Genomic DNA, 57,671 nt, shown 5'->3' with positions numbered 1-57,671 from the left:
GATTCGATATCAATGGTGATGTGGCAGATGACGTACTCGCCAAACTCAAATCGAGCGTCTCCAATCACCCCAAGATCCGCGTCTTAACCGATGCGGTTTGTAATGCGTGGTTCACCGATAATTACCTGCCCGTGCTCACCGCCAATCGCATGTATAAGGTCAGGGCTAAACAGTGCATTGTCGCGTCAGGCGAATTCGAACAGCACGTCGTATTTAGAAACAATGACATTCCCGGCATCGTTTTATGCAGCGCCGCAATGCGACTAATGAAACACTACGCCATCAAACCGGGCAAAAAATCGGTGGTACTAACGGGCAATGACGATGGCTATTTAGCCGCCATCGAGCTTGCTAAACAGGGCGTAGACGTTGTTTCCGTCGTCGACATGCGTAAAAGCCAGAGACGCGCTGATCTGGTCGATGCGGTTCAAACTCTGGGTATCCCCGTCATATTGGGGGCGACGGTTTATGAAGCGCAAGCACGCAACAACCACCTTTCATCGGTCGAGATCTATTCTATCGACGACCAATACAAGGTCACACAAAAAGTATCAACAATACCCTGCGATCTGCTTTGTGTGTCAGCCGGTTACATGCCGACTTACCAGTTGTTATGTCAAGCAGGCGCACAACTCAGCTATGACGACAGCAACGCACGTTTTACGCTTAAAAACCTACCCGACAATCTGCACATTGCGGGCTCTGTTAATGGCATTCATGACCTTGATAAAGTGCTGGCAGATGGACAAAACGCGGCGCAAACCTGTTTAACTAAACTCGGGCTGTCTGATGTTGTCAGTGACAGGGTTGAGTGCGATCTTTCAACCAATTTCCCTTGGCCTATATTTCCTCATCCTAAAGGGAAAGACTTTGTCGATTTTGATGAAGATCTTCAATCAAAAGATATCGTGAATGCCACGCGTTTAGGTTATCGAGACATTCAACTGGTTAAACGTTTTTCGACTGTTGGCATGGGCCCCTCTCAGGGACGCCATTCCGCCTTGGCCAGCGCGAGATTGGTTGCCGAGGCCACAGGCAGAACGGTCAGTGAAACGGGCGTAACCACTGCGCGTCCGCCATTTATCCCCGAAAAGCTCGCCTATTTAGCGGGTCGAATTTTTAACCCTGTTCGCCTCACGCCCATGCATTCAAGGCATGAAGATCTGGGCGCACAGTTCATGCCTGCGGGCGCATGGCGTCGTCCTGCTTATTATGGCGACCCTGAACATCGACATGAACGCATTCAGCAAGAAGCGTTAGCTGTGCGACAAAATGTCGGCATCGTTGATGTCAGCACATTGGGTGGTATCGAAGTTTATGGGCCAGATGCGCCAGAGTTTTTGAATCGAATGTATACCTTTGCGTTTGTTAAGCCGCCCGTTGGTAAAACGCGTTATGCCGTGTTGACCAATGAGCAAGGCGTGGTGGTGGATGACGGCGTCGCGTGTCGTATTGCAGACGACCATTATTACGTGACTGCGACAACGAGCGGCGTTGATGCGGTTTATCGTGAAATGAAAAAGTGGAATGCCCAGTGGCGATTAGATGTCGATATTGCCAATGTGACCTCCGCATTTTCAGCGGTGAATGTCGCCGGGCCAAACGCGAGGAAAGTCCTCGAGAAAGTGTGTGAAGACGTCGATTTCACCCCGGAGGCGTTCCCCTATTTGGCCTACCGAGAGGGACATATTAGCGGCATGCCAGTTCGATTGATGCGCGTCGGTTTTGTTGGGGAACTCGGGTATGAGATCCACATGCCCACACTGTTCGCGCTCAAGGTTTGGGATTTACTGATATCCGCCGGAGAAGAATTTGAGATGCGTCCCTTTGGCGTAGAAGCACAGCGGCTTCTTCGTCTGGAAAAAGGCCACATTATCGTTGGGCAAGACACCGATGGTATGTCACACCCCGGTGAATTGTCCTTGGGATGGGCCATCGCGAAAGCCAAGCCTTTCTATGTGGGTTCACGCTCAGTTGAGATAGTGATGCGCCGCGAGCAAACCCGAAAACTGGTTGGTTTTACACTCGATAAATCGTCTGCGAAGCCAGAAGAAGGCCACCTTGTGTTGGATAAAGCGGGTCAGGATTCAAGCATCACGGGAAATGTGACGTCGTGTGATTTTTCGGCAACGTTAGATGCCTATATTGGTCTGGCGTTTGTCGGCATTGATCAACAAGAACCCGGTACGTTGTTCCCTATCAGGGTCGACGGCAAAGAAGTATGGCCGGAAGTGGTCAAGTTACCTTTTTATGATCCGGAAGGTGCGCGACAGGAGGTCATTTAGCATGTTTTCATTTTTAGTCAGCACACAGCCAGCATTGAGACACAGCGATATTGTGCAAACATATTGTCTGTCTTCAATTTCGTTTTTTGATGCAACCACCTCAAACCGTGTTGGATTCAGAGGTCAACACGCTGCTTCTTTTTTAGAGCAGCAGGGGCTTGAAATACCTCCTCAACCTAATAACGCCGTCGAAATGCGCAACGGTTTATGGGTGCTAAGGCTTAGCCTCACGGAGTTTTGGGTTCTTGATGTGGAACATCAACACACTGAAGCCATTCTGGAACTGGAAAAAGCCGCGCTTAACGCCAGCCAAGTGACTCGATTATATTGCCAACACAGTTCGGCGATGTTTGTTCTCACGGGCGATGCTTGCCCGCAGATGTTTGCGAAAGTGTGTGCGGTTGATTTTCAACCCGATGTATTTACGCCCGGTCATATCGCCCAAACATCCGTGGCGCGTGTTTCTTCTGTCGTCGTCAACACATCACAGTCCGCTTTTAAACAAACGCGTTTCTTCATTTTGAGTGATATTTCAAGTGCGGGCTATTTATGGCATGCGCTTGAAGATGCCGCTTTGGAGTTTCAACAGACAACCGACAAAGAGAGATTCTCAGACAATTAATAACACCTGATTTTAGTGACAAATTCTAAAGGAGTATGTATGCCAGTTATTGCCATTTCCGAGATTCATGAGGTGTGTAAAACAGCGTTAGAAAAACATGGCGCTTTACCGTGGATCGCAGAATCTGTCGCGCTTGCTGTCGCAAAAAACGAGTCCAGACAAAACCGAATCTGCGGCTTGTACTATTTACAAAGTTATTGCGAGCAACTTGTGTCAGGGCGTGTATCAAAAGACGCCGAACCGTTAATCACGACACCCAAGCCTGGTGTTGTTCAAGTCGATGCCAAATTCGGGTTTGCACAAGCGGCTTTTGTTCGCGCTTTTCCATCCGCGTTAACTGCCGCCTCTGAGAATGGCCTCGCTGCATTAGCGATTGGTCATAGTCATACGTGTACGTCATTAGGGTATTTCACCGAACAGTTTGCCCGTCGTGGCTTTATCGCTCTCGGTTTTACGAACTCTTCTCCTATTGTCGCGCCGCCCGGCGGGAAAATCCGCACCATTGGCACTAACCCAGTGGCCTTTTCTGTCCCAGATGGTGAAGGCGGCATAGCCATGCAGTTTGATCAATCCACCACGGTTGTCGCCCTTGGCAAAATCACGATGGCGAAAGAAGCAGGTGAAAGCATTCCTGAAGGCTGGGCGCTTGATGAACTTGGCAATCCAACCACTGACCCACACAAAGCACTAGCCGGTTCATTGGTCTCTGCTGGTGGGTACAAAGGCTGGGGGTTTGGCTTAATGGCGGAGTTGTTGACGGCAGGGTTAACAGGGGGAATTGCATCGCAGTTCGTCAAACCCCTAAAAGCGGCACAGGGCGACCCTCATGATTTGGGCCAATATTTCTTGGTGATTGACCCTGCCAATTCCGAATCATTTTATGAACGTTGTAAACAAGTTGGCGATCTGGTTTCTCAAGACGAGGGAACGCGTTTACCGGGCCAGTTTATCAACGAGCTGACGGAGGTCGATGTTCCTGAATCCTTGTGGGATTTGGCATTAACATTATCCCATGGCCCTCATTAGTATTTCGATAGACCCTCTCGCTTGTTAGCGGCCAGATAAAGACCTCTCGATGGATAATTCGTGGATGTTAGGGTCTGAAAAAATATCCCCAAACAAACTGAATTTTCGGTGTGTTTGGGGATAAAACCGCCTCTCGGAATTTCCACAAAAAAACCTCCCGAAGGAGGTTGAGAAAAATATCCAAGGGAGGATAAAGGAGAAATTGTGTGGCGATTAACGCAGCAGTGACATCGCCATGCCAGGCAGCTGGTTAGTCTGAGACAGAACGGTGGTGCCTGCTTGCATCAGCATTTGGTTTTTAGTCATGTTTGATGATTCAACGGCAAAGTCTGCATCCGTGATACGGCCTTTCGCTGCAGCAGTGTTTTCTGACATGTTGCCCAAGTTAACAACGGTGTGGTCTAGACGGTTAATTGTCGCACCCAAACCGGCACGCGCGGCACCCACTTCATCCAGCGCCGTCGCCAGAGCGTCCATCGCAGCACCTGAATCACCCGCAGAACCAATATCTAGCGCTGGGACAGTGGCTGAAAGCGCAGTGTGTGCGGCGATAACATCCGTATCAACCGTTGTTGCTAGGTCAAGCGTTTCAGCAGAAGAAGCGCCGATTTGCAGCGTTAGACCGCCTGTTTTAATACCAGCGGCGGTGATAAGTGCATCACCCGCGTACTTGGTATTGGTCATGATGTTGGTAAGCTCTGCACCTAACTCACTGAATTCTTTTTGCAGTGCGTCTTTGTCTGCATCGGTGTTGGTGCCGTTCGATGCTTGTGTCGCTAGGTCGTTCATGCGGTAAAGAATGTTGGTCGACTCGTCAAACGCACCTTCAGCCGTTTGCAGCATTGACATACCATCTTGTGCGTTACGCATTGCTACTGACATGCCGCGTGTTTGTGCTTCCAGACGGTTAGAAATTTGTAGGCCAGCTGCATCGTCCGCCGCAGAGTTAATGCGGTAACCGGTGCTCAAGCGCTCCATTGCAGTGTTCAAAAGGTTGCTGGTGCCATTCAGTGTATTCTGAGTAACAAGCGACGCGTAGTTAGTGTGCATTGATAAAGCCATCTTAAACTCCTTGGTTCACAGTCATTGGTTGCGAGGGATGATCCCTGCTCACTAACTAGAGGCGGACGCTTGTTGCACAGAATTAATCTCAGAATGAAAAAAATCCGCGAAATCGCGGATTTATAAGCATTTTGGTGATCTCTATTCCACGTTTTGGCTGGTGTCAGGGTTGTCGAAGCCCTTAAAGGATAAAGACGTTGGAATGTCGCTGACATAGCCAAAGTAGTGTGATGCGCCCAGTAGGCGAAACTGATTCAGCTCACTTTGGCTGGAAATACGTCCTGCCACCCAAGGCAATCGATGAGATCGAAAAAAGCGAATCAAGGGCAATAAGCCGCTACGATCCTGTTTACTGGCTAAAGTAATGGCCAATTTCACCCTGTCTGGACGGTGACGTTTCATTAATTCAATGTGGTGACAGGGAATGGATATATCAAACCAAAGTGCAGCTGATCGCACGCGTAATGTCGCCAGCAAGCTAACAAGACGAGGCTGTGCCTCGTCACTGACATTGATCTGCAACGAAGGAATAAGAAACGAAAAGGCCGCTTTGTCCAGTTGCAGCATCTGGGTGAGAGCATGCTGCCCCGTTGACCAGATCAGCGCATTGGCATCAACGGGTACCACGACATCGCTGACCAAATCAGGGTGAAAGGTATCAATTTGAAAGCGGCTTTGGCGTAGCGCCAAATACAAGCTGTAAAGGTCAAGACTAAAACGCATACCGTCAGACAAATCAAAGCTGTAAACGCTTTGCTCTCCACGACTGCCAAAGCGCAGTGTCACATGTTGATAAACCACCACACCAGAACGTACATCACGAATGGCCTGACACACATGGCGAATATCGTTTTGTAAAAAAGCGGCGAGGATCAGCGCATCGTCATCCGTAACGACATGCTGCTCGATAAGGTGACGTAAAGTTTGATGCATCACCTGGTGAAGCGTGAAATTAGCCAAGGTTTCCTACCACGTTAATTTGCTTATTCTCGGGCACTTCGTTGTATGACAACACCGCCAATCCTTGGGTAAAGGTGCGTGCATAACGTGCAAGTAACGGCCGTAACTGTGGCATCACTAGCAGGATGGGTACCATGCCTTGTTGCTTAAGCTGTTGTCGAATTAATGGCAGGTTCTGTTGGAACTGCCCCAAAATATTCGGCTCAATGGGGAAGCTATCAAGCATCACTGGGCCACTGGCTTGTGCTTGCTGTAACGACGTTAGCAACATCTTTTCCAATTCGTCGGAAAGGGCGTACACATTCAACTCGTTCTTTTGTCCGGCGATGAGGTTAAACAGCGTGCGTCGCAAGGTACAGCGAACATCGGCGGCCAGCAATATCGGGTCTTTGCTGTTTTCGGATGAATCCAACATGGTGTTGGCAATGGTGCGAATGTCTTTTAGTGGCACTTGATCAAGCAGCAATTGACGGTAAACCTTCAGCTGTTGTGCAGGTGTCAGGGCTGCGCCCAATGCTTGCGCGAGCTTTGGTGCTTGCTGTGTCAAACGTTGGTTCATGGCTTCTACGTCGTCGTGGGTAAACAACTCCGCCAGATTCGATTTAATGATTTTGCTGATGTGGGTCGCGATCACGGTACTGTCATCCACCACCTGATAGCCCATGTTGAGTGCTTTGGCTTTGTCCGTGTGTTCAATCCATACCGCAGGCAATTGGTAGGCAGGGTCGCTTCCCAAAATACCGTCGATTTCGCCGTAGGTTTCACCCACCGCAATAGCCATCAAGCGATCCGGTTCGATAAAGCCTTGCTCAATCACTTCGCCATTTAGCGACAAGGTGTACTGGTTAGGTTTCAGGCTTAAGTTGTCGCGAATACGCACTTCAGGGAGCAAAAAACCGATCTGCTCAGACAGGTTGCGGCGAACGCCACGAATACGTTGTGTGAGTGGTGCGCCTTGCTCTTTGTTGACCAAATGCACGAGACGATAGCCCAGCGCGAGTGACAGCGTGTGAACGTGGGGAATATCATCCCAAGACAACGGCGATTCCTCATGCTGCATCACATGAGAAATAGCCTCAACGTCGTCCAATTGCGAATCATTGTCTGGCGCTTTGCTCTGTCGCCAGCCCGCAAAAGCCAAGGCGCCCGCAAAGCTGAAAAAAGCCAGATGCGGCATGCCGGGAACAATACCAATCACCACCATGATGCCCGCAACGGTATAGAGCGTTGCTGGGGTGGCGAGCATTTGCTTGCGCATGGTTTCCGCCATGCCGCTGTCGGAATCATTAATACGGGTAACAATGATAGCGGCTGCGGTTGCCAGCAATAGCGACGGAATTTGCGCCACCAAACCATCACCAATGGTCAGTAGGGCATAGGTTTTTAGTGCTTCTGAGCCGGTTAGGCCATGGTCAAACACACCAATGCTGATACCACCAATTAAGTTGATAAACAGGATTAGCATGCTTGCGATGGCATCGCCGCGTACAAACTTAGACGCACCGTCCATTGAACCGTGGAAATCCGCTTCATTGGCGACTTCTTTACGGCGTAATCGAGCTGTTTCTTGGTCGATTAATCCCGCGTTGAGATCCGCATCAATCGCCATCTGTTTGCCCGGCAGGGCATCCAAGGTAAAGCGGGCGGAGACTTCGGATATCCGCTCGCCACCTTTGGTGATGACCACAAAGTTAATGATCATCAAGATGACGAACACCACCATACCAATCAGGTAGTTACCACCAATTACCACCTCACCAAAGGCTTGAATGACCTTACCGGCGGCATCGCCTCCGTTGTGACCTTCAAGCAATACAATACGGGTGGAGGCCACGTTTAGCGCAAGGCGAAGAAGGGTGGCGATCAGCAATATCGTTGGGAAAATGGAGAAATCGAGCGGTCGTTTCGCACTAGTGCTGACCAGCAACACCAAAATTGCCAACACGATATTGAAAGTAAACAGAGCATCGAGCAGTAGCGGTGGCAAGGGCAAAATCACCATTGCGAGCAGCATCAGCAACACGACAGGAATACCAATTCGCCCCTTCGCTGATTGTTGAAAATCTCTTAACCGATTAAGCATAGTGTCTGTTCCTTGGTGTGACGGCGGTGAGTGCAAGCTTGTACGAATGCGTGAAATAAGTTTGATGACAGAGATCTTGATGACACCGAGCTGAATGCCATAGTGTTAATGCTGCAAATGATTCGGGATCGAAAAATGAGGCAACGACATAGGCTTGTCGCCACGTCCTTCGCGAAAGGCTTTCACCTGTAACACGTACGTCAGAATATGCGCCACCGCGATATAAAGCTGACTGGGTACAGCCTGTTCAATCGCCGTGGTGTGATAAATCGATCGGGTCAGTGGCGCGGAATGGATAATTTCGACATTGTTTTCTCGCGCAATACGCTGAATGTGCATGGCGGTTTCATCCACGCCTTTTGCGACGACAAACGGTGCATCAGACAGCGAGGTATCGTATTTTAGCGCCACGGCATAGTGGGTTGGATTCACGATGACCACATCGGCACTGGGCACGGTTTTGTCGATACGCCGACGCGAAAATTGCTGTTGAATTTGACGAATACGCTGCTTCACTTCGGGACGGCCTTCGTTGTTCTTGTACTCTTCTTTTTGCTCCTGTTTAGTCATGCGAAGCTCTTTCATGTGCTCCCAGCGCTGATAAGGGATATCAATGACCCCGAACAGCAGCAGCGCAAAACCCATAAGCAACATGCCTTCAAACAAGATGTTCATGATCATCACCACACCCTGGTTCAACGGCAGGTTTTGCATACCCAGCAAAGGTTGAAGTTTGTTATCCAAAAAGCCGTAAAGTACGCTGGCAATCACCGCCACTTTCAAGGTGGATTTGATCAGCTCGACAAGCGAGCGGGTTGAGAACATGCGCCCAATCCCTTTGATCGGGTCGAGCTTACTGAGCTTGGGCAAGACATTGGCAGGTCGAAACATCCAGCCACCTAAGATCAGCGAACTTAAAACGGTGGTGACAATGATCAACAGGAACATGGGCAGTAGCAGTTCAATCAAAATACCAAGGCTGTGACCGACGTGTTCAATCGCTTGTAAGGGGTTTTCAAGATCGGCTTTGGTCAGCGACATATTGAAGCGAAACACACCCGAAATGGCTTCCCAAATTGCGGGTAATTGGCTGTAGAAATACGCTGAAACCGCAAGAAAGATAACCGCCGTGGTGAATTCTTTGGCGCGGGGGATTTGGCCTTCGCCCCTTGCCTTTTTGATCTTCTGGTCGGAAGCCTGTTCGGATTTGTCTTGTGACGATTGTTCGCTCATGCGCCCCCCACCATAAAGGTATTCAGATGGTGAAGGGTGTCATGCACGAGTTCAGTGTATTTATCGGGCACCCCGGAAATAGACAGTAAAACACTGAATAGGCCAAGTAACATGGTCATGGGAAAACCAAGGGCGTACACATTCAATGATGGCGCGGCGCGGTTCATCACACCAAAACTGATGTTTGCCAGCAACATAGAAACAATGGCAGGCAAGGCCAATGCGAGACCAGATGCAAACATCCAACCGAAGATATTGACCACGCCTTGCAGTGACATCCCGGTTAGACCAGAGCCTACAGGCCAAATGACAAAGCTTTGGATCAGAATATCGATGATCAACAAATGTCCTTCGAGGGATAAAAATAGCAAGGTGCAGAACAGCAGAAAAATTCTCGCCAATACCGCCACAGATTGACCGTTAACAGGGTCATTCATCACGGCCATACCAAGTCCCATCTGCAAAGAGACGATTTGGCCTAACATGGTAAAAATGCCAAAGAACATGTGCAGGATTAAGCCAAAGAACAACCCCCACATGGCTTGCTCAAAAGCCAGAAACAAAGAGGTCATGGAAAACAGCTCAACAGCGGGCATAGCGGGCATTAAAGGCGCGGTGATCACAACAATTGAGAGCGCTAACAGGCTACGCACCCAAACGGGAATTAATGCATCACCGAAAAACGGCATGGATATAAATACGGCGCCAACACGGAAAAACGGCCACCAAAGTTGACCGAGCATGACGGAGAGTTCCGCGAAGGTGATCGCCATTAGCCGATCATGCCGGGAATGTTGTGGAACAGATAATCGAACAGATCCATGATCTTTCGCAGCATCCAGTGTCCAGCGAAAATCACCATCAACAGGGTGGTCATTAAGCGGGGCAGGAAACTCAGTGTCTGTTCATTGATTTGTGTGGCGGCTTGAAAAATCGCAATACCAAGGCCAACAATCAGCCCGGGCACGACAAGCACTGCGACCATTAAGATGATCAGCCAGACCGCGTTGGAAAAGAGGGTAACAACAAGTTCAGGTGTCATGCTGGGCTACCCAAAACTGGCGGATAAGGTGCCAACGGTCATGGCCCAACCGTCGACCAATACGAACACCACGAGCTTGAATGGCAATGAGATGATGAGGGGGGAAAGCATCATCATTCCCATTGCCATCAAGACACTGGCGACCACCAAATCGATGACCAAAAAAGGGATAAACAACATAAATCCGATCTGAAATGCCGTTTTCAGTTCGCTGATCACAAAGGCAGGTAGCACCACGGCAAATGAAATGTCGTCCACGTTTTGGTTCAGTGGTTCATTGGCAATGCGTAGCATTTGCTCCAAGGCGCTTTGATGCGTTTGCGCCAACATAAAGTTTCGAACTGGTGTTTCTGCCACCGTGAACGCTTGCATCAGGGTGATGTCACCTGCGTCATAAGGCTTGAAAGCATTCTCGTAAACATCTGTCCAAACGGGGCGCATGATCAAAATGGTCAGTGACAACGCAATCCCGACGAGCACGCGGTTTGGCGGGCTTTGTTGAAGACCAAGTGCCTGACGCAAAATCGCCAACACCACGATAATGCGAGTGAAGCTCGTTCCCATCAAAATGAAGGCAGGCAGAAAACCTAGCGCTGTCATCAACAGCAGGATTTGCAGTTTTACGCTGTATTCCTGCTGGGTATCGCCATCGGTGACAGAGAGGAAAGTCAGCCCGTTGTCGGCAGCCAATACGGGCATTGCAAACAGAGCAATGGCGGCAATCAGTGCAGGCAAACAGGATTTGAGAGAACGAAACATCAACATTGAGGATATTGCCTTTTGCTCTTGTAATCAGTCACAGAGTCAGCGACTTATTGGGTAACGCCTGCCAGTGCAGAGTCCAGCACATCAATCAGGCGCAGGCCATATTTGTCGTTGACAACAACCACTTCGGCATGGCCCATCAAGGAACCGTTTACTTTTACATCTAAAGGTTCGCCATTGAGCTTATCTAACTCGATCACACTGCCTTCGCCGGCTTTCATCAGGTCGCCTAGCGCGATTTCTTTGCTGGCGACTTCCAAAGTGACCGTCACAGGGATTTTTTTGAAAAAGCTCAGATCACGCTCAGGCATGACTAAAGGCTCAGCGATGGTTGGGGTATCGAAATCTTCCAGTTGAAAGTCGTCGAAATTCAAGTCTTCACCATTGAAGGTGGCGGTATCAGGGGATGCACTCACGTTGGAATTCCTTATTCGTGGTTCAAAATCAGTACGAGTTGTCCGTCTTGCTCGGCGACACGGCCAGTAAAGAGCTGTTGATTGCCAATGCTGACAGGCACGGTCGCAAGCAATTCAATCGGCAGAATGTCGTTTGGGGCAAGGCTAAGCACATCGCTTAATGGGAGGGTTTTCTTACTCAGAAGCACGTTTAACCGAACAGGCGTTGCAGTCAATGACTGCGCAAACGAAGCTGACAGATCTTGGGTACGGTGCAGCCCCAATTGTTCGATCAGCGTTTGGATAAGGTTGCCTTCAATATCAAGGCTCAGCGTGCCAACCGTGTCGCCGAAATGGATTTCAAACACGGAACGAAGCCCCATGCCTTGACCTAGCTCGACCTCGCACGGCGACCACATGTCGTCGGGCGCAATCCAAGCCGCGACCAATTTTGCGATACGCTCTTGTAAGCGCACATCGCTGCTGGTTAGCGTCGGTGTTTTGCGTTCAATGGCCGCGCCGTAGAAACGGTCGGCCAACTTCACCAGCATCGGTGCATCAATCGTCATGTATGCCAACCCGCCATCTTGATGACGGAGGGTGGTGGTCGCGTTTTTATCGATGTCACTTAAACGTAGGGTGTGAAGGTCGATACACTCCAATTTGACATCGATCTGATTGGTTTTGAGCCAGCTTTGCAGTGCGTTGCTTAAGGTGTGGCAGGACGCTTGAAGGATGTGTTGCAAATTATCACGTACCGCGTGGATGGGCTTTCCCAGCAATTCGACACTGACAGCCGGCAATTCTGAATTCGGCTTAGGCGCTGTCGTTTTCATTTATTTTTACCGCATATAAATACATCGGAGCGTGTCGCTCATCATTCCCGCTAGTCTACACAGACTTTTTTATTACGCTTTAGTTTGATTTTTAAACTATGTGACTTTCGTTCACATGTTGGATTTTAATTTATATGTCTTATTTAAAAGAATAGAGAATAAAGGTAGTTTGCATTTCTAATAAAAGTGAGTGGTTAAAAATTAATCTAATAAAAATATTAATATAGATTTGTATGTTTTTTAACTTGCTCGATTAAATATTGTCCACTGACATGCAGTGCGACACTTTCCCAAGATTATGTCTTTGAATTTACGCTTGCTTCTGTCACTTACTGTTCGGTTCTTGAACTGGGATTTTTAACGATAAGTCCTTTTTAAATGGGATTATTTCTTAGAGTGTCTAGTGGTAAAAGTGGTCATCGTTCCATGATTTTGGAAGCTTTAGTTGGCTAATAGGTTATCTATGTTGAAGGGAATTCACGATTATATTTACCGTTGTAAGGTGAATGTAAATACATCCTATTTATTAATTTTTACATTGCTTATTTCAGGTTCTGCATTCGCAAAGAATGAGATTGTGGTTCCTATGGATTTATCATCTTGGAAATATCAAGGTGGTAAGTTTGAGTGCCAATTAATTCATGCGGAAGTGCCGCAGGGGAAGTTTTACTTCCGTGCACTGCCGGGTGAGAAATTAAGTTTTGAATCAGAATGGAATGGAAATAATACGGGACTCAATGTGGCGACGTTATATCAGGTCGCGCCGCCATGGTTACCTGATGCCCGTGAACGCAAACTGGCAGACGTCAACATTACGGCAAACAGCATCGTACGTTTCCAACACCAGATCCCTGAACTGCTCAAAGCGATGGCTGCCAGCCAGTGGGTCAATGTGGCTTACAGCGGAAGCGCACCTTCCGTCACGAAAAGCATCACGCTTCCCACGATCCGAATTCAACAAAGTCTGACCGCATTTAATCGTTGTCGCGCCAATCTACCAGGCATGAGCGTTGAAGAAGCGCGAACATTGGAGCTTCCCTTCGCGTTTGGGCAACGGTCACTGACTTTCGCACAACAGAACAAGCTAAAAGCGCTATCGAGTTATCTTGCGGTTGACGCGTCTATTTCCCGAATTTTGATTGACGGCCACACTGACAATATCGGTTCATCGGTGGTTAATCTCAACACATCGCGCCAACGCGCAGAGAACGTCGCGAGTGCGCTGCAAACGCTTGGCGTGGCCGACACACGTATTGATATTCGCGCCCACGGCGAACGTTACCCGATTGCCGACAACGTCACGCAAAAAGGGCAGGCGAAAAATCGCCGTGTCACGGTGAGATTGGTTCGAGACAGTGAACGCGTTGTGCCCGTACTCTTGCCTGCACAACAGATAGAAGAGAAACAAGCACCAAGTAGTAATAACCAAAACACCACCCCAAACACCACCCAAAGCGGCACGAAAACTGCCCCGAAAGTATTCAGCGAAGCCAGCCCTGAAACAACCAAGGTTCAATCATGAAGAATATGGAAATTTTGTTGGTCGAGCCAAATGAAACGGTTGCGCTCCCCGTCATCGATGTGTTGAAAGACGCTGGTTACAAGGTCAGACACGCAAGAACAGGGCGCAGTGCGTTACTCAATGAGCCTGCCGCGGTCACCTTGGTCAGCTCGAGTCTGTCTGATATGGGCATTCGCGAATGGGTCGCCTGTCATCAAAAACAACGTCATGGTGGCGTGGCGATTGCCATTGTTGAGCAAGATGAAGGTATTCTGGCCGCCGAAACCATGAAAGCGGGTGCCACGGATTACCTGCTTCGTCCTTTTGAATCAAAGCAATTGGTCAACCTGCTGCGCCGTGTTGAAGCGCTGGGCAAACCCATGGCGAATATCGTCGCAGAGTCTTGGCGTAGCAAACAGGTGCTGCAACTGGCGCATCGCGCAGCCTGCACCAGTGCCAGTGTGTTAATTACGGGGGAATCTGGCACAGGTAAAGAAGTGCTGGCGCGTTATGTTCACGAACATTCTTCTCGTACCGACGAAGCGTTTGTGGCGGTTAACTGCGCAGCGATTCCCGAATCTATGCTCGAAGCGGTGTTATTTGGTCATGTGAAAGGGGCATTTACTGGCGCGCTGCAATCGCAAAGCGGCAAGTTTGAAGAAGCGAACGGCGGCACGATTTTGTTGGATGAAATCGGTGAAATGTCCCCTGCGGTGCAAGCCAAATTACTGCGTGTGCTACAAGAGCGTGAAGTCGAACGAGTGGGCAGCCACAAGACGATCAAGCTTGATATCCGCGTGATAGCAGCCACTAACAAAGATTTACGTGAAGAAGTGCAAAAGGGCAATTTTCGCGAAGATTTGTACTACCGCCTCGACGTATTACCCCTTCACTGGCCACCATTACGTGAGCGCAGTGAAGACATTCTACCTATCAGTCATTTCTTTATCGGGAAGTATCAAGACAGCAGTCAATGCCGCCTGTCCGCCGATGCCATTTCCGCTCTTAGCCAATACCAATGGCCGGGCAATATTCGAGAGCTTGAGAACGTGATTCAACGTGCGCTGGTAATGCGCCACGGTGATTACATTACCGCGCAAGATCTGATGCTGCCTGTTGCGCTAAATAGCGTGAATATTCCCATGATGCAAACAGAGCGTTTCGGCCATGTGGAAGCGAAAAAGCACGCAGAATTTCAGTTCATTCTCGACAAATTACGACAGTTTGGTGGCAACCGAACGAAAACAGCAGATGCCCTTGGCGTCTCAACCCGCGCGTTGCGTTACAAGTTGGCTGCAATGCGTGAACAAGGCATTGATTTACAGTCGTTACTTGGCTCGGCTGCTTAATCTCAATCTGCTTAACCCTATTAAAGGTGAAACATGGCTAATCACTCAATCAACCCATCGATGAACAGCGCAATGAGCGCCGAACAGCTCATGCTGACCAAAATGGATGCCATGCGTGTACAGGCGCAGCCGGATTTTATTGTTAGCGCTAACCCCTTGGATGTGAACGCGGTTAACGCCACCACCAATCAGCCGATGTCTTTTTCACAAGCCATCACCAACGTCCTCGATACGGTGAACCAGCATCAATCGACAGCGAGTCAGAAAATTACGGCTGTTGAGCTTGGGAAAAGTGATGATTTAGTGGGAGCAATGGTCGCAAGCCAAAAAGCGAGCTTATCGTTTAATGCCTTGATGCAAGTGCGCAATAAGGTCGTCAGTTCGTTTGATGACATCATGAAGATGCCGGTGTAACCATGTCTGATATATCTACTCAATTGGCCGGCGGGACAACAGTAAATGCGGGTCGCACGGCTTCGTCTAATGGCATTGCTTCTTCTGGTGGCATGGATGAATTAGGCCACAAAGTGAAACAACTGTGGTCGAGCAGCCAGCGCAATCTGGTGTTATCTGCCGTGATGGCTGCCATCGTCGCCGCCATTATTGTGGTCGCGCTGTGGAGTTCTTCTCAAACATTTCGTCCGCTTTACAGCCAGCAAGAACGTTTTGATATTGGCGAGATTGTGTCTGTGCTTGAAACCGAAGGCATTGCCTATCGTCTGCAAGAACAAAACGGCCAAGTGCTCGTGCCCGAAGGTGAAGTGGCCAAAATCCGTATGTTGCTTGCGGCAAAAGGCGTAAAAGCGCAGCTACCTACCGGATTAGACTCACTGAAAAACGATAGCTCACTCGGCACAAGCCAGTTTATGGAAACGGCCCGTTATCGTCATGGTTTAGAAGGGGAGTTAGTCCGCACTATCATTTCTCTTAACGCCGTGTCTAACGCGCGCGTTCACTTAGCCATTCCGCGCCAAACCTTGTTTGTTCGTCAGAACGCAGAAAATCCGTCGGCGTCTGTGATGCTTGAACTCAAAGCAGGCGAAGATCTGAAACCGGAGCAAGTAGAAGCGATCATTAACCTGATCGTGGGCAGTGTGACAGGCATGAAGTCTGAACAAGTGTCAGTGATTGACCAATATGGTCGCCTGTTGAGTGCCGATGTTGCTTCGACCGAATCGGGTAAGGTGAATGCCAAATACCTCGACTATCAAAAAAACGTCGAGAAGCAGATTATTCAGCGCGCGTCCGACATGCTGACACCGATTGTGGGGCCAAGTAACTTCCGCGTTCAAGTCGCCGCCAACATGAACTTTAGCCAAGTGGAAGAAACGCAGGAAATTCTTGATGCAAATCCTGTCGTGCGCAACGAACACACCATTCAAAACAACTCCATCGATCAAATCGCGTTGGGCATGCCGGGCGCGCTGAGTCATCAACCGCCTGTGACTGGTGAAGTCCCAACCGAAGACAGCACCAACGCCAATGCGCGCTCTGAAATTAACCGCCAGTACGCAGTGGGCAGCAGTGTGCGTCGCACCCAATACCAGCAAGGTCAGATCCAAAATTTAAGCGTATCCGTGTTGCTCAACACAGGCGCAGCGCCAAACGGCACCGCGTGGACAGACGCTGAGAAAACGCAGATCTCCACCATGGTGATGGATGCTGTTGGCATTTCAGAAGCCCGTGGCGACAGCTTGAGTTTGATGAGCTTTAACTTCACGCCGATTGAAATCAGCGCACCGCCAGCTTTGCCATGGTGGCAAGATTCGGCAGTGCAGCAACCGCTTCGTTACGTGATTGGCGGCATGTTGGGCATGGCGATGATCTTCTTTGTGCTACGACCTCTGATCATGCACCTGACAGGCGCAGATCGCCGTGCACAAGAACTGGAATTTGCGGATCCGCAAGAAGAGATGACCTACGACAACCTGCAAACGCGAGAAGAGCGCGAGCGCGAAGAAGTGCTCAACCGTCGTCTGTCCGAAAAAGGTATTGCAGTGAGTTCAGGGCTGGATGTTGGCAATGAAATGCTACCCCCACCGGGATCGCCGCTAGAAATTCAATTGAAGCACTTGCAGCTGATTGCTAACGAAGAACCAGCACGCGTGGCAGAAATTTTGAAACAATGGATAAACGTGAATGAACACAGCACAGTCAAAGCAGAAACAACCGCTTAATCATGTCGAGCAGACCGCATTGGTACTGCTTGGTATGGGTGAAGATGCCGCGGCAAAAGTGCTGCAACACTTCAGCCGCGAAGAAACCCAACGCGTGACTCGCGCCATGGCGCATCTTAGCGGCATTCAAAGCGACAGCGCTAAAAGCGTGATTCAACATTTCTTTGAAGATTTTCGTCTGCACAGTGGTATTCGCGGAGCATCGAAAGAGTACTTATCGAATACCTTGCGCAAAGCACTGGGTAACGATTTAGCCAAAGGTTTGTTGAATAACCTTTACGGCGATGAAATTCGCAACAACATGCAGCGTTTGCAATGGGTAGAAGCCGAAGTGCTGGCGCGATTCATCACGAGCGAACACCCACAGATGCAGGCGATTTTCTTGGCTTACTTGCCAGCAGATAGTTCCTCGCTGGTGCTGAAACACTTGCCGGCGGATTACCACGACGAACTGCTTTATCGCATTGCTCGGTTACAGGATATTGACCATCAAGTGGTGCACGATCTCAACGATCTGATTGAACGCTGTATCGCGCAAGTGTCTGTTAACCAATCCGCGCCGCTGTCTGGTGTGAAGCAAGTGGCCGACATCATTAACCGCTTTGAAGGTGATCGCGCCACCTTGATGGAAATGCTCAAACTGCATGACGAGGATATTGCCAATGAGATTGAACAGAACATGTTCGACTTCATGGTACTGAGCCGTCAGCGCGAGGACACATTGGACAAACTGGTGCAGCAAATCCCAGCCGAACTATGGTCTGTGGCATTGAAAGGTGCAGAAATCACCTTGCAGCAAACCATCAAGCGTTCCATGCCACAGCGTATGGCGAAAGCATTGGAAGATGACATGCAGCTGCGCGGTGCGGTGCCTTTGAGCCGCGTAGAAAGTGCGCGTGCTGAAATCATGCAGATTGTTCGTGCCCTGAGTGATTCGGGCGAGATAGAACTGGTGCTGTACGAAGAAGCCACGGTGGAGTAAACCATGACAGGAAAATTCATGAAAATCCCGCCATCTGGCTACCGTGTTCACCGTTTTCCTCCGCTGGCAAAGCCAGTGGTTATGGTGGAAGACGAATTCGGTGCAGAGCAGAACTGGAATGATGTTCAGGCAGACTTGCAGCAAAAACTCGAAGCGGGTTTTCAGCAAGGATTAGAGCAAGGCCATCAAGAAGGTTTCCGTCAGGGTACAGAGCAGGGCATACAGCAAGGCTTGCTAGACGGTCAAAAAGAGGGCTTTCAGAAAGGCTTTGTGTCTGGCGAACAAGCAGGGCGACAAGCATTTCTTGATGCGGCTAAACCCGTTAACGAGCTGTTCCATACCTTGTCGCATTGGCAAAAAGAGCGCGAGCAACAGCAGCGCCATATGATTTGTGAACTGGTTCAGAAAGTCGCGCAGCAAGTTATCCGCGCAGAGCTTACTCTGATGCCGCAGCAAATCCTGACGCTGGTGGATGAAACCATCGACGCGTTACCGGGCAAATCAGAAAAAGTCACGGTGCATTTGAACCCTCAAGATCTGGAGCGGATCAGAAACATCAATGCCGATCTTCCTGCAACATGGAAGTTGGTGGCGAACAATGAACTGCCTGTGGGCGGCTGTCATCTGGTGACAGAAGATGCAGAAGCCGACGCCAGCTGCGATTCGCGCCTGCAAACCTGCATGGATAACGTTAAGCAGCACTTGCTTGATGAGGTGACAGTGTCACAACCCATTAACAAGGAATCAAGCAGTACCACAGACTCACAACAGCTTGAGGCTGTGAATGACTGACGTCGTGATGAATAGCACCTCTGCGCACGTTTTACTGTCAGAGCGTTTGAGCGATGCAATCGCGTCGCTCGATTCGGTACCGATTGCCCGAGTGACGGGTCGCTTAGTCAAAGTGAACGGGTTGATGCTGCAAGCCGTTGGTTGCCGTTTCAAACTCGAACAGCGTTGCTTGGTCGAAACGGCTGAAGGCGACATGATTGAAGCGCAAGTCGTGGGCTTTGACCACAACGTGGCGTACCTGATGCCCATCCGTCGCCTTGGCGGGTTGTTCGCCGGCGCGAAAGTGATACCGCTGGAAGGCGACAGCACCGTGCAACTTGGCGCGAACTGGCTAGGACGCGTAGTGAACGGGCAGGGCGAAGCCATTGATGATGGCCCAGAGCTGAAAGGCGGCGAGCGTGTTTCCCTCGAACCTAAACCGATCAACCCACTAAAACGCCGCCCGGTAGATACCCCACTCAACATGGGTGTGCGCGCGATTAACGGCTTGTTGACTGTTGGTAAAGGCCAGCGCATTGGCCTTATGGCAGGCAGCGGCGTGGGTAAAAGTGTCTTGATGGGCATGATTTCCCAAAACACCGAAGCTGACGTGATTGTGGTCGGATTGATTGGCGAACGCGGACGTGAAGTCCGTGAGTTCATTGAACGTAACCTAACGCCAGAAGCCCGTAAACGCGCCATTGTGGTAGCCGCACCCGCGGATGAATCGCCGCTGATGCGCCTTCGCGCTACCTTGCTTTGTCACCGTGTTGCAGAGTATTTCCGCGACCAAGGCAAAGATGTCTTGCTGCTGATGGATTCACTCACGCGTTATGCCATGGCGCAGCGTGAAATTGCCCTTTCCCTCGGCGAGCCGCCCGCCTCGCGTGGTTATCCGCCATCTGTCTTTAGCTTGTTGCCGCAGTTGCTTGAACGTGCAGGTAACAGTGAAAACCAACACGGCAGCTTAACGGCCATTTATACCGTGTTGGCAGAAGGAGACGATCAACAAGATCCTGTGGTGGATTCCGCCCGCGCGATTTTGGATGGTCACGTCGTATTGTCGCGCCAATTGGCCGAACAGGGGCATTACCCTGCGATTGATATCAATGCGTCGATTAGCCGTTGCATGTCGGGTTGCACGCAGCCAGCACACACCACCATCGCCAATCAGTTTCGCACCTTGTATTCCAACTACCTGCAAGTAAAAGAACTGTTGCCTTTGGGGGGCTATCAACCGGGGCAAGACCCAGAGCTTGATCGTGCTGTTGCCATGTATCCGCAGCTCAAAGGCTATCTGTTGCAAGGCGCGGACGAATCCGCCGATTACTCAAGCAGCCTGACTGACCTCGCGCAGATGTTTCAGCAGCAGTAGGCGTAGTACTCATCGTGTTAAGTTTCGTTGTTTAAGCATCGCAGTTTAAGCTTCGCAAGCGCGATCAAGGAGACAGCGTATGGACGCAAAAATCAAAGCGTGCGGCAAACTGCAACAAGTAGAAGAAAAGCGCCGCGACCGTGTCGGCCAACAGCTTGAATCCATGCGCCAGCGTCACGCTCACCTTGAAGGTAAACTCGGGCAATTGTCTGACCTTAAAACCCACGCCAATCAATCTGCCACTCTACAAACCGCCACTCAGCAAGCAACCTTCAACAGCGCCGCGCTGATGAACCTCTCCCGCGTCGATCAAATGCTACAAAAGCTATTGGTTCACTGCGAACACGAACAAGCGGTATTGCAGGCGCAATGTTCTTCTGTACAAAAGGAGCTGGAACAACGCCACGCCCGCGTTCAGGGACTAGAAAAAGCCTTAGATCGCTGGAAAGCCAAGCAGCGCTATGAGAAAGCGAGAAAAGAGCAGAGGTTGCTGGAGGAGATGATCAACGCCCGTCTAAAGAGACGGGCGGTTTAGATATGTGACGCGATGAACGCACCTCTTTCTTTTGAGGGATAAGGCCACGCGCACCCTAGACAAAACAACGCCTATCCTGCACAGTCATGACCATACCAATAACCAGAAAGGAAGAGAGATGTTTAGTCATGTAATGATTGGTTCCAATGACATGGAAAAATCAAAAGCTTTCTATGATGCAACGCTGGCAGTGTTGGGTTACTCAGAAGGGATGATTGATGAAAAAGGTCGCTGTTTCTATCTAACCCAAGATGGGGTGCTTGGGATTACTAAACCGATCAATGGCGAGTCAGCGTCACACGGTAACGGTATGACCATTGGTTTTAAGGCGAGTAGCCCTGAGCAGGCGAAGGCATGGCATGAAGCGGGTATCGCGAATGGTGGCACTCCATGTGAAGAACCGCCGGGTGTTCGCGCAAATAGCAGAATGAGCCTGTATTTGGCTTACTTACTTGATCCATCGGGCAATAAAATATGCGCAATGTACGTGATGCCAGCTGAAAGTTAATTGTCAGTGTCTCATTCACCCTGTGACTGAGTGACTCAAAGAGGGCTAGCATGCGAACATGCTGGCCCTTTTTTCATTTCATGTTCTAAATTTTCAGCCACATTGCTTGTCGTTCAGGTTGTGCTTGCTCGGACGGGGCAGATGGCGGTGGAGACTAAGGTGCTTCGCTAGATTTAAACGTCTCAAAGGTTTGGATTGAATTTAGTGGCGAGAACGGTTGTTGGATATCGCTATTGAACGGTAATGTCCCCTGGCTTTCTTGAAGAATCGCTTTAATTATGTCGTCGTTGAGCTGAGATTCAATCGTCGATTTTTTGATTATCCAGTGGTCATTTTTTTTGGTTGATATCGGCTCGCTAATCTTGAGGCTACTCAAGGCGGAAGTGAGTTCATCATCGCTAATGATCACGTCCTTAAAGTTAGAACTCAGTAAGGTGTTAAATTCAGGGTGACTTGTCATATGAATAAAATCACTGCTGGTTTTTTTCATTAGAAGTAAGTTGTTTATTTCTCTGTGCGTGGAGTTGGAACTTGTTGTTGTCACGTAAACCTTGGGTGAGTGCGATAAAATCCCAGCAAAGCCATTGAGTGCGTAGCACTGTAAAGGGAAGTGACTGTTACTTGTTTTAACCGCTTTTATGTAATCCGAGTCAGAACACAGCCTGTCATGGGTTTTAATGATGGCAGAGAGATCTTCTTGGTTTTTACTTTGGAGGATGTTCTTAACTTCTGAAATTAAAAAAGAGCATGCAGTATTTTTGTTATCTTCTTGTTGGCGCTGCACACTTTCTCCCTTCGATGCGAAGGTTGTAAACAACGCGGCGCTGATAATTATCGTTGATATCCATGCTTTATATGCGTGATTTTTCATCATTATTCGCCCGATTAGCAACCATTGGGAGGAGGTGTTGAAAGGCAAGGGTCGATGGCTAAGGTTGAAGCCTTAGCAGTGGGTACGGCTTCTGTATTCTGACTGGCTATTTGTTCCGTATTGAAACTAAAGCTGTCTTTGCTGTGTACCGAGAAAGCAATGAGCATGGCACCAACAAACATGGCAAAAATACCCGGAGAGGCTGTGGCTAGCTGAAAGGCCCATCCTGACCCTTCAATACTGGCTGAGGTGCTTTTCTCGATAGTGAAAAAACACACGGCCAATCCGATAAGCAAAGTACCTACTCCTGCAAACATCGCCACAGAACGCTTCAACATGCTGATGTACAAATTAAACATGCTGAAGTAGTAGTGGGTGTTGTCCTTTAATTCACTTGCGCTATGAGAAGCAAATGCGGTTTCTTTAAACCAGTTTAAGTTGGTGACCAGAAAGTAGCCTAACCCTGCTAATACCAGTGTTGAGGTGATGGTTAAATACCAAGGTGAAAAACGAAACCATGAACCTTGCACTATTTTTCCTAATGGGATGATGTTTGGTAATGGAGAGTATAGACAGTGGTGATACTTCGGAGTGTATTGCTCTCAAGATGCGATATAGATCAGGTAAGTAAGGCTGTATAACGATTGTTCTGACCGTGATTTAATACCGGTTGAGACAAACGGCATGTTTAGCCTGTTTGTCTCTGTGATATTCAACAAAATTCCCGCCACGCTCGAGTCGCCGACACACTGGAGTGCACACATCAAAGAAGCCCAGTTGGCAGAGTCGCTATCATGTCGCCTGAATTGAGCAACAAATACAGATAAAGAGTGATGAGGTGAAAGCGCGATTAGGTGGGTATAATGCCCACGCCTTTCTCATTCCCTTTTTTGTTGGTGTTTAATGTTGGTCGAAAGACGTGCTTCTTTGATTTTACTTGTTGCTACTGTGTTGGCTGCCTGGGGATGGATTTTCTCGAAAGAGGCGATTCAGGGTATGCCGCCGTTTGGGTTTATCGGCCTGCGCTTCATTTTGGCATCCTTGTGTATCCTGCCGTTTTGCTTTGGCAAACTGAAAGTCGTTGATAGGGGCGATTTGACGCGAGCGGCAGGAGTGGGCTGCGTGCTGGCATGTGCGATTTTGTTCTGGATTTTCGCCATGTCTGTCAGCACCTCGCTGGGGGAAGGGGCGTTTATCATGAGCCTTTCCATGCTGATTGTGCCGCCCGTCGCGTGGTTGCTGTATAAGCAAGCACCCCCGAGGATATTCTGGTTTTCGATGCCGATTGCCGTGGTGGGTTTGGCGTTGCTATCACTAGGTGGTGTGGGCTGGCAGCTCTCGCCAAGTCAGATTTGGTTCTTGCTGGCGGCGTTGTTTCTCGCTGTTCACTTTAATTTGAACAACCGCTATGCACAGCGTATTCCGACCTTGGTGCTGACTTGTGTGCAACTGTTCTCTACGGGTGTGGTTGCGACCATCGCTTCGTTGCTGACCGAAACATGGCCCGACACCATACCTCCGACAGTGTGGGGCTGGTTTACGCTGAGTGTGCTGGTGGCAACAAGTTTGCGTTACTTAATGCAGACGCTTGGCCAGAAGGGAGCAAGCGCTGCAAATGCGGCCATTATTATGATCCTTGAACCTGTTTGGACGGTGATCCTGAGCGTGGTGTGGTATCACGAATCAATGCCTGCGCATAAAATTGCAGGCTGTGCGTTGATTTTATTGTCGCTGTTGGTTTATCGCGGAACCCAACCGCTGCGTGATTTTATGCGGAAAAAATCACGGTAGTGTGCGAATCAATCACGAAGCAGGCGAGACATGAGTCTCGCCTTCTTTTTGCCTAGCAGTTTGTCTAAGTTGTATAAGGATTACTCTACGCGAGACCGTGTACATAAGATGCTCGCTATTGCGATTTCTCACTGAGTCTACGACCTAATCCAACAGCATAAGACGAGCTTCGCGTTTGCAGTAGGGGATCATTAGACGGCTCGATACCGTCGCTGAGCATGGTCGGGTCAAAGGTGATATCTTCGCATTTCCCTTCGGGGGTAATAGATTCAATGACCAAACGTGCCGCGTTGAACGTAACATGCTCACCTTCCCAGCGCTTTGCCGCGTCGTCGACCATGTCTTGTGGGTTGGCAATCGTGACGACCATGTTCCAACTCACTTCTCCGCTTTCTAGGCTTTTTTGCAGATTCTCAAAGTAGAAATCGCTTCCTGTTTCTACCGATATGTCGTGTTTGCTGGTCGGCACAAAGGCAAACCTGAACGCGACTTTTTCTCCTTGCTCATTCACCAAGTAGAAGCTGTTCACACTGTTGTAGCTCATGTCTTCATAAGGCTTTAGTGTGTTGTCTCTTTTTGCCATGTGCGCCTTGAACGCTTTTATTTCTGGGTACTTCTCTTTGACGGCGGCGAGTGCTTCTTTGCCTTTGAGCGTTGCTTGATTGAGTTCCAGAAAGGCTTCAGGTGTTGAAACAGGGAAGAAATCTAGCGTGTTTACCGCCATTCGAGTGATCCCACCGTTTACGTCTTGCATAGACAGTCCGAGACCATAATCGCTAGGTACATCGTCAGGCGCATCGATATTGCCGCCTTTGTGCGAAAGTCGACCTATCACTTTCGTTGATGCTTGGAACAATGGGCTGTTGGTGTAACGGGTGATGTTTGTGGCGATAGGTTCAAATCGCCCTTCAAAACAAAAACCTTTGGTATGGTTTCTGCGTTTTCCTTCGGTAATACCAAATATTGATTCAAACACATCCACGCTATCGACGGCGAGGTTTGGGTTGGTTGAGGCAATAATGGGTGACGCGACGAGTCCAAGCGCTGCGGCGCATAGAATAGACTTATTCATTGATCTCTCCTTGCTGAATAACCATACAAATTATTTTCAATAAACAGTTCGTCAGTTAATAGTTTGTGTGCGAACAATCGAGTTAATATGTTGGTCTGACTTGTGGAAAAAATCAACGATTGGCAGTCTCTATCCTGAGAGTTTTAACAATGTCATGGAAGAGTTTTTCTATATCAGATAGATATGGCTAAGGCATATTGCTTGATTCATAAAATGAAGGTGGCCAAACTGTTAGTGCACAAATTGTTTGGGTTGATGATAGTGGCCGGTTTTGCCATAGTGACGAAATAATAAAGACAAAAAGGACAAGGATTAGCCCATGGGACCCAAGCATATCGATCAAATTTGCTTCAACTTATATTCGACGTCCAGCATGATCACTCAGGCTTACAAGCCATTGCTTGAACCCTTTAAACTCACTTATCCGCAGTTCGTTGTGATGATGTCATTGTGGCAAGAACAGGATGTATCGGTGACCGAACTTGCACAATCTGTTGGTTTATCCAAGGCGACCGTCACACCTATTATTAAACGCTTACAGAGCGTTGGTTATGTCACGAAGACGCTTGTTGAGGGCAATGAAAGGCAAAAATCGGTCGCGTTAACCGACGAAGGCAAGAAACTCGCTAGGGCGGGAAAGAAGGTGGCGAAACAGGCACTTTGTGCAACGGGGCTGACAGAAAGTGAAGCCGACACCATGATTTCTTTAAGTCAAAAAATCCGTCAGAATTTGGCTTCATAGCTCATAGCTCATAGCTCATAGCTTCTTTGCCAACGTGCCTTGCTAGGTGCTAGGTGCTAGGAGCTAGGAGCTCGAAAAGGTTTACAGCCCTAGTCGGTTACTTGGACTCTGTGCGTCGAGCCTTTTTCACTGGCCTGTATCACAAGGCATACCATGATTAGCCCCATGCCAACCCAACCTTGCATAGGGATGATTTCGCCAACAATCCAAACCGCAAAACAGGCCGCGACCACAGGTTCAAACAGAGTGAGTAGTGTCGCTTTGCTGGCGTTCACATGTCTAAGCCCAAAACCAAAAATCAAGTAACCCAAAAACATCGGGATCAATGCCATATAGGTAACAACGAGAGTGTTACTGAGGCTTGAAAATAGATGTTCGCCGGTGAACATCAGGGTAGGGAGTAGCAGCATGGCACCCAAGCCGAAAATGCCCCCCATCGCCGATTCAGACTGCACGCCGTTTTCAATTAAACGTTTTGCAACCCATGCATAAATGGCGTAAGTCAGCGCGGCAAGTAGCCCAAGCATGACGCCAAAAAGCTTGTCAGATTGTTGCGTTGCGGTTTGCGCATGTGATGACTCTGCAAAGGTAAGCATGACAATTCCAATTGTCCCCAGAACAACACTGAGTAACCAACGCGGCGTAATCGCACTAGCTTTGCCAAAAAGACGCTCAATGATAACGGTCATGAAAGGGGCGCAGGCAATAGAAACCACCGTGCCGACGGCGACGCCCGCCAAACGCATTGAGGAGTAAAACGCCAACGGATATACCGCAAGTGCAATGGCTCCAATGAGCAATGTCGTGCGGTGTTGCAGCAGCAACTGCCCATCTTGTTGTAGTGATTTACGTGCAGTGATGGCCAGTAATAATCCACCTATACCTGCTGAAAAAGCGCCAATCGCCAGTGAACTAATTTGTGGGGCGAAGTTCGCTACCGTACCCGTTGTTCCCCAAAGCACGGAGGACAACAGGATGGCCAAGCTGCCTTGCAATGCGGAGTCCATGTTCAAGAAGGTGCGTTTCATCGTGCTGCGTGTCCTGTCTGATCCTTTAGGCTGACAATAATCCTAACGGAAATAGCTGACGAAGACTTTGCAGAAAGGACGCATTACTACGCCGAGAGGGCGCTTTTCTATTCATCCAGTATGTCGATGATAAATTGTGTGTGGTGATGTATTAGCGAGAAAAGTCTCTTGGAGAGAGGCCAAAACTGGCGGAAAAGCGACGGCTAAACGCAGAGACATCAGTGTAGCCAACGCGTTCAGCGACTAATTGAACAGGCAAGTCGGTGTGTATGAGCAAAGCCTTGGCTTTTTCCATTCTCTGCTCGGTAATGTATTGATAGGTACTGACGCCCAAGGCTTCTTTGAATCGCTTCTTAAATTGGGTTGGGCTGAGGCAGGCGACTTTCGCTAGGCCTTCAATGGTCAGGTTAGTTTCTAGATGTTCAATAATGCATGTTTGCGCCGCGCGAATACGCGGGTCGACAAGTGGGTTGCCGCTTTGCTGTTGCAGTAACAACATAAAGACATCGACTAGCGATTTTTCAAGCTTATCATCCAGCTGAAACTCTAATTGTTTTTCGACAAAGTAGAGAAAACTAAGGAGCGGTGGCGTGATGGAAAATACCGCGAGGTTAGATGTATGAAGATTGTCTGGTAGCGATGAAAGATCAGCAATGATAAAACGCGCTGCTTCGTCAGCTGTAAAGTGATGTTGCACGCCAGATTCGATCACCACGCATTCGCCCACCCCGACGCCACCGTTGTAATCGGTCAGTTCGATATGAATCGTGCCTTGTATTGGCAATACCAACTGGTGATAGTCATGCGCGTGACTTTGTCGTTGGCGGGTGTACGAACGAATGCTTAGGCTGTTTTCCATGTTCAGCGTGAATTCCTTTTACCCATAAAACGCAGATATTTATACCCAAACAAATTCTCGCTGAACAAGCACCTTGAGGTTGCTTAGGTATACAAACAGTAGAGCAGATTTCGTCAAGTTTTGTATATCCCACTTTAAGGAAGTGAGAGATGTGATAAATCGCCGTGGCTATTTTGAATACGGTTTAACTGGCTTGAACTTGAACTTGAACTTGAATATTGGACAATAGTGCCCGCTCGTTAAGAAGCGTGCGGGCACGTTGGTTTGTGTTATGCGATGATTTCGCAGCCTGTGACGAAATCAATGTAGTCACTCTTGAACTGACCACAGAAGTTTTGTAGCTGAATTTCCGTGCCATCCGCAAAATCCAGTGTCACCGTGTGCGACGTTTGCGTGATGTTGATTTGGCTTAGTGACGCCGCCAATGACGTGTCGATTTGGAGAGTGTCATGCCAGCCATTGAAGTCGGTGATAATGTCTTTGCCATCGCCTTGGCAGAAGTAGAAAACATCGTCGCCCCAGTTGCCTTTAAGAATGTCATCACCTGCGCCACCAACGATATAATCGTTACCCCAGCCGCCATCGATGTTGTCATTGCCACACCCGCCATCGAGAGCGTCCTCACCACACCCGCCATCCAACTTATCGTCACCGCAATTGCCAAACAGTGCGTCGTTTTCACCGTGGCCCCAAAGTTCATCGTTGCCTGCGCCACCGACAAGTTTATCGTCGCCCGCTTCACCAAGCAGCTTGTCATTACCATCACCGCCTAAAAGCAAGTCTTGACCCCAACCGCCCCACAGTGAATCGCTGTGATTGCCGCCGCTTAGCAGGTCGTTGTCACTACCGCCGAACAACTCATCGCAACCGTCGCCGCCGTAAAGCTCGTCAGCACCGTAATACCCCACCAGTTTATCGTCACCAGCGTTACCTTCTAATACATCGTTGCCACAGCCTCCATCGACGTAATCATCGCCTTCGCCGCCAGACATTTTGTCGTAACCATCTCCGCCCCACATTTTGTCATTTCCGTCACCGCCGAGCATGGTGTCATTGCCCCAATGTCCATCCATGTGGTCGCTGCCTTCACCACCATTGATAATGTCGTCACCGTGCCAGCCGATCATTCGGTCATCGCCGCAACCTCCAAACAGTGCATCGTCACCGTCGCCACCGTCGACATAATCGTTACCGTCGCCACCTTCAAGTTGATCATGACCTTGGCCACCCCAAAGATGATCGTTTCCAGAGCCACCTGAAAGATAGTCGTTTCCTTGTTCGCCTTTTAGGGTGTCGTTACCATTCCCGCCGTAAAGTTGGTCGTTATCGTGTCCACCGTAAAGGACGTCGCAACCCCAGCCTCCATATATCGTGTCGTCACCAAAACCGCCGTAAACTTTGTCGTTGCCGTACCCACCATCAACCCAATCTTCGCCGTAACCCCCTTTGATATAGTCATGGTCGTAACTGCCGATGATTTTGTCATCACCATTTCCGCCATCAATTAGGCACTCGTTCCCATATGCTTCGATATAGTCGTTGCCGTCTTTTCCGTATATCCAACCAACGTGATGGCTGCTTATGATGGTGTCGCCCAATGACGTTCCTGTAATTGTTGTCATTATTTTTTCCTCATAAAGGGTGTCTTGATGTTGTAGTGATGCTCAATGAGCCATCAGAACTATGGCAGCGTAAGTCATTGATCCCTTGTTTCGGATTCAAGAATGATCTAATTGAAACTCATCGGGTTTTTAAATTCTCAGCAATAAAATAGCAGGTGTTATGGATAGGCTTTGTTATCTAAAGAGTCAGTCAAAACTTGCCAATGTAAGCCGTATGTTTAACGATAGGAAAAGACAAGCGGTTGGCATATTTAGAGTGCCTAATAACATTGACATAGCTAAGAGAGGTTATGGTCACCTGCGAGAAGGTGACCATGAATAAAACAAAAGGAACTGTTTGTTTGGGAAGGAGATGGCGACTAATCGGTATTAGAACTTACCGCCATTAGTCCATTCATGTTTTGGCGGTACGATTTCTTCATTGATCCACAGCTCGACAATTTTTCCGCTTTCCAATCGGAAGATGTCGAAACGCGCGGTTTCGATACCGCCTTTCATGACTCGGCTGTAGGTCACCACAACGTTGCCTTGCCCGATCAGTTTAAAGACTTGATCGTAACTGCCAATGCACTGTTCAAGTGATGCAACATCTGAGCCCTGGTGAGTCACTAAAGAAGCGGTGTCGACGAAGGCGTCCAGCTTGTCAGCTTGTCCCAACACCATTACGTCGCACATGAATTCGCGAACACGCGCTTTGTTGGCTTCTGTGGCGTGTTCATCTTCAATACCAAGGTGACCATTGAGCTGATTAACATCGTCGGATTCTTTGCCTTCATAGGCGGAGATAACATCCCAATGCTCGATGATTTTGTCGTTATTGTCCGTGTCGAACAGGTCCGTGGTCACCCACTTTGCTTCACCGTTATTGATGTCTTGGAAGACTTGCACAAAGACATATTGCCCATCAACCACAGAGCGGATAACACGAATGTCTCTGACAGGGCAACGTAGAAGGAAGGGCTCAAAAAATTCAACAAAACCTTCAATGCCATTTTTGACACCTGTGCTGTGCTGAATGTATCGGTCGCCGGTGTATTGAGTGACGGCTTGACGAGCATTACCATCACGAATGCCTTCCATGTACAAATTCGTCGCGTTTTGTAGTTTTGGGTTCATGTTGTGTTCCTTCTTTGGATCTACGCACAAGCAAAGGCGAAGCGCCGAGGGCATGGAGGAGAGCGAGAACAGTCAAATAGAGAGATTTGACTCTATCATTTGTGGCAACGCATTCGTTCTCAAATGATAGACGAGACATGAAGAAAATCGGTGGGGGTAGGAGGCGACCGGACCTATGAGTCACCGCGCTCCCTTATGAATGGTGGTCAGCTCCAGCGGTCTTGGCGTTTAACTTCATCGCTGAAGTTCGAGGAGAAGGCTTTCATTTTTCCTTTGAGTAGCCTTTTTCTGCCATCCGGTGTGCGGGTATATATCAGTTCTGACAGGCTGACGTTCTTGCACCAAGATTTGTAGAAAATCATCGCGGTGTCTTTCTTGGCACCAAACCTAAGCGGAACCGCATGATAATCATCTCGCGTCATTCCGAGGAATTTCCCTACTCGAATCACCAAATATCTTGGGTTATCAATCGGTGCGAAAATTTCGTGTAGGCAGTTTGCAAACAGGGAAGATTCATAGAAGGTGCAACCTGACAGCGACAAGAAGAAAGCGCCTTCATGGGTTTTTATGACGTTGACTTTCATTTGCCGAATCGATGTTTCGACAAAGCCAGCCTGACAAAGTGCTTCGGCCAACGCAACGCCAATTTGTTTCAACGCACCGTCAACAGGCAGGTAACGGAGGACGACTTTAAGCGTGAAAATTGTTTTCGGCAGCTTATAAATCAAAGTACCAGCGATAACCAAGGCCAAAACCGGCAGTATGGTTGAGGGGGAATGTTTCAAGGTGCTCATCGCAGCCAGTACGCCGCTAGTGATTGCGCCAGCGAGTTGAATCGCCAAATAGCCGAAAGAGCGCTTGAGTAGATAGCCACGAATGGCAGGCAGCTTGTTGGTTTTGACTGATGGAACCACTCGGGCGGTTTCTTCCAAAGAAAGCGCCTGATGCCAGCGCGTCGCAACAATCCCTATTTTGTTAAAACGACGCGTCATTTGGCGGTTATTGGCGGTAATCGGCGAAGCCATTTCGACATTCATAGGCGAATCAATGGCTGTTGCTTTCATGCGGTCAAAACCGCTTTCAATGGTCAGCGTTTTTTCGGAGAGTCCGACAAAGGTTTCAAAGCGTTGTTTGAGGCTGTAAAAATCGGACCAGCCAGCAAAAGATTTGGCATTGATGGCAGCCAAATGCCATATAGCGCTAATTTTGTCTTTGTTGGCGGGGTCAATGCGAATGGCGCGTCCACGCATTTGGTTGGTGAGCATGAATGAGCCCACTGAGCTTGCGAGGATCAGTGAATTTATGGCGGGGGCATCCCAGCCTTCACCAAGCAGTGATCGCGTGCCAATCAGCACTTTGATGTCACCGTTCATCAACAAGGCAGTAAAAGCCCCCGTTAATTGATTGAGTGGCGCAGAGACTTTTTGGTATTGCTGTTGGCTTCCCATTGGTTCAGTTTTGACGTTTTTGCTACTGATATGGGTGAGCAAAGCGGGTAGCAAGGCCGTTGGAACAATACTTAAACGGCCTGTTAATAATGCAATTTGACCAGATACGGAAGATGACGTGGTGATGGCTTTGAATATTGGCCATGCCCCGAGGTTGACTTCGCCGGTGTCCATTCCTGATGCAAGGGCTTCGTCTCGGATGTAATCCGTTAAAATCACTTGGCGAAGGTCATTGCCGCGTTGTTTGAGCTCGAGCTGGTGGATCTCGCAGCAACCTTCAATTTTTGAGGCGCTTAATGACAGAGATCGTTCAATTCTTCTTGAACGCTCTAACGAAAGTTCGCGTTTGTTGAGCAACTCAGAGGTATTCAGTTGTTTCTTTAATTGCTCAACAAACAGCAGGTGTTCGTTTTCGTGCGGGTAGGTTTTTGAAAACAGCAGCGCCGCAATCAACACTTGCCAACGATGCCTCCCTAGCTCGGGAATGTCGTCATGCCTGAGGTCGAGCAACTGCATGAGTTTTTGATTATCAGGACGTTGTTTTGCTTTCATAAAGCTGAGGATCGCAATGGCGATCTCGGGCTCTTTGATCAACGCTTGTTCAATGTCGTCTTGGTGTAACCAAGGGTGAGATAAAACCGCGCTTTCAAAAGCCTCACTCGCCATCAATGTATGGCATAGTGTGGATACGCGCTGGTCATATTCCTCAACTTGTTGCTGTTCTGATGACGTGGCGTTACATGCCCACAGGTAATCTTGATGCGCGCATAACGTGCCCGCTTTGACGAGTTCGGGGACGGAAATTTCTTCATCAATTGGGCCGCAAAGCTTCTCATATCTCGCCCACTCATGGCCTTGCGAATCGTAAGGCGGGGTGGCGGTGAGTGACACCAATGTGATGTTGGGGAAATGCTCGCAGACTTTTTCTAATGCTCGCCACCATTCGTTTCTTAAGTGGTGGGCTTCATCAAGGATAAGCACTTCAATGTTGTGCTGCTCAAGCAGTTGAATGAAGCTGTTTAGCTCATCGTCTTTCAATCCGTTGTCATTGTCTAGTCGCTCGGCTTCGTCGTTCTCTTCGCCAGTTAACGCATCCGCTCCCAGCGCGTCAGCAACTTTGGCGTGTAGCGCTTGATAGGTGATGGATGTAAGGGTTTTGGGATGGTGAATCGAACGACTCACCCAATCGAGGGACTGCGCATCATCAGTGGCGCAAAAATCTTTCAGCCTGTCTATCCACTGATCGCGAATGATGCGTGTTGGTGAAAGCACCAATGTCGGTTTTCTGAGGATGCGAAAGACTTCGAGACCGAGCGTCGTTTTTCCTGCACCGGGAGCGGCGACGATATGCAGACGTTTGTCACTGAGGTGTTCATGCACCGCGTTGAGTACGCGGTGTTGATAGGGACGCCACGGATAGCAAAACGTCATGGTATCAAATGGCATGTATCATCCTTTTTATCTGCATCCTGTCCTTCGCAAAGCGATGCTTTAACAAAAGCCTCGTTTTCGTGAGTACCACGTTTGATCTGTCGCATTCAGCCGAATGAGCTCAAAGCAGTGCGTGAAATGTTACCTGAATGCCGTTGATTTCTCAGCTCTCATCCTCTCAAAAGCAGCGTTCACGCTCTGGTAACTTGTACCGCCGCACAGTTAAGATCTGCCAGACAAAGAAAAAGCGACCGTGATATCGGCCGCCTTTGTGTGTTGGTCAAACATAAACCGTTGCGTTATCGCGCCGGTATTACATCTCCAGCTTGATATTTCTCACTCGGTAAATAACCCCCGCTTGGGAAGCATCCCATTCCGCGAGTGTGGCGAAGGGTTTGTTTACTTTGGTGATGTCTAACGCGCCCGTATTGAGTTCCGACACTGGCACAGAGACTTGATGCCATTGGCCTGTTGCTAGGTTGCCAATGGGGTAATCGTTACCCGAACCCGTAGGGGATTCCATCTTCACGACCACGTTTTCACTTTGCGTTTCACCGGGACTCGCAGGTGAACCATAGCTTTCGATATAGATATCGAAGGTCAGGTTGCCAGACGTGAAGTTAATCAAGTTCTGCGTTTTCCCCTGCACTAAGGCGACGCCTTTGAAAAACTCTGGGCTGGCAGCGTCATAAGTCACAGTGAATTCATGGGTGTCATCAGACGGGTCATTCCCCGTGAGAACAAGGTGATCTTCAATGTTTGCCCATGTATCTGTTCTGGCTTGCCATGTGACAAGGTTTGGCTCCCAGATCTCCCACACATCGACGGTGTCACCTAACAATGGCGGCAGTGTCGGCGCTTTAAGCGCATCGCAACTGATGGCATCGTCGGCAGGGTCCACACTGTGCGGCACATAGCGGATCTCACCGAGGTTAAATTCCACGGCTTCATCGGCGTAGATCAGGAATGACGTATTCAGAATAGAGAATGCCATGCCTTCGTCGGCGAAACACTGAAGCGGAATTTTGATTGTGGTCCACTGGGTTTCATCTTGCGCTGTTGGCGCAGGAAGCACTTTGTTGATTGCCACTTGTCCTAAACATGGCCATTCACAATGCGTCGCGAGCACCATGCTTTGTGGCGCTTGTGATTTCATGTCGATATCAAACTGCAAGGTCGCATCAGCGTTGAGGTAGCCTTGCTTATCGACAACCTGTTGCTGCGGTGTTTGCATATACACCTGTGCAGGTGCTTCGCCGGTGAATTTCACATTGATCGCATCTTGTTGATGCAGGTGATCAATCGGTGTTGTGGTGATCGAACCAATGCTGGTGGGTGTGCCGTTGGAGATAGTGACACCGACCCAACCGTTAGATGAACCGGCAATGCGCGGGACAAATTCATCGGACGCGGAACGACCGTAAATTTCGAGGTTAGTGGTTGCCATACCGTCGTCTGGTGCATCAAGGCCGCAGCCATATTCACGCGGGTCGAGCGGCAAGTTGTCGAGATCAGTCTTGAGCTTGCTGCTCTTTTTCTTGTTGTAGGACAGGCCATAACCGTAAGCAAACAAGGGCGCATGTTCGCCTTCAATGTCTTGCTCCATGTCTGGTGTTTCATAGTCCATCAGGTTAGGGGCTTTACGGTTGATTGTGGTGGCGCACTTTGTGCCCGGCCAAGAAAACGAGAGACGACCGCGGAAATCCGACTTTCCTTCGCCAAACAACACATCTGTGATGCCGCCAGCTTCCGTACCCGGTAGCCATGCCGCGATGAAGGCATCAGAATGATTGATCTCTTCGTTCACATACAATGGACGACCAGAATAGAACACAGAAACCACGTTGAAGCCTTTTTCTTTTAACGATTTGATCAAACGAAGATCAGCGCCATAAGACGATTTCAAGGTGGCGTATTCGAGTGTTTTGGTGGGGTTGATGTCACCAAACATTTCGGCATACGGGTCTTCACCCATGACAACCACGGCAATCGCGTGTTCAGGCGCGGCATTGGCGTCGGTATACACGTTTTCCTCACCGACGTGTTGTTGCATCGCCATTAGCATGGTCGTTGCACCGGGGAAGTCATCTTCAAGGGTGTTTTCTGTGCCTTGCCACGTGAGTGACCAGCCACCTGTTTGTTTCTGAATATTGTGTGCGGCGCTACCCACCACGAGATAAGGTTGGTCGCTAGACAGAGGAAGTACCTTGTCGTTGTTTTTCAGCAGTACCAAGGATTGGCTAACGGCATCTCGTGCTAATTCGCGATGAGCATCAGAGCCAAGAACGTCTTGTTTGCCCGCAAGGCGTCGCAGCGATGGCTGAGGTTTATCCCATAAGTTCGCACGCATTTTGACGCGAAGAATACGGGTGACCGCATCGTCGATACGAGACATAGGGATGGTGCCATCGTTAACTTGTGCAATGACATTGTTGTAGAATGCTTGCCAGTCTTTGCGCGCGGTGACCATAAAGATGTCATTGCCTGCCAACACGGCTTGTGGGCAGTTCCCAGCAGTACAGCCATTGATCTCGCTGTGACCGTTCCAATCTGTGACCACTAAGCCATCAAAGCCCATTTTGTCTTTCAGTACGTCATTAACAATGTACTTACTGCCATGAAGCTTTTTGTTGTAGTTATCTGTGCCCATCACGTCGTAGTTGGCATCATCGTTCCACGAGTTGAATGAGGTCATGACGACTTGTGCGCCCGCATCGAGGCCAGAAAAGTAACCCGTTGCGTGAATATTTCGCAGGTATTCTTCGGTGTACTGATTCTTTCCGCGGTCAACGCCCAGGCTGGTGCCACCATCGCCAAGCCAGTGCTTCACGTTAGAAATGACATGGCTTTCGCTTTTCAGGCCACTTGCACCACCTTGTAAGCCTTCCACCATTTTTCCAGCGTACTGATAGATGATTTCTGGATCTTCAGAGTAGCCTTCATACACACGTCCCCATCGGTAGTCGCGGGGTGCGGCAACGGTCGGGGCGAATGTCCAATCAAGGCCAGTGGCGGCAACTTCAAGGGCAGTCGCACTGCCAATCTGTTTGATCAGTTTCGGGTTGTTTGCCGCACCGAGGCCGATGTTATGCGGAAAGACTGTTGCACGGAACACATTGTTGTGACCATGAACAGCATCGGTCGCCCACATAAATGGAATGCGAAAACCGCGATCGGCATAGGCATCTTCGAGAGCGAGATAGTATTTGTCGGCCTCGTCTACCCAATCTTGTGCACTGGCGTATTTGTTGCCATTAGGCCATGCGCCGCCACCATTGAGAATCGAACCGATCTTATAATCTGCGGCTTCTTGCGGTGTCACGCTGCGAAGATCGGGCTGGATCATTTGTCCGACTTTTTCTTCTAGCGTCATTTGCGCAAGAATTTCCGAGACACGGCTTTCAATTTCCGGATCTTTGGGAATTGCACTGTTTATTTGTGGCCAGTCTGGGAAGTAAGGCACTTTTGATTCTAAAAAGCAGCCAGACAGAATTGCCAGCGAAGTCATTCCTGACACGATGATTTTTCCTTTGAGCATATTGCCCCTCCGAGGGTTCTCATTTGTCTTGCGACCGTGTACTCAATATTCAGCCAGATACGAAAGCGCTTTCTTATTGGCCTGAATATATCCCTCGAGTACGTCGTTTGTTCGGCTACGTATGCGTTTCACGGCGACACGCCAGAACTCTGGACAAAGAGTAGGAGCAAATTCATACATTAAATATAGTAAAAGTGCGAAACATCTTAGCGTATATATTCCGCGCAACACTTTCTCAATAAAGGGAATATGGGTGTTAAATTAAACACCACAAGCACAAGGTAAATATGAACTCAAACCGTGATGGCGTTTTTCTTGTCGTAAACAAAAAGGACACAAGGGCAGGGTGATGACTGAGTGACGCAGGGAGAGACACCAATGAGAAACGAGTATGACGAGAGAGCAAAAATAAAGAAGCCCAGCCTAAACCGGAGCTTCTTTAGCACTTAAGGTGTTGGGTTGGCCTGCTTAGGGGGAGTAAGCAGACCGATATTCATTACGATGAGCTATTCAGTTAAATGCGCGAGCAAATGTGCCGCTGCATGTCACCGCGTAATCACCCACGAACGCAGGAATAAACACAGATTCACCTTTTTGCAGCGTTGCTGACTCGCCACTGGCGTGTGAAACGGTCAATGGGGCGTCAATCGCGAACAAAATTTCTGCGCTGGTGGTCTGGAGTGTTTCGTTCTCGGTGTCTTGATAAACGCCGAAGTTAAAATCAGGCACTGGAATAGGGTAAAGCTGTGCTTTGCCGCTGATTTCTGGCGCAAGAAGAATGGTGTCTTTCGGCATTGGCACGCAGCGGGTACAAGAAATCAACTCGGCCACGTCCATATGTTTAGGGGTTAAACCTGCGCGTAATACATTGTCTGAGTTCGCCATGATCTCAAGCCCTGTGCCTTTGATGTACGCATGAGGCGTACAAGCATGCAGGAACATGGCTTCACCCGGGGCTAAGGTCAGGGTGTTCAGAATCAACGGCGAGAACAAGCCAATGTCGCCTGGGTATTGTTCTGCCAAAGTCAGTAGTAACGCGAACAATTCATCTGATTGGGACTCTGAAGCAACTGCGAGCAACTTGGTCACCGCTGCGTCTTTTTGTTCTCCTTCCAACGAAAGCAGCGCTTCAAAGAATGCGCTTAAGCCTTGCTCATTTTGGTTAGCATCCAGTGCCGCAACCAATATAGAAAGCTCATCAATATTCAGTTTGTGGAAGAAGGCTAAGATCTCCGCATAATCACGAAAACCATTCATCGCCGTGTATGACGTTAGCGCATAAACCAGTTCAGGCTTGTGGTTGGGATCTTTGTAATTACGAATGCCAGCAGAAAGAGGAATACCGGCCGCTTCTTCTTTGGCAAAGCCCGCTTCTGCTTGTGCTTTGCTTGGGTGAACTTGCACTGAGAGTGCTTTTTCTGCGCACAGTACCTTGAACAAATACGGCAGTTCGCCAAATGTGTCTGCAGTTTCAGCACCAATGACGGCTGACATGTCTTTGTTGATGAAATCAGAAAGCAGGGTTTCTTGTCCATCGACAGTGATCTTGGAGCAGCCGTTTGAATGCGCGCCCATCCAGATTTCGGCTTGCGGTTTGTTGTCTGGGTTTGCAATGCCAAAAAGGGTATTCAGCGAGGTGTAGCTGCCCCAAGCATAATCTTGAATTACGTTATTCAATGGATAAAAGTATGCAGTCATTTTTCTTCTTCGAGTCTTCATTCAACTGGCGGAAAGTTTACCAGAAGTGAAACGGGGATTGATGCGTCAGCGCAAAAAAATCGCTCCCTGAATAAGAGGGAGCGAGAGATTCTTTGATTATGCAGCAGTCACAGTTGTGCTGTCTTGTTGCGCTTTTGCTTGACGCATTTTCTTCAGTGAAACGGCAACCAGAGCAGTCACAATGGCACCTGCGGCCATACAGGCAAGGGCAAGTACGGGTTTGTTCATCGCACCGAGCAGAGCAACAACTGGGCCACCGTGAGCAACACTGTTGGTAATACCGAAGGAGAATGCCATCACTGCAGCAACCATTGAGCCGACTACGTTCGCTGGGATAACAGACATTGGGTCTTGCGCCGCGAATGGAATCGCACCTTCAGAGATACCCACCAGACCCATCGCGCCAGACGCTTTACCTGCTTCAATTTCAGAGTCTTCAAAGATGTTGAACTTGCGACCAATCACAGTGGCTAGCGCCATACCGAGCGGTGCAACAGGGATGGCACAGGCCATCGCACCCATAAATTGTGTTTGACCGCTGGCAATCATGCCAACAGAGAACAGGAAGGCCACTTTGTTGAATGGGCCACCCATATCAAAGCCTGCCATGCCACCAAGAACGATACCAAGTAGGATCACGTTGCCAGAACTCATGTTAGTCAGCATGGTGTTCAAGCCTTCCATTAGACCCGCAATAGGCGCGCCGATAACGAAGATGAACAAACTCGCAATGAACAAGCTACCTGCAATAGGGGCAATCATAATCGGTACGAGAGGTTGAACGAACTTGTGATAGTTGCGAGTGGCAATCCATTTGACGAAGTAACCCACCAACAAACCCGCAACGATTGCACCAATAAAGCCAGTACCTGCTTCTGCACCGTAGAATGAGCCGTTGTTCGCAATCCAGCCACCAATCAAGCCTGGCGCCAAACCAGGGCGGTCAGCAATGGCATACGCGATGTAACCGGACAAGATAGGGATCATCAAGGTGAAGGCAACCACACCGACATCAAGCACTTTGTTCCAAAGGCTGCCTGCGGGTATCGCCATGCCTGCTTCGGTCGGTTGTCCGCCGATAGCCAGTGCCAGAGCAATCAACAGACCCCCTGTCACCACGAACGGGATCATGTGAGACACGCCATTCATCAGGTAGCGGTACAAATCAGAACGGGCTTGAGAGGCTTTGCTCTCGCCGGAGTTCGCGCTGGTATCGTCAGCAGATGCGACATATTTTGGCGCTTCTAGTGCCTGGTTGATCAAGCCCTTGGCGTCTTTAATTGGGGCTTTTACACCCGTCTTGATCAGGCGTTTACCCGCAAATCGAGCCATGTCGACTTGCTTGTCACAGCTGACAATAATCGCTTCGGCGCGGGCAATTTCTTCATCGGTAGGGCTGTTTTTTACGCCGATCGAGCCGTTGGTTTCTACTTTCATTTCAAAGCCAAGTGCCGCCGCGCCTTTTTCCAGCGCTTCCGCCGCAAGGTAGGTGTGTGCTACGCCAGCAGGGCAGCCTGTCACGCCAATTAACAGGCCTTTGTTCGCTTCTGGTGAGTCTTCTTGGGCTTTTTTCTCTAGCAGCAAGGCTAGTGCTTGTTGTGGGTTTTCTGTTTGCATGAACTGATCGATAAAACCGTCTTCAATCAGTTTCGAAGAGAGTTCTGCCAGCACTTCAATGTGGTGATTTGCGCCGCCATCAGGTGATGCAATCATGAAAAAGAGTTTGGATGGCTGACCGTCTTCTGCGCCGTATTCAATGCCTTGACGACTGATGCCGATGGCAACAGCTGGCTCGATAACAGCGGCACTTTTCGCGTGAGGGAGCGCAACGCCGTCTTCAAATCCCGTGTTACCCAACTCTTCGCGTGCATAGATATCGGCAAGAAATTGCTGCTTGTCGTTGACTCTGCCTTGAGCATGAAGCAGTTCGATCATCTCGATAAACACTGCGTCTTTGGTTGTCGCACTCAGGTTCAGGCAAATCAGATTTTCATTGATTAGCTTAGTAATCATGAAGTCACCCCTAAATGAATTGGTCTTATGATGGCGTTAGCCGATGAGACTATTTTCTGATGAATCACTGTTTGTCAGATAGAGGAAAGAAAAGGCATTTACTGGATATTTGTAACATCGAATGCAAGCTGTGATCTTATTCTCATTAAGAGATGATGTGAATTATGTGAGTTATTTTTACATTAAATATGTAAATACAATAAGTTATTGATAAATTTCAATGTCCGTATTAGTCATTAAATTCCTGTGATGACTGATTTTGCTAGAAATAAGTAACGCTTGATCTAACGTGGTGACGCATTTTTTGTTGAGCTGGTTCACGCTATTGAGTCATGACTTAGGGAATGGTTAGCGGCACTGACAGTGAGGCAGCATAATCGCCGCGTTATTGGTGTGGGAACAAGGGGAAAAGATGAGCCAGGTTTTTCATCTGCTTTTGGAAAATTTGTTATCTGAGCGTGAGCACTTCAATCGAATTTGGTTTGCGAGTGATCAAGTCACTCCGCCGCCATTCAGCTATCAGGTGAATTTTCCACGTTTGGAGTTAGTGATCAGCGGGGAATACCCCAACCAACTTGAAAACCCAGACAAGACCATTGGCGAAGTGAAACTGTTGGCGGGTGATGCGTTATTTGTGCCACCCAATAGTTGGAACAAGCCAAATTGGGACACGGATTGCTCTGTGTTGAGCTTGCTGTTTGGTCAGCGACAACTCGGTTTTAGCCTGGTCAGTAAAGCTAAAAATCAGCCCGGTTTTTATGATGTGCAGAAATTCAGTATTCAAACCCGTACCGGACACGCCATCGATCATATCCTCAGTGCGTTAAATACACTGGCGACAGAGCCTGTTCGCAAGCCGATGGATGAACACTTGCTGCATGCTTTGTTGAGTTATTGTCAGTTAATGCTGGCCTCGCCCGTGGCGGGAACACGCAACCGCGTGGAAGATCTCTATCAAGGTATTTGTATCTACATTCAGGAAAACTTTCACCGTCAGGTCACCCGAGAATCCATTGCGCAGCGCTTTAACATGACGCCAAACCATCTATCACGTTTGTTTCGTCAACAAGGGCATATGCGTATGGCGGATTACATTACGTGGGTGAGGATTGATCGCGCTAAGTTTATGCTTAAGCGTTACGATTTTCGCTTGAACGAGGTGGCTACGCGTTGCGGCTTTCAGGATGTGAATTATTTCTATCGCGTCTTTAAATCGAAAACAGGCATGACGCCGTCAGAGTATCGCGGGGCGAATTAGTGATTCAATGGGCTAGCGAAACGGAACGTTAAGGGCGTTTAAGATCAAGAGTTCAAGAATATCAGCGCTGTTGTTTTCGGTCAGATACGCGCAGAAATCTGCCTCAAGAAGCTGCTGAGAAAAGCCAGAGAAGGCCACTATAGATTCACGTACGGGCGGGGTTGGCAGCATCAATCCAATCACACAAGAGACATTCCCCCGTTGAGACGCCCAATTTAAGGGAGCATGCGTAGTCGCTATCAGCAAATGCGCGTGTTTCACCTCGGGGGTCATTACATGAGGTAAAGCAACGCCATTTCCCATGCTCGTCGAAGAAACACTTTCCCGCTTATACAAGGCATCAAACAAGGTTTCTTGATTGCAGTTTTCATGCTTGGCGACCATCAAAGCAAACTGTGCCAGTAGGCCATGTTTGTCGAGTTCAGTGTCTCGTAGCCGATGGGTGACAAAATCAAAGGGCAGTGACTGATGATCGGAGGGTGTGATTGGCGCGGATGACTTTCCGCCGGATATCAGCGAGGCATGTTCGTCAATAAAATCGGTCAATACCATGGAAGCAAGTTCGGCATCGTTACCTTCAATTTGTAGCTGGCACAAATCACTGGGTAATGCACTTAGGCTGAGGATGTGCATTGGCTGTTCGGCGTTGGCGGATTTACGTTGCGACAAGTTGACAAAAATAGTGACCGATCGAAAGTGCCCCGCCAAGGTTCTCAAGCGGTTCAGCCTCCATGCTGGCAGTCCTTCTTCACCAATAAAGAAGGTGATCCGTCGGGTGATCATAAACGTTTGCAGCGCTCCAACACAGAGATTGGGTCAGTCAGCACTTCTTCAATCGTCACACAGTGGATTTTGCTTCCTGAAAATCGGGCGCGATCTTCAATCTCGATGTCTGATGCGATCAGCACGACATCGGCGCGGGCAATATCTTGAATACTGAGTGGGTTCTCAATGCCCATGGCGCCTTGAGTCTCCACATTGATATGAATACTCGATTGCAGCGCGGCTTTTTTTAGCTCAGCGGCGGCCATGTAAGTGTGGGCAATGCCTGTCGGGCAGGCGGTGACAGCGACTATCTTCATTATGATTATTTCGGCGTTTTTTGAGTGAAAAGTGAATAAAGCAAAAGGACGCGAATTGTCGTCGAAGAAATCCTTTCCGTCAGTGACTTAGCCCACGTTGTTATAACGATCTTCCTGGTTGATAGGCAATTCGGACGATTTGCCGAATGGACAATGCCGACAACCATTGCCACAGCAGGTTCCGCGCTTTAAGTGGTACCAAGCGGAAAACACCATAAAGCCGTTTTCCATCGTGTAGTCGAGTTCTTCGATGAGATGAGGGCTATTTGCGTAAGGTTTGGCTAGTCGAATGAGTTCGTTAGTGCTGTAGGTTTGATAGACCTCACCGAGCTGGGTGTTTATTTTCTTCGCCAGACAAGCAGCGCAAAGGCAAGACAGATCAGCGGTATCGCTAACCGGAACGATGTTGGGGTATTGCATACACCAGCAGCTGCCGGAGTTAGCAGTGCAAGAAAGTGCGTCTCCGCACTCAGGACAATGGCTCATGACGACTATGCAGTTTGGAAAAGAGAGCCATTGTAACGCAATAAGCCGTAATCATCTTGTCCCATCGCGGTATTCGTTGTTTCATATATGGGCTTAGTTTTGATGGGGCGTATAGACCTAATTTAACCTTCCATTAACAAAATATGTCGAATGAATCAATATTGAGACAACGTCATTTTTCGATTCAGGATATATATATTGCCTGTTATGAAAGGTCCTGACATTAGTCTCTATATTTGGTTAATTTTTAAGCTGATCTCGCCTCTTTGTTATGTAGTGAATGGAATATCACTCCATAGTGACTAATTATTCAAAGGTCGGCTCGTTAGCAAACGCTTATTGCCATTAGTAAGACAAAAGAAAGGGGTTTCATGACTGGAATTTATACATAGTCATGGAGGCAATATGGTAAATGCAAAAACAAATGGTGATGGCAAAATGAGCCTGACTGCCAAGGTTGTTATCGGCTTGGTCGCCGGTATTATTCTTGGTTTAGCAATCAATATTTTTGGGTTGAATCCTGCTGGTGGATTCGTCGATACCTATATCACAAACGGTTTGTTCCACGTCGTGGGCAAAATGTTTGTGAACGCGTTAAAAATGATGGTAGTTCCGCTCGTCCTTTTCTCTTTGATTTGTGGTGTGTGCGGGATTGGTGACATCAAAATGCTTGGCCGTGTGGGGAGTAAGTCCTTCGGTCTTTACCTGCTAACAACTGCCATCGCCATTGCACTTGCGATTGGTGTGTCTGCACTAAGTGGTATCGGCTCTGGCATGAACATGGTTGCCGACGTTGCCTTTACGGGTAAAGATGCGCCACCGCTTTCACAAGTCCTGATCGATATCATTCCAAATAACCCTGTCAGTGCGCTGTCAGAAGGTGAAATGCTTCAAATCATCTTCTTCGCTATCTTGATGGGTGTGTGTATTTTGATGGTCGGTAAGCCGGCTAAAAAAGTCGTCGAACTGATCGAAGTTCTGAACGAAGTGATGATGAAGATGGTTACCGTCATCATGGAAATCGCGCCTTACGCAGTTTTCTGTTTGATCGCAAAAGCCATGGCAAGCCTAGGTTTGGCACTCTTCGCTGAATTGATTGGTTATGTTGTTGTGCTGATCGGCGTACTGATGATTCACCTCTTCGTTGTTCTGCCGACTTTCCTCAAAGTATTCACTGGTCTGAATATCATGACCTTCATGAAGAAAGTGCGCAGCATGCAAGTGTTCGCATTCAGTACCGCGAGTTCAAACGCCACTATTCCTGTCACACTGCGTACAGTGACTCAGCGTTTAGGTGTGAAGAACTCTGTAGGTTCATTTACCGTTCCTTTCGGTGCCACCATTAATATGGATGGTACGGCGATCATGCAAGGTGTTGCGACCGTGTTCATTGCGAACATTTATGGCGTTGACCTTGGTATTGCAGGTTACCTCACTGTGATCGTAATGGCTGTATTGGCCTCTATCGGTACGGCGGGTGTGCCGGGCGTTGGCTTGATTATGCTTTCGATGGTATTCGCCCAAGTAGGTCTGCCACTGGAAGGTATCGGCTTGATCCTTGGTGTTGACCGTCTGCTCGATATGGTTCGTACTGCGGTGAACGTCACCGGTGATGCAACCGTGAGTTGTATTGTCGCGAAAAGTGAAGGCAAGCTTGACGAATCAGTCTTCAACGATCCAAACGCAGGCGCTGTTTTCGACGTTGAAATTGATCATGACGCTGAGAAAGAGCTAGCATCTGCTGCTAAAGACTAACGTAAACACGTTTTAATCAAAGAGCGCCCATAGGCGCTCTTTTTTTGTGCTTAATTGGCGGAGAATTTGAATTAAATCGTCTCTCACTTTCCTTGTATCGCTCCCCATTTGGGCACTGCCCAACCTAGCCAAATCGCCAACAAGGCAGTACTGAGTGTGTATGAGGCCAATATTTCTATGCTGGAGTTGGAGATCTGACCCACCCCTAAAATGATTGCTGCCAACGCCAACATACCCGCAAGCGTCATGAGAAAGCCTTTTATACCCATCGGCGCAGTGAGATGCTCTTGTTGGTGTCTGGCAAGACAAAGTACTGCTGAAAACGTGAATGAAAAAGCAGCGCAATAAAGAAACGTTGGCTGAATTTGGGTTAAAGCAAAAGGAATGATGATTGCGCCTAACCCAAACCAAAGTCGAACTGAGAGTAAACGACGTGCAAGATGCTGCGCGACAAGTACCACCAATACGCCAATAACCGCCCCTGCGATAACGTCGGTGACATAGTGCACACCAAGATAAACACGGCTTAAGGCAACGAGAACGGCGGGTACGAGCCAAATCACGCGTGTTGTTTTTCGTGCTCGATTAATCCATGTGGACACCAAACCCCATACAGCAAAGGCAGTTGCGGTATGCCCACTAGGAAAAGCGAAACCGGATGCAGCGCCTAATTGTAATTCAGGGAAGACATAAAACGGACGTGGGACGCCAAAGAACAGTTTGCCGAATGACACCACGACGGTGACCAGTATTGTCACCAGTAACACTTCGGCGACACGCTTTAATCCGCCTGTTGCCATCGCGATGGGGATCAACACAAAGAACAAGACGCCACTGCCAAGTGCGGAAGCGTAATCGAGCAGCGTGGCCATTGTCTTGGCAATTGGCTTGGGTAGCGCGTGAATGGCATTTTGAAAACGTTGGTTGATGCCTGCATTCCACACATCAAAAGGTGAGGCGAGGGCGCTAAAATCATCGAACTCTTGAATAGGGCTGGGCGTGGCTCTTTTCAGTAAAGCAGGGAACATTTCGACTTGTTCCGGGAAGCGAGCATTGTCTAGCATCTCTTGGTTGGGTTTCATCAAGAAGACCGAGCGAACTTCGCGGGCGAAGTGTTCAGCCTGCCAAGCTGCCACTGCGGCTTTTTCTGCTTCAGCTGTTGTTTTGAGTACAGGAATGGGGGAGGTCGCACGGCAATCAAACAATACGGCTTTACCCATTCTGGCGATTTCGCCAACGGCTTCGACGTCTATTCCCGTTTCTTCTAGGGTTTCCCGAATGGCGGCATCAGCGGGGTTATCGCTGTCCACATAGCCACCTGGAATAGCAATGCGATTATTCAAAATATCTCGGGTGACCAACACGCGTCCTTGGTCGTCAGAGACAAGGCAAGCCGCCCCTTTTATCGTTTCATCCGTTTCTTGGGCAAACGAGGTGGAAAGCGTCAAAAGTGACAGTAAAGCGACAAAAAGGTAATGGTGCATCTGAATGCTCTTAAAGGGTTTCCGAGACGGCTATTGTAGCGGAGTCATGATATCGATGCCTGAACAGATTTTCATTCTGATCAATGCGTTAATTTTTTATTTTTAAGATGTTGGTTTTTGACACATATAGAGAGAAGTGACGTGGTTTTGCTGGCTTTTTGAGCGGTTGAGTTATTTGTAGTAGAAAAGGGGTTTACACACCCTGTGCTGGCCGTTAATATTCGCGGCAACAACGGAGAGATGGCTGAGTGGTTTAAAGCACCGGTCTTGAAAACCGGCGAGGGTTTATAGCCCTCCTAGGGTTCAAATCCCTATTTCTCCGCCAAATTAAAAGATTAAACCGCTGTTTTTACAGCGGTTTTTTTGTATCTGTACTATCGAAAATCACCTTGCACAGAAAGGTGGCACAGATGTACTTATTAAGACTTCCAAACAGCGTGTACTATACTCGTATCGCTACTCCACTTTCACTCCGTGAAAGTGGTTATCCTAACGAACTAAAATTCTCCCTACTGACTCGTGAGCGTAAAACCGCTTATCGTCGAAATGTTGAGCAAGTTCAATTACTTCATGCCTTGTTTGAGAAAGCCATTGCGCTCTCTTTAACGATTGTCGAGTTTAAAACTGAACTGGCTGAGTCGATTAACACCCTACGAGCCGCTTATAGCGCACAACCTGAAACTCAAACCAAAGCCCCTAAGCTTGTGGTAGATCCTTCACCAAAAATAAAAATCTCTGCACCCTTACCTGTTATTACGTCAAGTACACTCTCTGAATTTATCCAATCTAAGAAATTAGAAGGTGTAACACAACTCACCCTTACTCAGTTAGAGCAACGGTGTAATGATTTTTTAGGCTATCTAAAAGAATTAAATGCAGATAAGCCCACCAATAGCATAGCAATGCACTATCGAGACCGATTACTCAAACGAAAATTAAGCAGCAAAACATTAAAAGACTACATTGCGGCAAATAGACAGTTTTTTAATTGGTGTTTGGCTCATGAGCTTATTACAGCTAATCCATTTGCTGTCGTCAAAACATCCTCTAAAAATGCAAAGAGTGCTCAAGAGCAGCGACAACGTTGGAAAAATGAGGATTTACAGAAGCTATTCTCAAACGACGCTTATCGCAAACAAAACACAGACTTTAAGTGGATAACCTTATTGATGCTTTATCAAGGTTGCAGGCCGTCAGAAGCTTGTCAGCTTCAAGTTCGGGATATCAAACAAGGCGAACTGCCTTGCATTCAGTTCTCGGACTCTGGTGACGCTCAGAAGCTGAAAAACCAATTATCTAATCGAACCGTACCCATTCATCAAACATTGTTAGAGATGGGCTTTTTAGCCTTTGTGAAAGCTCGCCAGCGAGCAAAAGAAACACAGCTATTTAATGTAAAGCCTCGCGGTGCAGATAATGATTGGTCAAAGGATTATAGAAAGACCTTCGGCAATATTCTTAATGACGTGGGATTTAAAGCAGGACAACGCGCAACCGCCTATTCATTCCGTCATACCTTTATTGATGAGTTAAAACGTGCGAATGTCGAAGAGCATGTGGTTTCTGAAATTGTAGGCCATAAGCATCAAAACATGACTTATGGAAGATATGGTAAACGACTGAAGCCAGAGCAGCTTGTAGAGGCCGTAAATCTATTTCGTTTAGACGACATGATATCACCTGAGTGCATAGATGGCATTGAGGACAACCTCAAAATAGGCGTTCACTGAAAGTGTGACGACAATGCAACCCGCTGCGCTATCGTCACACTTTTGCTACGCAAAAGATGCACGATATCTGCGGGCAAGAGGAAGCCTCTTGACTCCTAGCCCACCAAGTGTCGGCAGATCGCATTATTTGACTTATTTTTTCTTATAACACATTTTCAATCACTGGTTAGAAGCGTGGTAATTTGGCTAGATAACGTGCAGTGCCCCCATTTTTAGTTAGACAAATTGAGGGATTTTACTTTCTCTACATCAGCAACAATGGGATGAAAATCTATCGCTTCTTACTCAAAGACCAAACAATAATAGCTGTTTTTGAATAAAGCGATCCTTGATTTCCATTAGCGGATAATCGTCTTTGGCAAATAAATAGTTCAGAGCGATACCGTCAATCTCAGCAATGATCGAATGACTATCAACTTGAGGTTCCGACGCTGGGATTTTCACCAAAATCTCGACAAACGAATCCATCATTAGCTGATAACGATCTTCAAACAGATCTTTCAATAGATCTCTTGTCGCTGGCTGACATAAAATTTGAAAATCTAACCGATAATACAACTTATGCTCTGGAGAGGCCATTGAGGTGAAAATCGCGTCAAGGTAGTTGACCAATTTTTCTTTAGGGCTTAATACCTCACTGTTAGCAAGACTCCCGTCACTCACTTCATTAACGATCTCTGCCATACGCATAAATACTTCTTTGAGTAGGCCCTCTTTATTTTTAAAGTGGTGGAAAACCAAACCTTTTGAAACCTCAGAATGCTCACAAATCGTAGACACTGAAGTTTTTTCATATCCAATAGTGCCAAATAATTCGATTGCAGACTCAATGATTTGTTTTTTCTTATCCATATATCTTACCCATAGAAGTGTATGACCTTCTTAAAACTGACTGAACGGTCAGCTATGTGATGTGCACTATATCGGGGACGTCATTTAAATTCAACCCTCATTTAAATAGTACTGTTCTCGAACGGATTGCTCTCTTGGTCGTTAGAGTAATCTCACCGAAAAAATTTGACATATCTTTCAAAGCTCAATAGTATTCACCCATCAAGATGACCGACCAGTCAGTCAATTTAAAAAAATACGTAATCCATTATCCTAAAAGAGACTAGGAATAATACCAATATCACTAATTATATGATCTATTTATTACGTAGGAAAATCACCTAAGAGTAAGACAAACATTCTTATAAGTAGTTATTCTACAATAATTTTTAACGCAACTATTACGTTATTTATCCAGTAATAATGATCAGATAATTGATGTAATTGGTATAAGGCAAAAATCACTTTACGAAATAAAAGAGGAGAATAAAAAATGAAAACACCTTACGAAATTCAGTATGAAACATTCACAATAGCAGGCGGGCTTTATAATGAAGGGCACGCTAAATTATACGCAAAGTTTGCAGACGACCTTATTGCTGATGGTAGTTACTCCATCGTTTACGAAGGTGTTGCACACGCATGTTATACCCCAATTACCATTGATACAGCACCGCACTTGAAGTGTTACGTGGTTGCGCCTTTAGCTGTACTTCCAGAATATCAGCGCCAAGGCTACGCCACTCGTCTGATGGAAAAAGCGGAACAAGAGCTTAAGCCAGACGTGGTATTTATCATGGGCGAGGTTCACCACTATGCTCGACGTTACAATACACCACATAAAGTTGGTTTGCCTGTTGAGACATTAGCACCATTAGAGAATTGGTTTGCACTAGAGTTAACTAATGGTGCACTTGACGGCGTTGGTGAGTCAACGTCAAGTATGACAGGTCCTTATACTGCCCCTCATATCTGGGCGCACCCTAGCGAACAAGCTTAAGCTGTAGTAGCCTACAAAAATTAATCACTCACTTAGATCTTTTTCCATACTTCTGGTAATTTATAGTACGCTAAATTAGCAAAGCCACTGATACACTTCTATCCAAAGTGAGTTTAAACAGGTCATGGCGAAACGTTAGTTTGTTAGCAATATTTGTTCCGAACAAACATTACTAACAAACTAACTTACTGAACATTGACCGATGCATCCTCAAACATATAATGCAAACAATCCGCATTTCCCTTAATTTACCCATAAAACCGCAAACATCAGATAAATAATCGGATTTCCTTGACGGTTAACTGTTTTATCGCTATTAATATGTACTAGACATACGGTTAAATTGATTTTTGATAAAAACAGATAACTCATTGTAATTACAGCACTTTTGATTGATAGGTGTAGCATTCAAATCCCTATTTCTCCGCCAAATTCTAGAAGTTGGGTTGTAAAACCGGATTTCATACAGAATTGGAGCGGTAGTTCAGTTGGTTAGAATACCGGCCTGTCACGCCGGGGGTCGCGGGTTCGAGTCCCGTCCGCTCCGCCAACACAACGAAGCCTCGTCAGCAATGACGGGGCTTTTTTGTATGTACTGAATTTGGGTGTGGGACTCTCACTAGCCTACGGCTTGAGTCCCGCTGGTGCGCCAGCCCGGCCGTTCCGCCAACACAACGAAGCCTCAGCAGAAATGCTGGGGCTTTTTTGTATCTGAAATTTAAGTTAAGTAAATGGACTCTTGAGCCTTCGGCTTGAGTCCCGCTGGAAGGTTTGCACGTGTGCGAAGAGCGGTTCAGGTCGATCACTCTAAACGGTTTATGCCCCATTTTCATTTTCGAACGTTCTTCACTTATCTCGCAAAACACAAACTTTACATTATTTAAACTAATCTTTTAACTCTCACAAATTCACCCCACAAATGCTGGTAGTTGCTGGCCGATTAACCAATAACCAATCAGTTATCAATGCGACCAAAATCAAGCCTCGCTTTATGCACTGTGTGGTACATTTCTACCGGATATTTATGACAGCGTCGGCGTGTTGAGTACCGATGAGTAAAAGGTGGACGTAGGTTATACCCCACTTTAGAATTTGATAAATTGTTAGAGGGTTAGTGTCATTGAGTAATCAATATCCGAGAATGTTGTATAAGCCAGAGGGAGGTCAGCATATTATTTGGGGGTATTACCTAGATACGCTAACCGTCGATTCGGAAGAGGAAGAAAAGAAAGCTCTTAAAAGAGGCTGGCTTAAAGATCCTAACGTTGCTGTAGTGAAAGCCAAACGGATAGAAAAGCGAAGCGAAATAAAGGCTTTTTTCATAAAGCATTGGCAGTTTTGGCTTACATTTTCGGTGAGCTTATTAGGATTGTCTGTTGGCTTTCTAACTCTGTAATATGTCAAACAAAAATAAATGTGGTCGATTTTCAGATACTTATGATTATTAAAAAGTGTCGTGATCACGATTGGTAAACTGGTTGTGCCACTTGATACGCGCCCATTGTCGTGACGTAAGTTGCAGGAGGAATTGTGGAATTATTTCATATAACTACAGGTGTGCTTGCCTTGTTGGTGTTGCTAGGGATCTTTTTTAAACTCTCTGCAATATTGATTCAGATGAAAAGCCAAAGCACTAACTTTGTCGCTTATGGCGAGGAGCATCTTAAGCAACAAAGGGAACTACTTGAACAACAAGCATACACTCTTGAACAAATTAGCGAAAACATTCAATCCTTAAAGGATGATGTTCATGACATGAAATTTGTTTCTGATGTATTTTATAAATACAAACTACCTAATAAAAAGGAACGTGACCTCTTTGACCGAATTGAAATTGATAATGATTTTTCAGAAGGCTTAAATAGATCATGGCGAAGCGAGGAGTAATTGGAAAATAATAAAGTTTAAAAAATTCATGATGATAGACGGTATATAGGAAAAAGACGTTGAAACTTAAGCAATCTATTTCGCTGCTGGATGGTAAAAAGCAAGTCGCAGTCTTTGAAAAAGTGATAGAAATGCCTTGTTTGCCACCTATTGGCTCAAAGGTGTTTTTTGGAAATGGTATCGGTAGTGGCATTGGACATATTGTTAGTTCAATCACCTTCAGTGAGTCGTCTGGAGAATATTCAGTGCATTACACGTTGGATGTAAAACAGGAGGCACAAAATTATGTCGATTATGTCGATGTTCGATTTTTCGTGAATTTACTCAGCAAAAGGCAAGGCTTCGCTCCTCTGTGGATAGAAGATGAGCACGAGAGTTTGCTCTAAATCACCCTGATGTCACGGAAATAGCTGTTGCTGATAAAGCCGAGGATCGGACAGCCAAAAACTAAATAGACTCTTTTGAGACGTTTTGTGGACTGCCCAAACTCGCCTTATCCGAAAAGAATGGTTTAAGGCATTAGCTCTAAGCCGTTTCTGTCCAGTACTTTGCAACGAGATACAATGGTTACTTATTCTGTCAGCACAAATATAGGCTTACTTAGTTCCTCTTGCTTAGCTTTAACCTGTTCTAGGTCTTCATCCGACAACACGCGGAATAGTTCACTTTTTTTATCCATTTCAGAACAGCTAACTGTATAATTTGCAGGATTCTGAATATCTCCTGTTGTGGTGATAGACATTGATAATTTCCCTTCACAGCCAGCAGCAATTGAGTTCAACAATATTTGTTGTGCGCGAACTTGCTCTGTTTTTATTTCAACTACTCCGTCGTTACATCCTACTAAATATAGTGAAGATATAAACACAATGAAAAGCTGGCAATTATTAAACTTTGAAAGGTTGCTTGTCATATCAATATCCTAAATTCATTTGTGTTTTGTTGGGTCGATAAGTTTGTATTTTTGCCCTTTTTTGGGGGTTGGCGGCATTGGTTCACCTTTCACAACGGTTCGTTCTTGACCTGTTGCACCACCTCTAGGCCCAATAATTTCATATTGGCCAGATTTTTTAGCTTTCTCACCAGACTTTGCAATACCCATGCGAACACCCTTATAGACAATTTGATCTATATTACTTATGGTCTTTAATAGTCATTTTCAATGGTAGGCGTCTGTTTTTTAGTAAGTTTGAAAAATGGAGGCATGCTCAAGTTACGATCAAAACTAGCACTAGCGGACAACAATGCAGCTTAGTTCGCTTTACCCAACTTGAAGTTATCCGAAGAAGGAGTTCGAGTCTGCTGCTCCTAAGAGGGAATTGTCCAAAAATGAGTCATGCAATGACACAATGAACTTGGTTGTATCTGAAATTCGGGTAAACAAGGTTATCATGCGTTTTTCCCCAGCACAGTGACACCAATTCCTGCCAGTAATAGCACACAGCCAAGTAACTGCTGGGGAGTGGGGATGACTTTCTGAAAAAATAGCGTCAGAACAATGCCGAACAAAGTAGAAAAACCCGCCGCCATCAGCACCAGTGAAACATACGGGAATTTTTGTGCGCCGCTGCCGTAATAAACGGAAAAGCCGACACTGCCGATATACATAAATGGGATGGCGAGAAGACAAATCTTCGCTGCCGACATCAAAACGTTTGATGCATCAAGGTAGCGGACACTGATCATGTTAACCAGCTGGATACAAAGCGTTGCTACTGCGAGCGTGCCGCTAAGTTTAAGAATGTGCATGAAGTATTGCCTGTGCTTGTGTAAACGCAGACAGAAACGTTCTCCTGATGCACTGTCTGAAAGGTCAAGGTAAGTCATGTTACCTAAGAGGCGGCGATTCTATATGAATGGTTGATTTTTAGCCACATGAATCACACGAGAAAGTGCGGATAAGCGATGTAATCGATATCAAACAGAGGGTTTTAAAAAAGCACAAAGTCAGTGTCACTTTGTGCTTATTTGGTTTGAGTCTTGCTAAACGTCTAAAGACTCGGGCTCTTAAACACTAGCATCTTGTCTCGGGTCATTTCATGCATGGAGTATTGAATGCCACCTAAGCCGACACCCGATGAATCTCGGCCGCCGAAGGGCATCCAATCAACACGAAACGCCGTGTGGTCGTTGACCATGACAGCCGTCGCATTGAGCCTTTGCGTAATGTGAAGAGCATTCTCTAAATTGTTGGTGAACACGGCGGCTTGGAATGCAAAGGGCAGGGCGTTAGCGCGTCTTATCGCGTCTTCTTTCTCGCCGTAGGAATAGACGCAAATCACAGGGCCGAAGATTTCCATTTGAGAAACGCGCACGTTTTCAGGCGGGTTGAGCAGCACGGTTGGTGCATAGTAGGTGTCTGAGATGCGTTTGCCCCCGCTCAGAAGTTCCGCGCCCGCTTCAATCGCCTCCTGAACCCAATCGTCAACGCGATCGACTTCTCGAGGAAGGATCAACGGGCCAATTTCGGTATTGGGATTGAGTGGGTCGCCAACTTGCATGTTCTCGCCAGCTTCTGCAATCCTCACCGCCAGTTCACGACAAAATGATTGATGCGCGTAAACACGTTGGACGGAAACACACACTTGCCCAGCGTGATAAAACCCACCTTTAGCAAGGCTAGGAACCACTTCTTCTATATTGGCGCTGGTATCAACAATCACGGGAGCTGCACCGCCATGCTCAAGCGCACAGCGCGTGCCGGGAGCCAATTGCGATCGCAGCGCCCAGCCGACCTTCGATGAGCCAATGAAAGACAAAAAGTTGATGCGCGGATCAGTCACCAGCTGACTGGCCGCTTCGTTCTCACACACAATGGCCTGACACCAACCTTTGGGTAATCCCGCTTCGTGCAGTATCTCTACTAAACGAAGACAAGAAAGGGGCGTGGTGAGTGCCGGCTTGATAATGACCGGACAGCCCACCGCCAGCGCGGGGATCACCTGATGCACAATCAAATTGAGCGGATGATTGAAGGCACTGATAGAAGACACGACGCCGATCGGTTCGCGAATCGTAAAGGCGAGTCGATTCACCGATGCAGCCGTTTGGCCCATCGGGATTTGCTCGCCTTTAATCTGGGGAATATGTTCAACGGCCAGTTTCACGCCGTTGATAGCCCGTAACACTTCAACTTTTGAATCGGTGTAGGGTTTTCCACCTTCCTCTGCGGCAAGGCGAGTGAGCGCCTCCACCTGTGACGACATAATCTCGACCACACGCTCGAGGATCTCGATACGTTGATGAGGCGCAAGCCACGCTTGCCTGTCTTCGAACAGGCTATGTGCGGTGGCAATGGCGGTTTCAACGTCATTGGCGCTTTGTAGAGGAATGGAACGGATCAGCCCACCATCAAATGGGCGATAAACATTGAGTTCTGCCATGGAAATCCCGTCTCCGTATTTAACTGATCGAGCGACTTTCTTTGATCAATACATTCAATATCGAGTGGTTGAGCGAATAGTCGACCGGAAGATCAATCACATGAACGCCTTTCGAATTTAATGCCGTTTTGAGTATGGACTGAAACTCATCATGGCTATCTGGACGATGACCAATGGCACCAAAACTGTTGGCATATTTGACGAAATCAGGGTTACCAAAATCTAGCCCGTAGTTGTCAAAGTTCATGCCTTCTTGTTTCCATTTGATCATGCCGTAGGCGCTGTCATTCAAGATGATAACGACCATGTCCAACCCCATACGCACGGCGGTTTCGATCTCTTGCGAGTTCATCATGAAGCCGCCATCCCCGTTTACTGAGACCACTTTCTTGTCAGGATTAAGCTGTTTTGCCACCATCGCCGAAGGTAAGCCAGCCCCCATGGTTGCCAGTGCATTATCGAGCAGCAAAGTGTTATTGGAATGGCATAGGTAGTTTCGCGCAAACCAGATTTTATAGACGCCGTTATCCAGCGTAACAATGTCTTCATCATCTAACTGATCACGGATAACTTTGACCAGTCTCTGCGGCAACATCGGGAAGCGGCGGTCTTCAAAGTACTTGGTAGTGCGTTCATCCACGTTTTGTTTTACGCGCCCGAAGAAGCTCATGTCTTGTTCGAGTTTGCCGACTTTCTCTGTCAGTCGATTCACGGAAGAACAGATGTCACCCACCACGTTGACTTGCGGGAAGTAGACTTCATCGGTACGTGCCGCAAAGAAATTCACATGAATGACTTTGGTGCCGCCTTTCTCCATAAAGAAAGGGGGTTTCTCAATCACGTCATGGCCAACGTTGATGATGAGGTCGGCTTTTTCGATGGCGCAGTGAAGAAAGTCATGGCTAGAAAGTGCAGCTGTGCCAATGAAGCGCTCATGACGCTCGTCGACAACACCTTTACCCATTTGAGTGTTGAAGAAGTAGATACCTGTGTCGTCGATGAATTTTTTCAGTGCCAAGCTAGAGCGTTTGCGATTCGCACCTGCGCCGATCAGTAGCAAAGGCATTTTGGCTTTTTTGATCATTTCAGCGGCTTGATCAACACACTGATGATTCGCATCTGGGCGACGGTGATTGACCACATCGAAGATGGAAGCCCCCGAATCTTCATCGGCGATATCTTCTGGCAATTCTAGATAGCCTGCGCCAGGGCGTTCTTCTGAACAAAGGCGAAAAGCCTCACGCACCATGGCTGGCACGTTGTTTCCATCGACAATCTGTTCGGAATATTTGGTGATGGGTTTCATGAGATTGACGACATCGACAATCTGAAAACGGCCTTGCTTACTTTTCCTGATGGGTTTCTGCCCACCAAGCATCACCATTGGCATTGCGCCCAACTGCGCATACGCAGCCGACGTCACGAAGTTGGTTGCACCAGGGCCGAGGGTAGAAAGACAGACGCCGGGTTTACCGGTTAAACGGCCATAGGTGGCAGCCATAAACCCAGCAGCTTGCTCGTGCCGAGTTAGGACAAGTTTAATGTCGGAGGCTTTGAGTGAATTGAGGAAATCGAGGTTTTCTTCGCCGGGAATACCGTAGATATATTCCACACCTTCGTTTTCTAGCGCTTTAACAAACAGATCAGATGTTTTCATAAAAGGGTTCTCGTATCTCGTCTCGTTAGCATTGGGGCCAAGCACGCGTAACAAGGATGTCGGCAGATCCAAGAACAGCACTGCAAATAGCAGAAGCGAGAACCGTCGTCCCTCAGTAAATCAAATTGATTTACCTATCAATAGCGCAAGGCTTTTTTATCAGTGTAGTCACATAGTTGAGAAACTGATCAAGAAGCGGAGGGTAATGATTCGCACGAAGCGGTATTTGAGTGGCTAAATCACGAAGAACACCGCTAGATCACTGTGAAATAGATTGTTTTGTTCAAAAAAGCCGCACTTGAACGAGTTGGAGAAGAAAAGGGCTTTACAGAATTTCGTTTCGCCCTTAATATTCGCCCCG

At 47.8% G+C, this 57,671-nt stretch carries 51 protein-coding genes and 2 tRNA genes (1 of these 53 running past the window's edge); 23 read left to right on the top strand and 30 right to left on the bottom strand.

Translation table 11 applies throughout. The features are described from left to right. The 3 genes in view from A1OO_RS06185 to A1OO_RS06175 are tightly spaced (at most 39 nt apart) and all read left to right on the top strand, a layout consistent with a single transcriptional unit that may run on beyond the window. Positions 1–2,285: the 3' portion of an FAD-dependent oxidoreductase gene (locus tag A1OO_RS06185; protein ID WP_017004937.1), read on the top strand. 625 nt of this gene lie to the left of the window's left edge; the window shows 2,285 of its 2,910 coding nt (coding positions 626–2,910); its start codon lies beyond the left edge, outside the window; its stop codon occupies positions 2,283–2,285. A gap of 1 nt (position 2,286) precedes the next feature. Next, on the top strand, positions 2,287–2,907 hold the full coding sequence (locus A1OO_RS06180) for a hypothetical protein (protein ID WP_017004936.1): 621 nt from the start codon (positions 2,287–2,289) through the stop codon (positions 2,905–2,907). A 39-nt stretch (positions 2,908–2,946) separates the two neighbouring features. Next, complete coding sequence (locus A1OO_RS06175) at positions 2,947–3,933, top strand: Ldh family oxidoreductase (protein WP_016959251.1); 987 nt, start codon at positions 2,947–2,949, stop codon at positions 3,931–3,933. A 213-nt stretch (positions 3,934–4,146) separates the two neighbouring features. Here A1OO_RS06175 and lafA read toward each other — a convergent pair whose 3' ends face one another. From lafA to A1OO_RS06130, 9 genes are all read right to left on the bottom strand, one after another. Continuing rightward, positions 4,147–4,995, bottom strand: coding sequence for a lateral flagellin LafA (gene lafA, locus A1OO_RS06170; RefSeq protein ID WP_016959250.1), 849 nt, complete (start codon positions 4,993–4,995; stop codon positions 4,147–4,149). A 141-nt stretch (positions 4,996–5,136) separates the two neighbouring features. Then, the gene (locus tag A1OO_RS06165; protein ID WP_016959249.1) at positions 5,137–5,928 is read right to left on the bottom strand and encodes a hypothetical protein; all 792 of its coding nucleotides are present in this window, start codon (positions 5,926–5,928) and stop codon (positions 5,137–5,139) included. A 19-nt stretch (positions 5,929–5,947) separates the two neighbouring features. Then, the gene (gene flhA / locus A1OO_RS06160) at positions 5,948–8,038 is read right to left on the bottom strand and encodes a flagellar biosynthesis protein FlhA (RefSeq protein ID WP_016959248.1); all 2,091 of its coding nucleotides are present in this window, start codon (positions 8,036–8,038) and stop codon (positions 5,948–5,950) included. Positions 8,039–8,143: 105 nt separating this feature from the next. Continuing rightward, the gene (gene flhB / locus A1OO_RS06155; protein WP_016959247.1) at positions 8,144–9,271 is read right to left on the bottom strand and encodes a flagellar biosynthesis protein FlhB; all 1,128 of its coding nucleotides are present in this window, start codon (positions 9,269–9,271) and stop codon (positions 8,144–8,146) included. Then, positions 9,268–10,044: a flagellar biosynthetic protein FliR gene (gene fliR / locus A1OO_RS06150; protein ID WP_016959246.1), complete on the bottom strand. Its 777-nt coding sequence runs from the start codon at positions 10,042–10,044 to the stop codon at positions 9,268–9,270. The genes flhB and fliR overlap by 4 nt, the downstream gene beginning before the upstream one ends. Continuing rightward, entirely contained in the window at positions 10,044–10,313 is a 270-nt protein-coding gene (gene fliQ / locus A1OO_RS06145) for a flagellar biosynthesis protein FliQ (protein WP_016959245.1), read from the bottom strand. The genes fliR and fliQ overlap by 1 nt, the downstream gene beginning before the upstream one ends. 6 nt (positions 10,314–10,319) lie before the next feature. Then, complete coding sequence (gene fliP / locus A1OO_RS06140) at positions 10,320–11,078, bottom strand: flagellar type III secretion system pore protein FliP (protein WP_016959244.1); 759 nt, start codon at positions 11,076–11,078, stop codon at positions 10,320–10,322. A gap of 47 nt (positions 11,079–11,125) precedes the next feature. Continuing rightward, positions 11,126–11,494: a flagellar motor switch protein FliN gene (gene fliN, locus A1OO_RS06135; protein WP_016959243.1), complete on the bottom strand. Its 369-nt coding sequence runs from the start codon at positions 11,492–11,494 to the stop codon at positions 11,126–11,128. Positions 11,495–11,505: 11 nt separating this feature from the next. Then, positions 11,506–12,309, bottom strand: coding sequence for a FliM/FliN family flagellar motor switch protein (locus A1OO_RS06130; RefSeq protein ID WP_017004935.1), 804 nt, complete (start codon positions 12,307–12,309; stop codon positions 11,506–11,508). Positions 12,310–12,895: 586 nt separating this feature from the next. Between A1OO_RS06130 and A1OO_RS06125 the strand changes: the two genes are divergently transcribed. From A1OO_RS06125 to A1OO_RS06085, 9 genes are all read left to right on the top strand, one after another. Continuing rightward, the gene (locus A1OO_RS06125) at positions 12,896–13,831 is read left to right on the top strand and encodes an OmpA family protein (RefSeq protein WP_017004934.1); all 936 of its coding nucleotides are present in this window, start codon (positions 12,896–12,898) and stop codon (positions 13,829–13,831) included. Continuing rightward, positions 13,828–15,159 (top strand): sigma-54-dependent transcriptional regulator, encoded by a 1,332-nt coding sequence (locus A1OO_RS06120; protein WP_017004933.1) that lies wholly within the window; start codon positions 13,828–13,830, stop codon positions 15,157–15,159. The genes A1OO_RS06125 and A1OO_RS06120 overlap by 4 nt, the downstream gene beginning before the upstream one ends. Before the next feature lie 33 nt (positions 15,160–15,192). After that, a complete protein-coding gene (fliE, locus tag A1OO_RS06115; protein WP_016959239.1) occupies positions 15,193–15,573 on the top strand; it encodes a flagellar hook-basal body complex protein FliE in 381 nt (126 codons plus the stop codon). A gap of 2 nt (positions 15,574–15,575) precedes the next feature. Next, positions 15,576–17,336 carry a flagellar basal-body MS-ring/collar protein FliF gene (gene fliF / locus A1OO_RS06110; RefSeq protein WP_017004932.1) on the top strand — a complete coding sequence of 587 codons (1,761 nt, stop codon included), beginning with the start codon at positions 15,576–15,578 and terminating at the stop codon, positions 17,334–17,336. Next, positions 17,299–18,318 carry a flagellar motor switch protein FliG gene (locus A1OO_RS06105; RefSeq protein ID WP_016959237.1) on the top strand — a complete coding sequence of 340 codons (1,020 nt, stop codon included), beginning with the start codon at positions 17,299–17,301 and terminating at the stop codon, positions 18,316–18,318. The genes fliF and A1OO_RS06105 overlap by 38 nt, the downstream gene beginning before the upstream one ends. Positions 18,319–18,336: 18 nt before the next feature. Continuing rightward, entirely contained in the window at positions 18,337–19,110 is a 774-nt protein-coding gene (gene fliH / locus A1OO_RS06100) for a flagellar assembly protein FliH (protein WP_017004931.1), read from the top strand. 7 nt (positions 19,111–19,117) lie between these two features. Next, the gene (gene fliI, locus A1OO_RS06095) at positions 19,118–20,464 is read left to right on the top strand and encodes a flagellar protein export ATPase FliI (RefSeq protein WP_026024064.1); all 1,347 of its coding nucleotides are present in this window, start codon (positions 19,118–19,120) and stop codon (positions 20,462–20,464) included. Between the two features lie 79 nt (positions 20,465–20,543). Further along, entirely contained in the window at positions 20,544–20,999 is a 456-nt protein-coding gene (fliJ, locus tag A1OO_RS06090) for a flagellar export protein FliJ (protein WP_016959234.1), read from the top strand. A 118-nt stretch (positions 21,000–21,117) separates the two neighbouring features. Further along, a complete protein-coding gene (locus tag A1OO_RS06085; RefSeq protein ID WP_016959233.1) occupies positions 21,118–21,507 on the top strand; it encodes a VOC family protein in 390 nt (129 codons plus the stop codon). A gap of 154 nt (positions 21,508–21,661) precedes the next feature. Here the strand turns inward: A1OO_RS06085 and A1OO_RS06080 are convergent, their stop codons facing one another. Beyond that, the gene (locus tag A1OO_RS06080; RefSeq protein ID WP_139128058.1) at positions 21,662–22,291 is read right to left on the bottom strand and encodes a hypothetical protein; all 630 of its coding nucleotides are present in this window, start codon (positions 22,289–22,291) and stop codon (positions 21,662–21,664) included. A gap of 101 nt (positions 22,292–22,392) precedes the next feature. After that, complete coding sequence (locus A1OO_RS06075; RefSeq protein WP_017004928.1) at positions 22,393–22,908, bottom strand: hypothetical protein; 516 nt, start codon at positions 22,906–22,908, stop codon at positions 22,393–22,395. Positions 22,909–23,281: 373 nt separating this feature from the next. On the opposite strand from A1OO_RS06075, the gene A1OO_RS06070 reads away from it, so the two are divergent. After that, positions 23,282–24,169 carry a DMT family transporter gene (locus A1OO_RS06070; protein WP_016959232.1) on the top strand — a complete coding sequence of 296 codons (888 nt, stop codon included), beginning with the start codon at positions 23,282–23,284 and terminating at the stop codon, positions 24,167–24,169. A gap of 115 nt (positions 24,170–24,284) precedes the next feature. On the opposite strand, the gene A1OO_RS06065 is transcribed toward A1OO_RS06070, so the two are convergent. Next, a complete protein-coding gene (locus tag A1OO_RS06065) occupies positions 24,285–25,241 on the bottom strand; it encodes a catalase (RefSeq protein WP_017004927.1) in 957 nt (318 codons plus the stop codon). Between the two features lie 319 nt (positions 25,242–25,560). Between A1OO_RS06065 and A1OO_RS06060 the strand changes: the two genes are divergently transcribed. Further along, positions 25,561–25,983, top strand: coding sequence for a MarR family winged helix-turn-helix transcriptional regulator (locus tag A1OO_RS06060; protein ID WP_017004925.1), 423 nt, complete (start codon positions 25,561–25,563; stop codon positions 25,981–25,983). An 89-nt stretch (positions 25,984–26,072) separates the two neighbouring features. On the opposite strand, the gene A1OO_RS06055 is transcribed toward A1OO_RS06060, so the two are convergent. The 8 genes from A1OO_RS06055 to A1OO_RS06020 form a co-directional block, all read right to left on the bottom strand. Then, entirely contained in the window at positions 26,073–27,011 is a 939-nt protein-coding gene (locus tag A1OO_RS06055) for a DMT family transporter (RefSeq protein WP_017004924.1), read from the bottom strand. A 151-nt stretch (positions 27,012–27,162) separates the two neighbouring features. Further along, complete coding sequence (locus A1OO_RS06050) at positions 27,163–27,870, bottom strand: AraC family transcriptional regulator (RefSeq protein ID WP_017004923.1); 708 nt, start codon at positions 27,868–27,870, stop codon at positions 27,163–27,165. Between the two features lie 269 nt (positions 27,871–28,139). Next, a complete protein-coding gene (locus A1OO_RS06045) occupies positions 28,140–29,492 on the bottom strand; it encodes a calcium-binding protein (protein WP_016959226.1) in 1,353 nt (450 codons plus the stop codon). A 369-nt stretch (positions 29,493–29,861) separates the two neighbouring features. Continuing rightward, positions 29,862–30,608: a nuclear transport factor 2 family protein gene (locus tag A1OO_RS06040; protein ID WP_016959225.1), complete on the bottom strand. Its 747-nt coding sequence runs from the start codon at positions 30,606–30,608 to the stop codon at positions 29,862–29,864. A gap of 206 nt (positions 30,609–30,814) precedes the next feature. Continuing rightward, positions 30,815–33,502, bottom strand: coding sequence for a DEAD/DEAH box helicase family protein (locus A1OO_RS06035; protein WP_017004922.1), 2,688 nt, complete (start codon positions 33,500–33,502; stop codon positions 30,815–30,817). 298 nt (positions 33,503–33,800) lie between these two features. Next, the gene (locus tag A1OO_RS06030; RefSeq protein ID WP_017004921.1) at positions 33,801–37,025 is read right to left on the bottom strand and encodes a glycoside hydrolase family 3 protein; all 3,225 of its coding nucleotides are present in this window, start codon (positions 37,023–37,025) and stop codon (positions 33,801–33,803) included. A 510-nt stretch (positions 37,026–37,535) separates the two neighbouring features. Further along, the gene (manA, locus tag A1OO_RS06025) at positions 37,536–38,723 is read right to left on the bottom strand and encodes a mannose-6-phosphate isomerase, class I (protein WP_017004920.1); all 1,188 of its coding nucleotides are present in this window, start codon (positions 38,721–38,723) and stop codon (positions 37,536–37,538) included. A gap of 117 nt (positions 38,724–38,840) precedes the next feature. Continuing rightward, positions 38,841–40,757: a PTS fructose transporter subunit IIABC gene (locus A1OO_RS06020; protein ID WP_016959222.1), complete on the bottom strand. Its 1,917-nt coding sequence runs from the start codon at positions 40,755–40,757 to the stop codon at positions 38,841–38,843. A gap of 412 nt (positions 40,758–41,169) precedes the next feature. On the opposite strand from A1OO_RS06020, the gene A1OO_RS06015 reads away from it, so the two are divergent. After that, entirely contained in the window at positions 41,170–42,015 is an 846-nt protein-coding gene (locus A1OO_RS06015) for a helix-turn-helix transcriptional regulator (protein WP_016959221.1), read from the top strand. 12 nt (positions 42,016–42,027) lie between these two features. Here the strand turns inward: A1OO_RS06015 and A1OO_RS06010 are convergent, their stop codons facing one another. The 3 genes from A1OO_RS06010 to A1OO_RS06000 all read right to left on the bottom strand — a co-directional run bounded on the left by A1OO_RS06010 (position 42,028) and on the right by A1OO_RS06000 (position 43,517). Further along, positions 42,028–42,798 carry a PTS sugar transporter subunit IIA gene (locus tag A1OO_RS06010; protein WP_016959220.1) on the bottom strand — a complete coding sequence of 257 codons (771 nt, stop codon included), beginning with the start codon at positions 42,796–42,798 and terminating at the stop codon, positions 42,028–42,030. Further along, the gene (locus A1OO_RS06005; protein ID WP_026024063.1) at positions 42,795–43,097 is read right to left on the bottom strand and encodes a PTS fructose transporter subunit IIB; all 303 of its coding nucleotides are present in this window, start codon (positions 43,095–43,097) and stop codon (positions 42,795–42,797) included. The genes A1OO_RS06010 and A1OO_RS06005 overlap by 4 nt, the downstream gene beginning before the upstream one ends. Before the next feature lie 87 nt (positions 43,098–43,184). Continuing rightward, positions 43,185–43,517: a DUF5522 domain-containing protein gene (locus A1OO_RS06000; protein ID WP_016959218.1), complete on the bottom strand. Its 333-nt coding sequence runs from the start codon at positions 43,515–43,517 to the stop codon at positions 43,185–43,187. Positions 43,518–43,988: 471 nt separating this feature from the next. On the opposite strand from A1OO_RS06000, the gene A1OO_RS05995 reads away from it, so the two are divergent. Beyond that, complete coding sequence (locus A1OO_RS05995; protein ID WP_016959217.1) at positions 43,989–45,338, top strand: dicarboxylate/amino acid:cation symporter; 1,350 nt, start codon at positions 43,989–43,991, stop codon at positions 45,336–45,338. Positions 45,339–45,421: 83 nt separating this feature from the next. Here the strand turns inward: A1OO_RS05995 and A1OO_RS05990 are convergent, their stop codons facing one another. Further along, positions 45,422–46,822: a bifunctional NUDIX hydrolase/phosphatase PAP2 family protein gene (locus A1OO_RS05990; RefSeq protein ID WP_016959216.1), complete on the bottom strand. Its 1,401-nt coding sequence runs from the start codon at positions 46,820–46,822 to the stop codon at positions 45,422–45,424. 234 nt (positions 46,823–47,056) lie between these two features. Between A1OO_RS05990 and A1OO_RS05985 the strand changes: the two genes are divergently transcribed. Both A1OO_RS05985 and A1OO_RS05980 read left to right on the top strand, forming a co-directional pair. Beyond that, positions 47,057–47,147, top strand: a tRNA-Ser gene (locus A1OO_RS05985). 85 nt (positions 47,148–47,232) lie between these two features. Beyond that, a complete protein-coding gene (locus A1OO_RS05980; protein ID WP_016959215.1) occupies positions 47,233–48,552 on the top strand; it encodes a tyrosine-type recombinase/integrase in 1,320 nt (439 codons plus the stop codon). Between the two features lie 285 nt (positions 48,553–48,837). Here A1OO_RS05980 and A1OO_RS05975 read toward each other — a convergent pair whose 3' ends face one another. Next, a complete protein-coding gene (locus tag A1OO_RS05975) occupies positions 48,838–49,404 on the bottom strand; it encodes a TetR/AcrR family transcriptional regulator (protein WP_016959214.1) in 567 nt (188 codons plus the stop codon). A gap of 472 nt (positions 49,405–49,876) precedes the next feature. On the opposite strand from A1OO_RS05975, the gene A1OO_RS05970 reads away from it, so the two are divergent. The 5 genes from A1OO_RS05970 (at position 49,877) to A1OO_RS05950 (ending at position 52,656) form a co-directional block, all read left to right on the top strand. Further along, positions 49,877–50,383, top strand: a complete 507-nt coding sequence (locus A1OO_RS05970) for a GNAT family N-acetyltransferase (protein ID WP_016959213.1) — start codon at positions 49,877–49,879, stop codon at positions 50,381–50,383. Positions 50,384–50,856: 473 nt separating this feature from the next. Beyond that, positions 50,857–50,933 (top strand) — tRNA-Asp (locus A1OO_RS05965). Between the two features lie 570 nt (positions 50,934–51,503). Next, complete coding sequence (locus A1OO_RS05960; RefSeq protein ID WP_139128057.1) at positions 51,504–51,779, top strand: hypothetical protein; 276 nt, start codon at positions 51,504–51,506, stop codon at positions 51,777–51,779. A 134-nt stretch (positions 51,780–51,913) separates the two neighbouring features. Further along, complete coding sequence (locus A1OO_RS05955) at positions 51,914–52,270, top strand: hypothetical protein (protein WP_017004918.1); 357 nt, start codon at positions 51,914–51,916, stop codon at positions 52,268–52,270. 59 nt (positions 52,271–52,329) lie between these two features. Next, on the top strand, positions 52,330–52,656 hold the full coding sequence (locus A1OO_RS05950; protein WP_017004917.1) for a hypothetical protein: 327 nt from the start codon (positions 52,330–52,332) through the stop codon (positions 52,654–52,656). Positions 52,657–52,841: 185 nt separating this feature from the next. Here the strand turns inward: A1OO_RS05950 and A1OO_RS05945 are convergent, their stop codons facing one another. The 5 genes from A1OO_RS05945 to A1OO_RS05930 form a co-directional block, all read right to left on the bottom strand. Further along, positions 52,842–53,183, bottom strand: coding sequence for a hypothetical protein (locus A1OO_RS05945; protein WP_017004916.1), 342 nt, complete (start codon positions 53,181–53,183; stop codon positions 52,842–52,844). A 15-nt stretch (positions 53,184–53,198) separates the two neighbouring features. After that, positions 53,199–53,372 (bottom strand): hypothetical protein, encoded by a 174-nt coding sequence (locus A1OO_RS23550; RefSeq protein WP_017004915.1) that lies wholly within the window; start codon positions 53,370–53,372, stop codon positions 53,199–53,201. Between the two features lie 287 nt (positions 53,373–53,659). Then, entirely contained in the window at positions 53,660–54,019 is a 360-nt protein-coding gene (locus tag A1OO_RS05940; protein ID WP_016959207.1) for a hypothetical protein, read from the bottom strand. A 242-nt stretch (positions 54,020–54,261) separates the two neighbouring features. After that, positions 54,262–55,653: an aldehyde dehydrogenase family protein gene (locus tag A1OO_RS05935; RefSeq protein ID WP_017004914.1), complete on the bottom strand. Its 1,392-nt coding sequence runs from the start codon at positions 55,651–55,653 to the stop codon at positions 54,262–54,264. Between the two features lie 19 nt (positions 55,654–55,672). Further along, on the bottom strand, positions 55,673–57,310 hold the full coding sequence (locus A1OO_RS05930) for an acetolactate synthase large subunit (RefSeq protein WP_017004913.1): 1,638 nt from the start codon (positions 57,308–57,310) through the stop codon (positions 55,673–55,675). Positions 57,311–57,671: the final 361 nt, after the last annotated feature.

This window comes from Enterovibrio norvegicus FF-33 (assembly GCF_000286835.2).
Lineage (GTDB): Bacteria > Pseudomonadota > Gammaproteobacteria > Enterobacterales > Vibrionaceae > Enterovibrio > Enterovibrio norvegicus_A.
The sequence above is the reverse complement of the archived record's forward strand: the minus strand, read 5'-3'. Positions and strand labels throughout refer to the sequence as shown.

Bases quoted from the DNA above. Each gene is read 5' to 3' on its own strand.
- A1OO_RS06105 (WP_016959237.1), top strand. From the start codon at position 17,299: ATGAACACAGCACAGTCAAAGCAGAAACAACCGCTTAATCATGTCGAG.
- lafA (WP_016959250.1), bottom strand. From the start codon at position 4,995: ATGGCTTTATCAATGCACACTAACTACGCGTCGCTTGTTACTCAGAAT.
- A1OO_RS05975 (WP_016959214.1), bottom strand. From the start codon at position 49,404: ATGGATAAGAAAAAACAAATCATTGAGTCTGCAATCGAATTATTTGGC.
- A1OO_RS05980 (WP_016959215.1), top strand. From the start codon at position 47,233: ATGTACTTATTAAGACTTCCAAACAGCGTGTACTATACTCGTATCGCT.
- A1OO_RS06180 (WP_017004936.1), top strand. From the start codon at position 2,287: ATGTTTTCATTTTTAGTCAGCACACAGCCAGCATTGAGACACAGCGAT.
- fliH (WP_017004931.1), top strand. From the start codon at position 18,337: ATGAAAATCCCGCCATCTGGCTACCGTGTTCACCGTTTTCCTCCGCTG.
- A1OO_RS06055 (WP_017004924.1), bottom strand. From the start codon at position 27,011: ATGAAACGCACCTTCTTGAACATGGACTCCGCATTGCAAGGCAGCTTG.
- A1OO_RS06120 (WP_017004933.1), top strand. From the start codon at position 13,828: ATGAAGAATATGGAAATTTTGTTGGTCGAGCCAAATGAAACGGTTGCG.
- A1OO_RS06005 (WP_026024063.1), bottom strand. From the start codon at position 43,097: ATGAAGATAGTCGCTGTCACCGCCTGCCCGACAGGCATTGCCCACACT.
- A1OO_RS06035 (WP_017004922.1), bottom strand. From the start codon at position 33,502: ATGCCATTTGATACCATGACGTTTTGCTATCCGTGGCGTCCCTATCAA.
- A1OO_RS05930 (WP_017004913.1), bottom strand. From the start codon at position 57,310: ATGAAAACATCTGATCTGTTTGTTAAAGCGCTAGAAAACGAAGGTGTG.
- A1OO_RS06085 (WP_016959233.1), top strand. From the start codon at position 21,118: ATGTTTAGTCATGTAATGATTGGTTCCAATGACATGGAAAAATCAAAA.
- A1OO_RS05995 (WP_016959217.1), top strand. From the start codon at position 43,989: ATGGTAAATGCAAAAACAAATGGTGATGGCAAAATGAGCCTGACTGCC.
- A1OO_RS06130 (WP_017004935.1), bottom strand. From the start codon at position 12,309: ATGAAAACGACAGCGCCTAAGCCGAATTCAGAATTGCCGGCTGTCAGT.
- A1OO_RS06010 (WP_016959220.1), bottom strand. From the start codon at position 42,798: ATGATCACCCGACGGATCACCTTCTTTATTGGTGAAGAAGGACTGCCA.
- A1OO_RS06020 (WP_016959222.1), bottom strand. From the start codon at position 40,757: ATGATTACTAAGCTAATCAATGAAAATCTGATTTGCCTGAACCTGAGT.
- A1OO_RS06045 (WP_016959226.1), bottom strand. From the start codon at position 29,492: ATGACAACAATTACAGGAACGTCATTGGGCGACACCATCATAAGCAGC.
- A1OO_RS05970 (WP_016959213.1), top strand. From the start codon at position 49,877: ATGAAAACACCTTACGAAATTCAGTATGAAACATTCACAATAGCAGGC.
- A1OO_RS06125 (WP_017004934.1), top strand. From the start codon at position 12,896: ATGGATTTATCATCTTGGAAATATCAAGGTGGTAAGTTTGAGTGCCAA.
- manA (WP_017004920.1), bottom strand. From the start codon at position 38,723: ATGACTGCATACTTTTATCCATTGAATAACGTAATTCAAGATTATGCT.
- A1OO_RS06070 (WP_016959232.1), top strand. From the start codon at position 23,282: ATGTTGGTCGAAAGACGTGCTTCTTTGATTTTACTTGTTGCTACTGTG.
- A1OO_RS06050 (WP_017004923.1), bottom strand. From the start codon at position 27,870: ATGGAAAACAGCCTAAGCATTCGTTCGTACACCCGCCAACGACAAAGT.
- A1OO_RS06030 (WP_017004921.1), bottom strand. From the start codon at position 37,025: ATGCTCAAAGGAAAAATCATCGTGTCAGGAATGACTTCGCTGGCAATT.
- fliE (WP_016959239.1), top strand. From the start codon at position 15,193: ATGGCTAATCACTCAATCAACCCATCGATGAACAGCGCAATGAGCGCC.
- A1OO_RS05990 (WP_016959216.1), bottom strand. From the start codon at position 46,822: ATGCACCATTACCTTTTTGTCGCTTTACTGTCACTTTTGACGCTTTCC.
- fliI (WP_026024064.1), top strand. From the start codon at position 19,118: ATGAATAGCACCTCTGCGCACGTTTTACTGTCAGAGCGTTTGAGCGAT.
- fliF (WP_017004932.1), top strand. From the start codon at position 15,576: ATGTCTGATATATCTACTCAATTGGCCGGCGGGACAACAGTAAATGCG.
- A1OO_RS06015 (WP_016959221.1), top strand. From the start codon at position 41,170: ATGAGCCAGGTTTTTCATCTGCTTTTGGAAAATTTGTTATCTGAGCGT.
- A1OO_RS06040 (WP_016959225.1), bottom strand. From the start codon at position 30,608: ATGAACCCAAAACTACAAAACGCGACGAATTTGTACATGGAAGGCATT.
- flhA (WP_016959248.1), bottom strand. From the start codon at position 8,038: ATGCTTAATCGGTTAAGAGATTTTCAACAATCAGCGAAGGGGCGAATT.
- fliP (WP_016959244.1), bottom strand. From the start codon at position 11,078: ATGTTGATGTTTCGTTCTCTCAAATCCTGTTTGCCTGCACTGATTGCC.
- A1OO_RS06165 (WP_016959249.1), bottom strand. From the start codon at position 5,928: ATGCATCAAACTTTACGTCACCTTATCGAGCAGCATGTCGTTACGGAT.
- fliR (WP_016959246.1), bottom strand. From the start codon at position 10,044: ATGGCGATCACCTTCGCGGAACTCTCCGTCATGCTCGGTCAACTTTGG.
- A1OO_RS06000 (WP_016959218.1), bottom strand. From the start codon at position 43,517: ATGCAATACCCCAACATCGTTCCGGTTAGCGATACCGCTGATCTGTCT.
- A1OO_RS06065 (WP_017004927.1), bottom strand. From the start codon at position 25,241: ATGAATAAGTCTATTCTATGCGCCGCAGCGCTTGGACTCGTCGCGTCA.
- A1OO_RS05945 (WP_017004916.1), bottom strand. From the start codon at position 53,183: ATGACAAGCAACCTTTCAAAGTTTAATAATTGCCAGCTTTTCATTGTG.
- A1OO_RS06175 (WP_016959251.1), top strand. From the start codon at position 2,947: ATGCCAGTTATTGCCATTTCCGAGATTCATGAGGTGTGTAAAACAGCG.
- fliJ (WP_016959234.1), top strand. From the start codon at position 20,544: ATGGACGCAAAAATCAAAGCGTGCGGCAAACTGCAACAAGTAGAAGAA.
- A1OO_RS06060 (WP_017004925.1), top strand. From the start codon at position 25,561: ATGGGACCCAAGCATATCGATCAAATTTGCTTCAACTTATATTCGACG.
- flhB (WP_016959247.1), bottom strand. From the start codon at position 9,271: ATGAGCGAACAATCGTCACAAGACAAATCCGAACAGGCTTCCGACCAG.
- fliQ (WP_016959245.1), bottom strand. From the start codon at position 10,313: ATGACACCTGAACTTGTTGTTACCCTCTTTTCCAACGCGGTCTGGCTG.
- A1OO_RS23550 (WP_017004915.1), bottom strand. From the start codon at position 53,372: ATGGGTATTGCAAAGTCTGGTGAGAAAGCTAAAAAATCTGGCCAATAT.
- A1OO_RS05935 (WP_017004914.1), bottom strand. From the start codon at position 55,653: ATGGCAGAACTCAATGTTTATCGCCCATTTGATGGTGGGCTGATCCGT.
- A1OO_RS05940 (WP_016959207.1), bottom strand. From the start codon at position 54,019: ATGCACATTCTTAAACTTAGCGGCACGCTCGCAGTAGCAACGCTTTGT.